This window comes from Streptomonospora alba (assembly GCF_000826685.1).
GTDB classification, from domain to species: Bacteria; Actinomycetota; Actinomycetes; order Streptosporangiales; family Streptosporangiaceae; genus Streptomonospora; species Streptomonospora alba.
Window position 1 is genome coordinate 1 of the sequence record NZ_JROO01000052.1, and the last position, 44143, is coordinate 44143.

A 44143-nucleotide genomic window follows, 5' to 3' on the forward strand; every position below is an offset into this window, starting at 1 on the left:
TGGGCGGGGCGAGCGGCGTCGTCCGCCTGTCGCCCATCACCCGGCGAGGAGGGCCGTGCCGCGCCCGTTCCGCGCCGCCGGCTCAGTCGCGGAGAGCTCACCGGCCGAACCCGTCCGAACAGGCGAAAGGCCGCCGCGGCCGCGCGCGGCGGCCCGGCGGCCTCTCGTAGCCGGTAGGCGGCTCCCGCCGGGTGCCGCACGCGGGTATGCGGCGCTCAGGCGGAAGCGGCGGATCACCCGCTTAGATGTCGTAGTACAGCTCGAACTCGCGCGGGTGCGGACGCAGGCGCAGGGAGTCGATCTCCTCGGTGCGCTTGTAGTCGATGTAGGTTTCGATCAGGTCCTCGGTGAAGACCCCGCCCTCGACCAGGAACTCGTGGTCGGCTTCCAGGGCCTCCAGCGCGGCGTCCAGGGAGGCGGGGACCTTCTCGATGGCCTCGGCCTCGGCCGGGGGCAGCTCGTAGAGGTCCTTGTCGACCGGCTCCGGGGGCTCGATCTTGTTCTTGATGCCGTCGATGCCGGCCATCAGCATCGCCGAGAAGGCGAGGTAGGGGTTGGCCGAGGGGTCGGGCACCCGGAACTCCAGGCGCTTGGCCTTCGGGTTGGACCCGGTCAGCGGGATGCGGATGCAGGCCGAGCGGTTGCGCTGGGAGTAGACCAGGTTGATCGGGGCCTCGTAGCCCGGCACCAGGCGGTGGTAGGAGTTGATGGTCGGGTTCGTGAAGGCCAGCAGCGCCGGAGCGTGCTTGAGCAGCCCGCCGATGTAGTGGCGCGCCATGTCCGACAGCTGGGCGTAGCCCGACTCGTCGAAGAACAGCGGGGCGCCGTCCTTCCACAGGCTCATGTGGCAGTGCATGCCCGAGCCGTTGTCGCCGAAGACCGGCTTGGGCATGAAGGTGACCGACTTGCCCTCGGAGTAGGCCGTGTTCTTGACGATGTACTTGTAGAGCTGGACGTCGTCGGCCGACTTGAGCAGCTCGTCGAACTTGAAGTCGATCTCGGCCTGGCCGGCGGTGCCCACCTCGTGGTGCTGGATCTCGACGTTCATGCCGGCGTCGATCAGGTTGCGCACCATCGTCGAGCGCAGGTCGCTGTAGTGGTCGACCGGCTCGACCGGGAAGTACCCGCCCTTGTAACGCGGCCGGTAGCCCAGGTTGGACTGGCCGTTCTGGGTACCGGTGTTCCAGGCGCCCTCGATCGAGTCGATGTAGTAGAACGACGCGTTCTCCTGCGTCTGGAAGCGCACGTCGTCGAAGATGTAGAACTCGGCCTCGGGACCGACGAAGACGGTGTCGGCGATGCCGGTGCTGTTGAGGTACGCCTCGGCCTTGCGGGCGACGTTGCGGGGGTCGCGGCTGTAGGACTCGCGAGTGAACGGGTCGTGCACGAAGAACGTGAGGTTCAGCGTGCGGTGCTGGCGGAACTTGTCGACGACCGCGGTCGACAGGTCCGGCAGCAGCAGCATGTCGGACTCGTGGATGGCCTGGAATCCACGGATCGACGAACCGTCGAACATCAGGCCCTCGTCGAAGGTCCCCTCATCGACGTGCTCGATGGGGAGGGTGAAGTGGTGGGTGGCCCCGAACAGGTCCGTGAACCGGCAATCGAGGAACTTGATGTCCTCGTCCCGGGTGAAGGCGAGAAGTTCTTCGGCGCTGCTGAACAAGAGTTACCTCCGTGCAGGTGAAAGAGGTCGCGCGGTCGGTGCCCCGCTTCGTTGCGGTATCGCGCTCCGGCCTCGCAACCTCCCGGCTACGTCGTCGACGCTAGGAGGGGGCCGTTTCCGGTCCATGTCTCCAATGTTTCCCGCGCGTTACGGAGCCCGGCGTTATCCCTGACCATCGTGCATGAGCGGCGGTAACAGACCGAAACCGGACACGCAGCAGGGGTGCGGACACGTGGAGTCGCCGCTGCAGCGCGACCGGAATCGCCTGCGTATGCCGATACCGTTGTGTGCATGGCCGACACCGAAGGCGCCGAGGAGGCGCAGTTCCACTACCGCGGCAACCGGCTGGGGATGCCCGAGCACGGGCCGGGGTCGGTCCCGGGCATCGGCAGGCGTCTCGCGGGGCTGATGTTGGACTGGCTGCTGTGCGTCCTGGTCATTTCGGCGTTCACCGGCGGCTCCGGCGGCGACGCCGCGGAAACGCCCTTCGCCTCCAGCGCGGCGCTGCTGCTGTTCGGTGTCTACACCGCGCTGATGCTGTCGGTGTTCGGCACCACCCTGGGCAAGCGGATCGTCGGCGTCGAGGTCGCCGCCACCGGCGAGCGCCCGCTGCCCTGGCCCGTGGCGATGGTGGTGCGCACCTTTCTGCTGTGCCTGGTGATTCCGGCCGTGGTCTACGACCCCGACCACCGCGGCCTGCACGACCGCGCCGCCGGGACGGTCAGCCGACGGATCTGAGACCCCGGCCGGGCGCACCGGAGGGTCGGCCCCGGCCGAGGGCGTTACGCGCACCGCCTGCGCGGGGCGGGCCCGGAGCGACGCCCGCCTCACCTCCGGCGACCGCCCACCCCGGTGCCCGCCGAACGTCCGAGCCGGTCCCGCTGATCGGCGCAGGCAGCCGGCTTCGCAGCAATCGCCGAGCGCGCCGCCTCAGCTGCCGCCGCCGCCCGACGCCTTGGGACCCTTGGGCATCTTCGCGCCCTTGGGCATGGGGCCCTTGGGCATCTGCATCGCCGCGGGAAGCGCCTTGAGCCGGTAGCGCAATTCGGCGACCTCGCCCTTGTCCAGGTTGCGCGGCAGCTTGAGGAGCCGGCGCTGCAACTGGGCGATGGGCACCTGGGATTCGCCGTGGCCCACCTGCAGGTCGTAGATCGGTGTGTTGTGGGCCACGCGCGCCACCCGCTTCTTCTCGGCGGCGATGAGGGCCTTCAGGCGGGAGGGGTCCCCCTCGCCGACCAGCACCACGCCGGGCTTGCCCACGGCGCGGTGGACGACGTCCATCTGCCGGTTGGCGCTGACCCCCGGCTCGGTGGTCCAGTCGCCGCGCAGGTTGTCCAGCACCGCCGTCGCAGCGCCGAGTTGGCCGTCCAGCATCTCGTACTGGAGCCGCTGCGTGGCGCGCGTGAAGTAGACGAAGCCGGCCAGGAACGCCACCGCGAAGCCGAGCGGCCCCCAGTACAGCCACCCGCCGAAGACGGTCGCGCCGGCGACGACCAGCGCGAGCACCGCCAGGAAGATCCCGACCGCGATGGGGATGGTGCGCGGACTCTGCCGGTGGACCACCCGGACGACCATGGCGAACTGCTTGAACCTGCCGGGCGGCTTCTGCGCGCCGCCCTGGCCGGAGGCGCCTTGCGCCGGGGTCGCGGGTGCCTTGGTGTCCTTGGGCTTCTTCGCCATCATGTTTCCGGGCAGGGTGCACCTGCGGTGCACCGACGGGAGCCGCCTCTTCCTGCCCGTCCTCCTATCGGTCGAACCCTGCTCGTCGGGGGCGCCCCCGGGGCCTCGGGCGCGCTCCGCTCGTCTGGCCGGTGCGGTGCCGCAGTCCACCGCCTCGGCCCGGGGGCCGACGGTGTGCCGCGTGCTCTACCACCCAGGATATGTGTCGCGACCGGGCGAACGTGAGACGGCGGCCCTCCGGCCGCCGTCTCAGCTTGATTACGTTGTCTGCGGACGCGGATGCGGCACCCTGCGTGAAACGCTCGCGCGGGGCTCAGCTGCCCGCGGCGACCTGCTCGCGCTTCTCGACGGCCTGCTTGTACAGCCGCCCGGCGCGGTAGGAGGAGCGCACCAGCGGCCCCGACATGACCCCGGCGAACCCGATCTCCTCGGCCTCCTCCGACAGCTCGACGAACTCCTCGGGCCGGACCCACCGGTCGATGGGGTGGTGCAGCTTGGACGGCCGCAGGTACTGGGTGATGGTCAGCAGGTCGCAGCCGGCCTCGTGCAGATCGCGCATGGCCTCGCTGATCTCCTGGCGGTCCTCGCCCATGCCCAGGATCAGGTTGGACTTGGTGACCAGCCCGTCGGCGCGCGCCTTGCTGAGGACCTCCAGCGAGCGCTCGTAGCGGAAGCCCGGGCGGATCCGCTTGAAGATCCGCGGCACGGTCTCGGTGTTGTGCGCGAGGACCTCGGGGCGGGATCCGAAGACCTCGCCCAGCTGGTCGTCGTCGGAGTTGAAGTCGGGGATCAGCAGCTCGACGCCGGTGCCGGGGTTGAGCTCGTGGATCTTGCGCACGGTCTCGGCGTAGAGCCAGGCCCCGCCGTCGTCGAGGTCGTCGCGCGCCACGCCGGTGACCGTCGCGTAGCGCAGCTCCATCTTGCGGACCGACTCGGCCACCTTGGTGGGCTCCATGCGGTCCAGTGGGCTGGGCTTGCCCGTGGAGATCTGGCAGAAGTCGCACCGCCGCGTGCACTGGTCGCCGCCGATGAGGAAGGTGGCCTCGCGGTCCTCCCAGCACTCGTAGATGTTGGGGCAGCCGGCCTCCTGGCAGACCGTGTGCAGCCCTTCACGCTTGACCAGGGAGTGCAGCGCGGAGTACTCCGGCCCCATCTTCGCCTTGATCTTGATCCAGGGCGGCTTCCTCTCGATGGGCGTCTCGCTGTTGCGGGCCTCGATCCGCAGCAGCTTGCGGCCCTCAGGAGTGACGGTCAACGCGGACCCTTCCTTTCCTGCTTCCCTTGTGGGGAGGTCGTGGTACGGCGGCCTGCCTCAGGCCCCGGCCGGCTCGGTTTCGCGGGCGGGCTCGGTTTCGCGGGCCGGTTCGGGCACGCTGTCCTGGACGCGGAAGCCCGTGGCGCCCAGCACCGCGGCCAGGTGGCGCTCGACGACGGGAACGGCCTCGGCGACGGCGACGTCGCGGCCCAGCTCGGCCGAGAGCGATGTGACGCCGGCGTCGGTGATGCCGCAGGGCACGATCCGGTCGAACCAGCCGAGATCGTTGTCGCAGTTCAACGCGAGCCCGTGCATGCCGACCCCGCGGGCGATCCGGCAGCCGATCGCGGCGATCTTGCGTTCGGTCAGACCGCGGTCGAGATCGGCCTCCAGCCAGACACCGGTGCGCCCCTCGACCCGCGTGCCCGCGAGTCCGAATTCGGCGATCGCGCGGATGAGGGCTTCTTCCAGCATCCGCACGTAGCCGACCACGTCGATCGGATCCCCCAGCCGCACGATCGGGTAGACCGTGGCTTGGCCGGGGCCGTGCCAGGTGAGCTTGCCGCCGCGGTCGATGTCGACGACGGGCGCGCCCGGGTCGCTCAGCGGGCGGTCCCAGGGACCGGTGCGCTTGCCCGCGGTGTAGACCGGCTCGTGCTCCAGCACCAGCACGGTGTCGGGAACGCGGTCGCCGACACGGTCGGCGTGTACCCGCTTCTGCAGGTCCCAGCCCTCGTGGAAGGGCACGGGAGCCTCGCCGAGGCGGACGAAGACGAGCTCACTCATACATCCCACCATATGCCCCGGGTATGGCTTAGGCGATGTCGGATAGGGCACCGGCCAGCTCGGGGCGGTGGAAGGAATAGCCTGCGCCGCGAAGGCGTTCGGGCACCGCCCGCTGGCTGATGAGCGCCGCCTCGTCGGCGAAGCCGCCCAGTGCCGCGCGCATGGCGAATCCCGGAACCGCCAGCACGGCGGGCCGGCGCACCGCCCGCGCCACCTGGCGGGTGTACTCGGCGTTGGTGACCGGCTCGGGCGCGACGAGGTTCACCGGGCCGGTGATGTCGGGACGCTCCAGCAGGAACCGCAGCGCCCCCACCTCGTCGGCCAGCGCGATCCAGGAGATGTACTGGCGGCCGCTGCCCAGGCGCGCGCCCAGCCCCAGGCGGAACATCGGCAGCACCGTGCCCAGAAGCCCGCCCGAACGCGCCAGCACGATGCCCGTGCGGGCATGCGCCACGGAGATCCCCGCCTCCTCGGCGGGGGCTGCGGCGTCCTCCCAGGCGGCCACCAGCTCGGCCAGGAAGCCGCGCCCGCGCGGGGCGTCCTCCGTGGCGGTCCGTGCGCCGGTCTCGCCGTAGAACCCCACTGCAGAGCCCGACACCAGGCGCGGCGGCGGGTCGTCCATCCCGGCCAGCGCGGTCGCCAGCGCGCGGGTGGCCGGAACCCGGCTCTCCCACAGCTTGCGCCGGTAGCCGCGCGTCCAGCGGGCCGGCCCGATCGGCTGCCCGGCCAGGTGCACGACCGCGTCCGCGCCGACGAGGCCGCCCGTGTCCACGTAGCCCACCTCGGGGCGCCATTCGGCCTCGTCGGGACCTCGTGCGGGGCGCCGGACCATGCGCACCACCCCGTGGCCGTCCTCGGCCAGAGAGCGCGCCAGGGCGGAGCCGATGAGCCCGGAGGCACCGGTTATCGCGACTCGCATGCCGCACTGCCTACCCGACCCGGCGGCCGCTACGCCAGCGGGCATCCGGTGCCGACCGTTCCGAGGCGGATCCGCCGCGCGATCCCGTGGCCGGTTTCCGCCGAAAGCCTGCGGTGGCACCCCAGGGGCCAATACCGTAGTGTTAGCACCGCGGGACACTACGTAACCGGTGGTTCCCGTGGTTTGCGGCTCCCCTGCGCCAGGGGTGCCGCAGCGTAGACCTTTGGTGATGGGGATCACCAGGGGGATGGTGAATGGTGGGGTAAAAGCGGGGCGGTACCCGATCGCGGGTACCGCCCCGTCCGCTTTGCGCGCCGCTCGCCGGCGGCGCCGGTCCGCCTCAGGCCAGCCCGACCTCGGACTCGAACGCGCCCTCCTCCAGGCGCCCGCGGAGATCCTGCAGGAACCGCGCCGCGTCGGCGCTGTCGATCAGCCGGTGGTCGTGGGTCAGCGCCAGGTACATCATCGACCGCACCGCGATGACCTCGCCCAACTCGGGGTCGTCGACCACTACGGGACGCTTGACGACCGCGCCGGTGCTGAGGATGCCGACCTGCGGCTGGTTGATGATGGGGGTGTTGAACAGTGCGCCCACCTCGCCGGTGTCGGCCAGCGTGAACGTGCCGCCGCTCAGCTCGTCGGGGTTGAGGCTGCCGGTGTGCGCCCGCTCGGTGAGGTCGGCGATCTTGCGCGCCATCCCGCCCAGGTTGAGGTCGCCGGCGTCCTTGACGACCGGCACCAGCAGCCCCGGATCGGTGTCCACGGAGATGCCGAGGTTCTCGATGCTGTGGTAGGTGACCTCGTAGTTGGTGCTGTCGATGACGGCGTTGAGCTTGGGATGCGCCTTGAGAGCCTCGACCGTGGCGAGTGCGAAAAACGGGAAGAAGCCGAGCTCCACGCCCTCGCGCTCCTCGAACTCCGGTGCCGCGCGCTCGCGCAGACGGGCGATGTCGGTGACGTCGACCTCGACGACCTGGGTGACCTCGGCCGAGATCCGCAGCGACTCCGCCATCTGGTCGGCGATGGTCTGGCGCAGCCGCGACATGGTCTCGGTGGTGCCGCGCAGCTTGGTGTCGGCGACCACGGGGCGGCGGGCGCGCGCGGGCGCCTGCGCGGCCGCGCCGCCGCCGGCCGGGCTCTCGCGGCGCTTGCGGCCGGCGGCCTCCTGCACGTCCTGCTTGCGGATGCGGCCGCCGACGCCGGTGCCCTGCACCCTGCTGAGGTCCACGCCCTCCTCGGCGGCGAGCTTGCGCACCAGCGGGGTCACGTAGGCCTCGGTGACGGCGTCGGTGCCCGCGGACCGCCCGGCTCCGCTGACGGTCTCGACGTCCACCGGCGGGGTGGCGTCCTCGCGGCTGGCACGCGGCTGTGCCGGGGGCTCCGACGCGGCGCCGGGCTCCGGCCGGGCCTGGCTCCGGGCCGAGGGCTCCGGTGCCGGCTCGGGCTCGGGTTCCGGCTGAGGCTCCGGCTGCGGCTCCGGTTCCGGCTCGGGCTCCGGCTCGGGCTGCGGTGCCGGCTCCTCGGCCTGCGGCTCGGGAGCCGACTCCTCGGCCGCGGGTGCGGCGGCCTCCCCGCCGCCACCGCCGGCGGCCTCGTCCTCCCCGCCGATGACCGCGATCTCCGCGCCGATCTCCACGGTCTCGTCCTCGGAGACGAGAATCCTGGACAGCACCCCCGACGCAGGGGCGGGGATCTCGGTGTCGACCTTGTCGGTCGCAACCTCCAGGAGGGGCTCGTCGGCCTCGACGTGCTCGCCCTCCTGCTTCAGCCACTGGGTGACTGTGCCCTCGGTGACGCTTTCGCCCAGCTCGGGCATTGTTACGGAAGTCGGCATGGTTCCTCTTAAGTGGACGTGCGGAACGCGGGGAAACAACGAAAAGGCGGGGCGAGCCCCAGCCCGCCCCGCAATCGTCTACTCGTGGACGTGCAGCGGCTTTCCTGCCAGCGCCAGATGCGCCTCGCCGATCGCCTCGGACTGCGTGGGGTGAGGGTGCACGAGCTGGGCCACCTCGGAGGGCAGCGCCTCCCAGTTGTAGATCAGCTGCCCCTCGGCGGTCAGTTCGCCCACGCGGGAGCCGATCATGTGCACGCCCAGGACCGGTCCGTCCTTCTGGGCGATGACCTTGACCGAGCCCTGCGTCTGCAGGATCTGGCTCTTGCCGTTGCCACCGAGGTTGTAGTCGATCTCGACGGTCTCGTAGCCGCGCTCCTGGGCCTGGGCCGAGGTCAGACCGACCGAGGCCACCTCCGGCTCGGAGTAGGTGATGCGCGGGACGCCGTCGTAGTCGATCGCCGGCGGATTGAGGCCGGCGATCTGCTCGGCGACGTAGATGCCCTCGGCGAAGCCGACGTGGGCCAGCTGCAGGGTGGGGATCAGGTCGCCCACGGCGTAGATGTTGCCCACGCCGGTGTGCAGGTTCTCGTCGACCTTGACGAAGCCGCGCTCCATCTCGACGCCGTTGTCCTCATAGCCCAGGCCCTCCGAGACCGGCGCGCGGCCGATGGCCACCAGCATGACCTCGGCCTCCAGCGACTTGCCGCCCTGCAGGCTGACGCTGACGCCGGTGTCGGTGGTCTTGACGCTCTCGAACGGGGTGTTGAGCTCGTACTTGATGCCGCGCTTGCGGAACGCCCGCTCCAGCTGCTTGGAGGTGGACTCGTCCTCCAGCGGGAGCAGGTGCGGCAGCGCCTCGACGATGGTGACCTCGGCGCCGTAGGAGCGGTACACGCTGGCGAACTCGACGCCGATCACGCCGCCGCCCAGCACCACGACCGACTTGGGGACGTGCTGCATCTCCAGGGCGTGCTCGCTGGTGATGACCTTCTCGCCGTCGATCTCCAGGCCGAGCGTCTTGGGCGTCGACCCGCTGGCCAGCAGGATGTTGGTGCCCTTGTAGACGGTGTCGCCGACGGTGACCTCGTCACGCCCGGTGAGGCGGCCCTCGCCCTCGACCACGGTGATGCCGTGCGCCTTGATTAGGCCGGACAGGCCCTTGAACATGCGGGAGACGACCTTGTCCTTGTAGGCGTTGACGCCCGCCATGTCGATGCCCTCGAAGCTCGCCTTGACACCGAAGGTCTCGCTGTCCCGCGCGGCGTCGGCGACTTCGGCCGAGTGCAGCAGCGCCTTGGTGGGGATGCAGCCGACGTGCAGGCACGTGCCCCCGAGCTTGTTCTTCTCGATCAGGGCGACCTTCATGCCCAGCTCGGAGGCGCGGATGGCGGCGGCGTAACCACCGCTGCCGGCTCCCAGGATCACCAGGTCGAAGGTGCCGCCGTTCTCACTCACGGGAAGGACACTCCTTGATGTGGATGTGAATGTTCGTCTGGATCGGACGCTTCCGCGAGGCCGGGCGGGGTGGCGCCCGACCGCCGCTGCTGTTTCGTTCCGGCGTGCGGTCGCCGCGGTTGGGCTCCCGCGTCAGTCCGCACGCGCGGCGTGGTTCTCCGCGATCCGCACCAGGGTGCGGGTGGCGGCACCGGTGCCGCCCTTCGGTGTGTAGCCGAAGGGCCCGCCCTGGTTGAAGGCGGGGCCGGCGATGTCCAGGTGCGCCCAGCGCGTGCCCTCGTCGATGAACTCCTTGAGGAAGATGCCCGCGCTGAGCATGCCGCCCCAGCGCTCTCCGGCCACGTTGGCGATGTCGGCCACCGAGGAGTCCAGGCCCTGGCGCAGGTCCTCGGGCAGCGGCATGGGCCAGGCCTGCTCCCCGGAGGCGGTGGCGGCGGCCACGACGTCCTCGCGCACGCCGTCGTCGTTGGCCATCACGCCGAACACCCGGGTACCCAGGGCGACGAGCTGCGCCCCGGTGAGGGTGGCGACGTCCACGATCAGGTCGGGCGAGTCCTCGTGCGCGCGCACGAGCGCGTCGGCCATCACCAGGCGGCCCTCGGCGTCGGTGTTGAGCACCTCCACGGTCTTGCCGCCGTAGATCGTCAGGACGTCGGAGGGCCGCTGAGCGCTGCCGCCGGGCATGTTTTCGGCGATGGCGAGATAGGCCACCGCGTTGACGGTCGGACCCAGCTGCGCGATGGCGCGCATGGCGCCCAGCACCGCGGCGGCCCCGCCCATGTCGGACTTCATCCAGTCCATGCCCGAGGTCGGCTTCAGCGACAGGCCGCCGGAGTCGAAGGTGATGCCCTTGCCCACGAACGCGACGGTCCGGCTCGCCTCGGGGTGGCTGTACTCCAGGCGGACGAGCCGCGGCGGGTTGTCGGAGCCCTGGCCGACGCCGATGAGGCCGCCGTAGCCGCCCTCGGCCAGTCGGCCTTCGTCGAGGATCTCGACGCCCAGGCCGTTATCGCGCGCCACCTCGGCGGCGGCCTCCGCCAGGTCCTCGGGCACCAGGTCGGCGGGGGCGGTGTTCACCAGGTCGCGGCTGAGGTTGACGCCGCCGGCGAGGGTGTTCGCGCGCTCCGCGGCCTCCCCGGCGCCTGCGGCGTCGCTGGCGACCAGCAGCTCGGCGGCGGGAGCGCGGGTGTCCTCGCCGGTGCGGTAGCGGGTGAAGGCGTAGTCGCCGAGCAGCGCGCCCAGCGCCGCTGACTGCACCAGTTCGGGGGTGTCGGCGGGCAGCGCCAGGGCGATGCGGGTCTGCCCGGTGGCGCGCGAACGCAGGGCGGCACCTGCCGCGCGCGCAACGGTATCGGGGTCGAGGGCTTCTCCGGAGCCCGGCTGGGCGCCGAGGCCGACGGCGATCACCACCGGTGCGGTCAACACGCCTTGGGTGGGGACGCTGCGCACCTCCTCGGCGGCGCCCGTCGCGCCGAGCAGCGACAGTGTCTTGCCCAGACCGCCGGGGAAGGCGGCGTCGACGCTGTCGGCGCCGGACGCGGGCCGGGGCCCGTCGTCCGCCGGATGGTAGCCGACCACCACCGCGTCGACGTCGAGAGAAGCGGGGGATTCCGTAATTACTGACAACGACGTGCTCACGCCCCCGATGCTAGCCCTTGTGACGTGCCCCCGGGCACCTAGCCCGCGGCGTGGTCGTTCATGCGGCGAAGAACCGCGCGGATCGGCGTCCGTGGACAGCCGGTACGGCCTGCGGCCCCGGCGGGGCCGGGGGCGGGCCGGAACCGACCGTGTGCGGGCGCCGTCGGCCCGGGGCGGACGGGGACCCCGTTGGCGCCGCTCGCCGGCGACGGGGCCCTCGCCACTGCCCGTGCGACCGCTCTTCGGGGCGGGCCCGGCCGGATGACCAGGGCCGCCGCGGGGGGCGAATACGCCGGGCCGCAAGCGGAGAAAGGCGAAGCGGGAGGCGGATGGACGCGTTCGGGCGCGCGTATGCGCCGTACAGCAGGCACTGTGAACAAATGTGACGAGGCCAACAGATGGTACCCGCCGGTAGCCGGTAGCCGGTAGCCGGTCGACGGGGCCCGGGCGGCCGCTGTGGCCGGCGACCGGTGATGGTCCGGGGATCAGGCCGCTGCGGCGGCGGCGACCACGAGTGCGGCGGTGGTCGCCGTTTCGGACACGGCGCCGAGGGTGTCTCCGGTGATGCCGCCGGTGCGGGCGACCGCGCGGGCGAGGAGGGCGGCTGCGGCGCTCAGGCCCAGAGCGACCGCGACGGCGCAGGCGAGCGCGAACACCACGCCGCCGGTCGCCGCCCCGGCCGGGGCGGCGACGAGCAGGACCGCGCCCGTCGCCGCGCCCGCCGCCCAGGAGGGCACCGTTGCGGACACGAACGCGCCGAGCCCTTCGGGGCGGGCCGAGGGCACACGCGGGGTGCACGCCCAGGTGATGGCCAGTCGACCGGTCGCGGCGGCGACGATCAGGGCCGCGGCCGCGGCCGCGGGGGATGCGTCTGCGACCGCGCCCAGAGCCGCGGTCTGGCCCAGCAGTACGAGTACGAGGGTGATCACGCCGAACGGACCGATGTCCGAGCGCCGCATCACCTCCAGGGCCTCCTCGGCCGGGCGGCCGCTGCCCAGGCCGTCGGCGAGGTCGGCCAGCCCGTCCAGGTGCAGTCCCCGTGTCAGCAGCGCCAGCGTCCCCACGGCCGCGACCGCGGCCGGGAGGCCGGGCAGTCCCACGAGTACGGCGACCGCCAGCACCGTCGCGGCGACGGCTCCCAGCAGCGCGCCCACGAGCGGCGCCAGCACCATGGCCCAGCCTGCGACCGCACGGTCCACCCGCGGTGCCGCGACGGGAACCGCCGTCAGCGTGCCTGCGGCCATGCGCAGCCCGTCGAGGCCGTCCCGCAGCGGGCCGCCGCCCTCGGCGGACCGCTCGCCGCCGGGGCCGGTGTGCCGATCGTCCGTCGTACCGGAGTCGTCTGCGGAGACCATGGCGATCGCCTTTCGTCGGTGATGGGGCCGGGACTCGGCGCCAGGGGCGGGCCGCCGCGACCCCGCCGCTCGGTCGTACCCGGGGCGGACTCCGGCCCCGGAGCGCGGCGTGCGCGCCCCATCGCCGCCGCCTGTCGTGGCGGCCGGCTCCGGGCGCTCTTCGGGGCCTTCGCCGCCGCTGAGGGCGGTGGCCCCAGGCTCACTAGTGCAGCTCCACCACGCGGCCCGCCGTGGCCAGGACGACCTCCTCGGACTCGGCCGCCAGGAGTTGGTTGGCCCGGCCCAGCCAGTCGCGGAAGAGGCCGCCGCTCACCGTCGGCGGCACCACGCCGGAGCCGACCTCGTTGGTCACCGCGACGAGGTAGGCGGGGCAGCGCCGCCAGACCTCCACCAGCTCGTCCAGGCGCGCCGCGAGCTCCTCCTCGGCGCCGGCGGGAGGCCGCTCCTGCCACAGGCCGCAGGTCTCCATCGCATCGGCCAACCAGGTGCCCACGCAGTCGAAGAGCACGGCGCCCCGGGCATCGCGCAGTACCGCGGCGGCGTCGGGGGACTCCTCGGTCTTCCACCACGAAGGGCGCCGGGCGCGGTGCTGTTCGACGCGGCGTACCCAGGAATCGTCCGCCTTGTCGCCGCCGGGGGAGGGGCCGGTGGCCAGGTAGGTGACCTCGGACTCGCCGAGCAGGCGCCGTTCGGCCTCGGCCGACTTGCCGGAGCGCGCGCCCCCGGTGATCAGCACGCGGTGCGGCCCCTGCGCGCGCTCGGGCGGCCAGGCCGAGGGCGGGCACCACAGCTCCTGGCCGTCGAAGGGCGCGGAGGCGCCCCACAGCCGAGCGCGGCGGTCGAACTCCGCGGGGGAGTGCACGCGGTGGTCGCCGCCGACGGCGAGAACGGCCGTGGTCTTGGCGACCACCCCGGCGCGGCGCAGCGCGCCGATCGCGGCCGGCGACTCGACGGCGTCGACGATCGCCACATCGACCTGGTGCCAGGGCCTCCTGGGCGCGGGCTCGGTCCCGTCCGTCCCGGCGTCGGTGTCGTCGCCCGCGGGGGGATCGGCCGGTGCGTCGGGCCGGGCCAGCAGGAGGCGCCCGCCGCCGGGGCCCTCGACCCGGGTGCCGTAGGAAGTGACCTCGACGGTGTAGCCGGGCGGAGGGGACGACACCGCGCCCGTGCCGGGATCGCGCAGGGTCAGCGCGTCGTCGACGGTGATCCGCAGCGGGACGCGGCGGTTGTCCGCGGCCCGGTTGCAGGAGGCGCAGCGGCAGTGGGGCGCGGGCCATCCCTCGGAGCCTGAGGTGCCGGAAAGTCGGAGTCGCACGTTCGCCAGTCAACAGCATCGGGGTCGGGGACGGCGGGGGAACCCCCCAGGCGGGTCGGCGACGCCGCCGCGGGGGAGTGCCCAGCGGGCGCCCGCGCCAGTGCCGGGCCCGAAGGCCGGGGCCGCGCGCCGGGCCGGATCCGCTCCGCGGGCACAGCCTATGCTCGGGGCCGCGCCTACGGCGCCCCCGAAGGGGCGTGGAGGGCGAGTCGGAGATGAGAAAGGGCGGAATATGGCCTGGAGTTGGCGGTACGAGACCGAGCACGGCCGGCCTCTGGAGGAGGGCGCCCTGCCGGGCGAGCTGTTCTCCTCGCGCGGCGACGCGGAGAGCTGGCTGGGGGAGAACTGGCGCGAGCTGGTCGAAGGGGGCGCCTCCCGGGTCACCCTGCTCGAGGACGACCGCCCGGTGTACTCGATGAGCCTGGACGATCCCGCCTGAGGCTGAGGCTGAGGCTGAGGCTGAGGCTGAGGCCGCGGGCGGGGCCGGGACGCGGTGCGGCCGGCGAACCGGCCGTCCGTCCGGGCCGCGTCTTCGGTCTTCGGCGTGCCCGCCGTGTCCGGGAGGCGCGGCGACCGCAGGTGCACAGCCGCCTCGCCGCTTCCGCCCGTCCTCGCTCCCGAGGAGGGGCGGAAGCGCTCCCGGCCCGGCCGCGCGGCCGCCCGCGCCTTACGGCCTCCCGGTCACGGCCGCTCGGCCGGGCTGACCGTCAGGGACGGGTCGCGGCGGACGGCGTCGCCGAGGATCTCGTCGATGCTGCGCATCAGGTCCTCGTCGAGCCGCCGGCCCGCCGCCCCGGCGTTGTCGTGCACCTGCTCCGGGCGGGAGGCGCCGATGATCGCCGCGGAGACGTTGTCGTTCTGCAGCACCCAGGCCACCGCCAACTGGCCCATGCTCATGCCGGCCTCCTCGGCGAGGGGCACCAGACGCTGAACGCGCTCCAGCACGTCGTCCTGCAGGAAGCGGCTGATGAACCTGCCGCCGGTCTCGTCGGTGGCGCGCGAGCCCGCTGGGGCCTCCTGACCGGGCCGGTACTTGCCGGTGAGCACGCCCTGGGCGATGGGGGAGAACACGATCTGCCCCAGGCCGCCGCGCCGGCTGGCCGGGACCACCTCGGGCTCGATCACCCGCCAGAGCATGCTGTACTGCGGCTGGTTGGACACGATCCGATCCAGCCCCATCTCCTCGGCGAGCTGCAGCGCACGCTCGATCTCCTCCGCCCGCCACTCCGAGACGCCGATGTAGCAGACCTTGCCCTGGCGCACCAGGTCGTCGAAAGCCCGCAGGGTCTCCTCCAGCGGCGTCTCGTAGTCGAACCGGTGCGCCTGGTAGAGGTCCAGGTAGTCGGTGCCCAACCGGCGCAGCGAGTCCTCGCAGCTGCGCACGATGTGCTTGCGGGACAGCCCGCGGTCGTTCTTGCCCGGGCCCGTCGGCCAGTAGACCTTCGACAGGATCTCCAGGCCGTCGCGGCGTTCGCCCTTCAAGGCCCGCCCCAGAACCTCCTCGGCCCGCCCCTGGGCGTAGACGTCGGCGGTGTCGAAGGTCGTGACGCCTTCGTCCAGCGCCGCGCGCACGCACGCGGTGGCGGCCTCCTCCTCGATCTGGGAGCCGTGGGTGATCCAGTTGCCGTACGCGATCTCGCTTACGACCAGGCCGCTGTTTCCAAGATGCCGGAATTCCATGCCGAGCAGCTTACGCCGAGCACCCTGCGGCGGGCCGGGCGGAGCGGCGCGCCCGCGTACCGGGCGCGCCGACGCACGGGTGGGCTCAGCTGCGGGGCTGGGGAACGGGCTGGCCCGGCTTGACCTTGGGCTTGGGCAGGCGCAGGCGGCGAACCTGAAGCTGGCGAACCGCGGCGTACCAGCCCGCGCCCCGCACGGTGGGGTCGCCGGGGAACAGCTCGCCCGCCCGGCGCTTGACGCTCCTGGCGATGTAGATGCCCTCGGCGACGATCGTGACCATCATGGCCGGCCAGATCACGTAGGTGACCACGACCTGGAACTCGGGGATGGGCAGGAACAGCAGCACGATCACGGCGATCGAGAAGTAGAGGAAGTACTCGCTGACGCTGCGACGGGCGTCGACGACATCGCGCGCGTAGGCGCGTACGGGGCCGTGGTCCTGCGGGCGGAAGTTGCGGTCCTCGCCCTGCGCTTGCGGGCCGCCGCCCTTGCGCTTGTTGCGCGGGCCGGCTTCGCGCGCGCGGCGCTCGCGGTAGGCCCGGTAGGCCTCCTTGCGGGTCTGCGGCGCGCTCACCGGTCGGCGCAGCGCAGGCTCGGACTCGCGGCGCTTGGGAGTTGGCGCGCCCTTCTTGGGGGTATATCCCTTAGATTGGGTGGCCCCAGCAGTGCCAGGGCCGGACGCGGCCGGATCTTCGGATGCGGGAACGGAGCGACGTCGGAACACGTCTACCAGGGTAGCCGGTCCGAGCTTCATGGCGACCCATCGCGCGAGAGCGTAGGGTTGGATGCAGCGCCCGCCGGGAACAGCCGATACACGGACCGAGAAGGGGACGGCCACGCCGATGAGCGTGTTTCAGCGACTTTCCATGATGTTCAAGTCCAAGGCCAACAAGGCACTGGACTCTGTCGAGGACCCGCGCGAAACCCTCGATTACTCCTACCAGAAGCAGCTGGAACTGCTGCAGAAGGTCCGGCGCGGCGTGGCCGACGTCGCCACTTCGCGCAAGCGGGTCGAGCTGCAGGTGCAGCAGCTGGAGCAGCAGTCGGGCAAGCTGGAGACCCAGAGTCGCCAAGCGCTGGAGCAGGGCCGCGAGGACCTCGCGCGCGAGGCGCTCACCCGCCGCTCGGGCCTGAAGTCCCAGATCGACGGCCTGCGCCAGCAGCACGAGCAGCTGCAGGGCGAGGAGCAGAAGCTGACTCTGGCCGCCCAGCGCCTCCAGGCCAAGGTCGACTCCTTCCGCACCCGCAAGGAGACCATCAAGGCCACCTACACCGCTGCTCAGGCCCAGACCCAGATCAGCGAGGCCTTCTCGGGCATCTCCGAGGAGATGGGCGACGTCGGCATGGCCGTGCAGCGCGCCGAGGACAAGACCTCCGAGATGCAGGCCCGCGCCGGGGCGGTCGACGAACTGCTCGAATCGGGGGCGCTCGACGACGTCACCGGCAGCTCCAAGGACGACATCCAGTCCGAGCTCGACCAGATGGCCAGCTCCAGCGGCGTCGAGAGCGAGCTTGAGCGGATGAAGCGCGAGCTCGGCCAGGGCTCGGCCGCCCCGGGCCAGATCGAAGAGGGCGACTCCGGCTCCAGCGCGCGCAGCGCAGGCGCCAACGGCGGCCAGTCGCAGTCCTACCGTCAGGGGGAGGGAGCATGATCGTTCGCATCATGGGCGAAGGCCAGCTCGACCTCTCCGACGCCGACCTCGACCTGCTCAACGAGTTCGACCGCACCCTCGAAGGCGCCATCGAGTCCGGCAGCGAGGAGACGTTCCGCCAGGCGCTGAGCGACCTGCTGGAGCGCGTCCGCCAGGACGGCACGCCGCTGCCCCCGGATTCGCTGGAGTCCTCCCAGTTCATCCTGCCCCATGCCGACGCCAGCATGGCGGAGGTCCAGACCATGCTCGGTGACGAAGGACTCATCCCCGACCTCACGTGAGCCGGGAGCGTCCTTCCCGAATCGTTCTCCCGGTCGGCTGTGCGATGGCCGCCGCGCCCTGCGCGGCGGCCATCGGCGTTTTCCCAGGGCGGGCGGCGTGCGCCGGTCGGCGGCGCTACCGGTGGCGCCGGCCCGGCCCGAATCGGCGCGCCCGTCCCCGCTGCGGCGGAGGCGCGTCCGATGTGCTGGCTAGACTGCAGGTGTCCGGCCGGATGACCAGGGCCGCCCTTCGGCGGCTCGGACCGGTCGGCGGTCCCGGCAGATGCCGGGGCCGAGCGGTGCAAGCGGACGAAGGAGTGCCGCAGTGGCTGGTTCGAAGTTCCGCACCGACCGCGGGCTGACAGCCCGCATGGTCGCCACCATGTCCCTGCTGGGGATCCTCTACGTGGTGTTCGTCGTAGCGCTGTACCTGGTGGGCATGCCGCTGTGGCTGCTCGTGCTGGTGGTGGTCGGCTTCGCGGCCGTCCAGTACTTCGCCTCCGACAAGATCGCCGTGTTCTCCATGGGCGCCCGCGTGGTCTCGCCCGCCGAAGCGCCCGAGCTGCACGCCGTCGTCGACCGGATGTGCGCCATGGCCGACATGCCCAAGCCCAAGGTCGCCATCGCCCGCACCGACGTGCCCAACGCCTTCGCCACCGGCCACAACCGGAAGAACGCGGTCATCTGCGCAACCACCGGCATCATGCGCCGCCTGGACAACGCCGAGCTGGAGGCCGTCCTCGCCCACGAGCTCTCGCACGTGGCCCACCGCGACGTCATGGTCATGACCATCGCCGGCTTCCTGGGCATCGTGGCGGGGTTCCTGACCCAGATGGGATTGCGCTTCGCGTTGTTCAGCGGCGGCGCCCGCAACAACAACGGGCCCGCACCCGCTGTCGTCGCCCTGCTGGTGGTACTGGTCAGCGCCGTCGTGTGGGCGCTGAGCTTCCTGCTGACACGGGTGCTCTCGCGCTACCGCGAGCTCTCCGCCGACCGCGCGGCGGCCTACCTGACCGGCCGCCCCTCCTCGCTGGGCAGCGCGCTGACCAAGATCAACGGGGACATGGCCAAGATCCCCAGCAACGACCTGCGCAAGGCCGAGCCGTTCAACGCCTTCTTCTTCACCCCCGCGGTCTCCAAGAAGGGTTTCAGCCTCAGCCAGCTCTTCTCCACCCACCCGCCCATCGAGCAGCGTCTGGCCCAGCTCTCCGACATATCCCGGCAATTGGGCACCGGCGCCTGAGGGTAGCCAGAGCCGGAGCGGCGCGTACCGCACCGCACAGCCGAACACGGGGAGGACTTTCACCATGAGTTTCCTGCGCGCCCTGCTGGGCCGCTCCAAGCCGGCCCAGCCCGACCTCGACGCCCTGTTCGGCCTGCCCTCGGCGGCCATCACGCTGCAGGCCACCGCGGGACTGCGGCCCACCGGCACCGGCTCGGTGGCCTTCCGGCCCGCCGAGGGCCGCGCTTTCAACGAGCTGCAGCAGAGCGTGACCGAGCTGCTCAACGCCGGCGGCGGCCCCCGCGTCGAGGCCACGACCGACGAATACGGCTACACCTGGCTGGTGCTGGAGGCCCCCGCCCAGCCGGCCGACCCCTCCACCGGCGGCATCAGCGAGCTGGTCACCGACATCCACGCCGTCAACTCCTCCCTGGAGGCCAACGGCTACGGGCCCTCCCTGCTGTGCTCGCTGGTCGCCTTCGCCGACGGCGACGGCCGGCGCATCGCGCTCGTCTACCTCTACAAGCGCGGCACGTTCTACCCGTTCGCCCCGCTGTCCGGCCAGCGGCGGGACAACGCCCTGGAGCTGCAGGTCGAGGCGGCCGTGGGCAACGACCTGGCCGTCGAGAAGGAGAAGTCGCGCTGGTTCCCCGTCTACGGCGCCCCGGGCCTGTGATCGGGGCGCGCACCCCGCGTCCCCAGGCATGCCGTCCCCCTGGCGGCCGTATCGAGGCGAACGGCACACTGGTCGGGTGCGTATCGTCATAGCTCCAGACAAGTTCGCCGGCACCCTCAGCGCCGTCGAGGCCGCCGAGGCGGTGGCCGAGGGGTGGCGTTCGGTCGCCCCCGAGGCGCAGACCCGGCTGCTTCCACTGTCCGACGGCGGCCCCGGGTTCGTCGAGGTCCTGCACACCGCCCTCGGCGGCACGCTGCAGGAGACCGAGGCCACCGGCCCACTCGGCGACCCCGTTCCCGTGCGCTACCTGATGTCGGGCGCCACCGCCTACATCGAGAGCGCCCAGGCCTGCGGCCTGCACCTGGTGCCCCAGGAGCGGCGCGATCCCGGCGCCACCACCAGCCGCGGCGTGGGCGAGCTCATCGCCCATGCGGTGGCCGCCGGCGCACGCAGCGTCGTCGTGGGTCTGGGCGGCAGCTCCACCAACGACGGCGGCGCCGGCATGCTCGCCGCGCTGGGCGCCGAACCCGGCGACGCTCTCAGCGGAGGCGGGGCGGCACTGAGCCGGCTGTCGGCGCCCGTCGACCTCTCCGCCGCGCGCGATGCCGTGCGCGGCGTCGCCCTCGTCGCCGCCACCGACGTCGACAACCCCCTGCTGGGGCTGCAGGGCGCCAGCGCCGTCTTCGGCCCGCAGAAAGGCGCCGACGCCGACCAGGTGCAGCGCCTGGACACCGCGCTGGGCACCTTCGCCGAGGCCACCGACCCCGGTGTCCTGCGCGAGGAGGCCGGGGCGGGTGCGGCGGGCGGTCTGGGCTACGGCATGCTGCTGGTCGGCGGCGCGGTGGAGTCCGGCGTGGCCCGCGTGCTGGGCGCCGTGGGCCTGACCGAAGACGTGGCCTCGGCCGACCTGGTCATCACCGGCGAGGGCTCGTTCGACACCCAGTCGCTGCGCGGCAAGCTCCCGCACGGTGTTGCGCGGGCGGCCGCCGACCAGGGCGTGCCCTGCGTGGTCCTGGCCGGTGCTGTGGCGGTGGGCCGCCAGGAGGCCGCGGCCGCCGGCATCGCCGAGACCTATTCCCTTGTGGAGTCGGCGGGTTCCACCGAGGCCGCGCTGAGCAACTCCGCCGAGGAACTGCGCAAGCTCGCCGCCGGCGTCGCCCGGCGCTGGTCCGGTGCACGCACCGGGGCGGCCGGCGCCGCCGACGGCCCGGACGGAGACGGGGGCCGGTGACGTGGTCCGGGACGGGTGCCGGGCCCGCCCCGCGGGTTCGCGCGGGCCCCGGATCGATCCCGATGATGGCGGCGACCTGTATGAGCACCTACTCTGGACAAGAGCAGCATTGCGCGTCCCCGCCACGGGCAGGAATGCACCAGCGGCCGCGGGCGTTGACCGTTCGGGTCGACCAGTGCCAGTGGCGGCCGCCACGCTTTAACGGAGGAGCTAGCAGATGACGGTTCAGAGCGAGGCCCCCGCGCAGGGCATCATCCTGACGGAGACGGCGTCGAGCAAGGTCCAGGGTCTCCTGGAGCAGGAAGGGCGCACCGACCTGCGGCTTCGTGTCGCTGTGCAGCCCGGCGGCTGCTCGGGGCTCCGCTACCAGCTGTTCTTCGACGAGCGCGAGCTCGACGGCGATGTCGTGCGCGACTTCTCCGGCGTCGAGGTCGTCACCGACCGGATGAGCGCCCCCTACCTCGTGGGCGCCACCATCGACTTCGTCGACACGATCGAGAAGCAGGGCTTCACGATCGACAACCCCAACGCCACGGGGTCCTGCGCCTGCGGCGACTCGTTCCACTAAGGCGAGTGCCGTCGGCCCCGCCTCCTGAGCGAAGGGCGGGGCGCGGTCGCACGACGCCCGCAGACCATCCGAGGGTCCGCGTCCCCGCAGGGGAGCGCGGACCCTCGGCGTGTGCGGTGCCGCGGCGCGCTGCGCGCCCCCGTTTCCCGGTGCTCCCGGCGGAGCGGAGATTGGCCGAAGAAAGCGCATGGCGGAACGGAAAGCGTGTAGCGGAACAATCCCGATTGGATTTTTCCGTGCGCTCGCCGCTCGGCGCCGAATTTTCGCGCGCCGCCCGCCACCGAGGTGCCCGGCGCGGCCCACTCCGCCATTGAGGCCCTTGTGACCAGGAAAAACGTGCCCCCGTCGTGGGTGCCTTCCTCGGGCGAATCCGGCATCGGTAGGCTTGAGAACCGTCCATTCTCCCCGACTCAAGGAGCCCTCTGCAGTGCGCATCGCGGTTACCGGATCGATCGCCACCGACCACCTGATGACCTTCGACGGACGGTTCTCCGAACAACTCATCGCCGATCAGCTCGAGCAGGTGTCGCTGTCGTTCCTGGTGGACGAGCTCGAGGTGCGGCGCGGCGGCTGCGCCCCCAACATCACCTTCGCCATGGGGGTCCTGGGCCTGAGTCCCGTCCTCGTGGGTGCAGCGGGGGCCGACTTCGACGAATACCGCTCCTGGCTGGAGCGCCACGGTGTGGACGCCTCCGGCGTGCACATCTCCGAGCTCCGCCACACGGCGCGCTTCGTCTGCACCACCGACAAGGACCACAACCAGATCGCGTCGTTCTACCCCGGCGCGATGGCCGAGGCGAGCAACATCGAGCTCAAGCCGCTCTCCGACGCGGCCGGCGGCTTCGACCTGGTGCTCATCAGCGCCAACGACCCCGGTGCCATGACGCGCCACAGCCAGGAGTGCCGGGACCGCGGCTTCGCCTTCGCCGCCGACCCCTCCCAGCAGCTGGCCTTCATGGACGGCGAGCAGGTGCGGGAGCTGATCGAGGGCGCCACGTACCTGTTCACCAACGAGTACGAGAAGGCCCTCTGCGAGCAGAAGACCGGCTGGAGCGAGGACGAGATCCTCGATCGCGTGCAGACCCGCGTGACGACGCTGGGCGCCAAGGGGGTGCGCATCGACCGCCGGGGTGAGCCGTCGATCAACGTCGGCCCCGCGGTGGTGAACGAGAAGGCCGACCCCACCGGCGTCGGCGACGCCTTCCGCGCGGGCTTCCTGGCGGGCCTGTCCTGGGGGCTCTCCCTGGAGCTCTCCGCCCAGGTCGGCAACGCCATCGCGGTGCACTGCCTGGGGGTCAACGGCCCGCAGGAGTACACGCTGACCGCCTCCAGCCTGATCGACAAGATCACCGAGTCCTACGGCGAGGACAGCGCGCGCGAGATCAAGCCGCACCTGTCCTGAGCCTCCGGGCTCCCAGGCCCACCGGCGCCGCCTCGCGGCGAACCGGTGGACGGGCCTTCCCGGCGGAGTGTCGCGGGCGTCTCGGCCCGCTCGCGACTCACGCCGGGGAGGCCCCTTTGCTGTTTTCGGCACCGCGCACCCGGCCCTGCCCGGTCAGCCCCCGGCGGGTCCTTCGCGTCTGCGGCAGCGGCGGTGCCGGGTGCTCGCCGCGTCGGCGGCCTCCTGGGGGCCGTCGTCGGCGAGGAAGTCGAACACCGCGCGTTCCAGCTGGCAGGCCGCATCCGCCGGGCGGCTCCAGGGGATCCGCACCAGGGCCGCACCGGTGCCGTCCGCGGCGCCGACCCAGACCGTGGCTCCGCGCGCGTCCAGCTCCCACAGCCACGCCGCCCCGCGCGGGGCTCCCCGAACCCGTCCCACGGCCCGCGCGAGTTCGTCGCGGTAGCGGTCGTTGACCCGGCCGATGATCTCCTCGGCCGGGGCGGTGATCGGGTGCGGGCGGGCGAGCGCGAAGGCGGAGCCCTCGATCAGCCCGGACGCATCGTAGGTGTGGTACATCACCCTGTGCACGACAGCGCGCAGCAGTACGGGGGCGCCGGGTTCCCGACGGCGCTTGGCGGCGGCCAGCAGCGCCTCGTCGGGCTCGCGCTCCCACACGGCCAGCGCCGCCGAGCGCCGGTCGGCGGGGGGTACCTCCGCCAGGCCGGCCTGGCACCACATGCGAGCGCGTACAGTAGAGAGGCGACCCACACGCCGAAGAGCGGACAGATCGATATCGACCCTCGGGCCGAGATCTGTGCGCCGCCCCTCCCGCACCGCCTCGTGCAGCGGGTGGTGCTCCGCGACCCACAGGAGGACGCGGCCGGCGTGATCGACCGCCCCGCGCACGTTGAAACACGTGTCGGGATTGTCTGCCAACGCCGCTGCGGTGGGGGTCGCCGTGGCGGCAAGGGAGCGGACCCGTTCGATCGCGGACGGGCTGGGTTGTCGCATGACACCTCCTAGACTTAGGCAAGCCTTACCTAGGACTCCCGCTTTTTGCAAGCACTCATAGACGGAGGACGTGAATGCGCTACACCGGACCTAAGGTGCGGTTGTCCCGGCGCGCGGGTACCCCGCTGACCCGTAAGGCGGTCAGCTACTTCGAGAAGCGGCCCTACCCCCCGGGTGAGCACGGCCGCCGAGTTCGGCGCTCGACCAGCGACTACGCGGTCCGCCAAGCGGAGAAGCAGAAGCTGCGCTGGTACTACGACCTGTCGGAGAAGCAGCTGGCCCGCTCCTACGAGACGGCTCGGAAGCGCCCCGGGCGTACCGGTGAGGAGCTCATCGCCGAGCTGGAGACGCGGCTCATGTCGGTCGTGCTCCGCTCCGGGCTCGCGCCGTCGATCTACGCGGCGCGCCAGTACATCAACCACGGCCACATCACCGTGGACGGCAAGAAGGTCGACATCCCGTCGTACCAGGTCAAGGCCGGCCAGGTCATCGGTGTGCGGGAGAAGTCCCGCCAGATGGTGCCCTTCGTCGAGGCCTCCGAAGGCGTGCACGCCGACGACAAGACCGCCGGCTACCTCGCCGTCAGTCACAAGGACCTGCGCGTGGCGGTCGTCGACCGCCCCAAGCGCGAGCAGGTTCCGGTGCCCTTCGACGAGCAGCTCGTCGTCGAGTACTACGCGCGCTAGGCACGGCGCTTCACGTGCCTGATGCGGGCCGTGCGACCCTCCGGGGCGCGCGGCCCGCACGCATGTGCGCCCCGAACCCCGTTGATCTTGTACCTGCGGTCAATGTGCGCGTTCGCACGTGACCGCAGGTACAAGATCAACGCTGAGGGCGGGCGGTTTTCTAGTACATGCGCCGGATGTGGAAGGCGCTGCCCTGCTCCAGCGGCACCTCCGCGACGAACTCCTGCATCTTCATCCGGCACCAGGACGGGATGTCGGCGCGCGCCGCCGGGTCGTCGGCCGTGACGGCGATCACCGACCCGATCGGGACCTCGCGGATCCGCCCGGCGAGCATGATGATGGGGATCGGGCACTTGCGCCCGACGGCCTCGACGGTCACCAACGGCTCCTCGGCCAACGGAGCTCCTCTCCTCCTCGCGCGTACTCCCATTGTCACCCGCGCCGGCCGCTAAGCGGCACCCGGTTAAGAGGCCGGTAAATGCAGCGGTACTCTCGCCTTAGCCCGCTTGCGGCGGCCTGTTCGGAGACCTCGGGCACCGGCGGCCGACGCGGTGGGCAGGGCGAACACGCCGAGCCGTCCGCGCGCCCGCCACCCGCCCCCGCCTGGGCGGACGGGCGGTCGGGCACGTGCGCGGCCGGGGCCCTCCGCGGGCGCACGGCCAACACGCTGATCAGGCATGCCCCGCAACAGGGGTCCGGACGGATCGCGCTAGTGTTTCCCTCGAAAAGCTTTGGAACACGACCGCCCGCGACGTCGCGGGCATCATCGCTGGGAAGGCAATCCGTGAGTCCGACCCGCCATAGGAATCGGCGCCCCGCGCTGCGCCGATGGGCACCGCGCGGCGCTGCGCTCGCCGCGCTGGGCCTGGCCGCGACCGGATGCGCGTCGAACGAGTTCACTCGTTTGGGCGTGCCGGAGCCGATCACCGAACAGGGCCATCGCGTCCTCACGCTCTGGCAGGGTTCATGGGTGGCGGCGTTCGCGGTCGGCATTCTCGTGTGGGGACTGATCGTCTGGACGATCATCTTCCACCGCAAGCGCTCCGAGCAGCTTCCGCCGCAGGTGCGCTACAACATGCCCATCGAGGCCCTCTACACCGTCCTGCCGATCGTGATCATCGCGGTGCTCTTCTACTTCACCGCGCGTGACCAGACAGCCCTGATGTCCACCGAGGAAGAGGCCGACACCAACGTCGAGGTGGTCGCCTTCCAGTGGAGCTGGCAGTTCAACTACCTCGAGGAGTCCTACTCCGACTCCGAGAGCGACCCCCAGAGCCGGTTCTCCGTGGCCGGCACCCCCCAGCACCGGCCCACCCTGGTGCTGCGCGAGGGCGACGTGGTGCACTTCGACCTCACCTCGCCCGACGTCATCCACTCGTTCTGGATCCCGGCCTTCGCCTTCAAGATGGACGTCATCCCCGGCCAGGACAACGAGTTCCAGGTCAAGGTCCAGGAGGGCACCGCCGGCACCTACGCGGGCCGTTGCGCGGAGCTGTGCGGTGTCGACCACTCGCGGATGCTCTTCGACGTCGAGGTGATGGAACCGGACGCTTACGACGCCTGGGTGGCCGAGCAGGAGGCCCAGGCACAGCAGCAGGAGACCAGTGAGCAGCCGGGGGAGTCGGGGCCGGAGAATCCCGACATCGACATGCCCGGTCCCGAGGGCGAGGGTCCTCAGGACGAGGCGGTCGACGACGATCCGGCGGCCGACGAGCCGGCCCCGGCCGACGAAGCCGGCGTGCCCGCCCCGGCGAACGAGGAGGCAGGGCGCTGATGGCGACAGTGACGCAGACCCCCGAATCGGCAGGGCCCGCGACCACGCGCAAGGGCTCGGTCATCGTCAACTGGATGTCGTCGACCGACCACAAGGTCATCGGGTACATGTATCTGATCACGTCGTTCGGCTTCTTCATCCTGGGCGGCATTCTGGCCCTGGTGATGCGCGCCGAGCTGCTGTGGCCGGGCATGCAGGTGGTCAGCCACGAGCAGTTCAACCAGCTGTTCACCATGCACGGCACGATCATGCTGCTGCTGTTCGCGACCCCCCTGTTCGTCGGGTTCACCAACATCATCATGCCGCTGCAGATCGGCGCCCCCGACGTGGCGTTCCCCCGCATGAACCTGCTCGGGTACTACCTCTTCCTGTTCGGCGGCCTCATCGTGGTGGGCGGGTTCCTGACCCCCGGCGGCGCGGCCAGCTTCGGCTGGTTCGCCTACACCCCGCTGTCCGACGCCGTGCGCTCGCCCGGCCTGGGCGGCGACCTGTGGATCATGGGCCTGGTCGTCAGCGGTCTGGGCACCATTCTCAGCGCCGTCAACTTCATCACCACCGGGCTGTGCATGCGCGCGCCCGGCATGACGATGTTCCGTATGCCGATCTTCTGCTGGAACGGCCTGCTCACCAGCGTGCTGGTGCTGATCGCCTTCCCGGTGCTGACCGCGGCCCTGGTCGCGCTCGGCGCCGACCGCATGGTCGGCACCCACGTCTTCGACGCCGCGCACGGCGGCGCCATCCTCTGGCAGCACCTGTTCTGGTTCTTCGGGCACCCGGAGGTCTACATCATCGCGCTGCCGTTCTTCGGTATCGCGACCGAGGTGCTGGCCGTGTTCAGTCGCAAGCCGATCTTCGGCTACAAGAGCCTGGTGGCGGCGACCATCGCCATCACCGGCCTGTCGGTGACCGTGTGGGCCCACCACATGTTCCCCACCGGCGCGGTGCTGCTGCCCTTCTTCTCGTTCATGTCGTTCCTCATCGCCGTGCCCACCGGCGTGAAGTTCTTCAACTGGATCGGCACCATGTGGCGCGGCCAACTGGTCTTCGCCACCCCGATGCTCTTCACCGTCGGCTTCCTGGTGACGTTCCTGTTCGGCGGGCTCACCGGCGTGCTGCTCGCGTCGCCGCCGATCGACTTCCACGTCACCGACTCCTACTTCGTGGTGGCCCACTTCCACTACGTGGTCTTCGGCACCGTGGTGTTCGCCATGTTCGCCGGCTTCTACTTCTGGTGGCCCAAGTTCACCGGGAAGATGCTGAACGAGACCCTGGGCAAGGTGCACTTCTGGCTGCTGTTCCTCGGGTTCCACGGGACCTTCCTGGTCCAGCACTGGCTGGGTGCCGAGGGCTTCCCGCGCCGCTACGCCGACTACCTGGCCTCGGACGGCTTCACCGGGCTCAACATCGTCTCCTCGGTCAGCTCGTTCGTGCTCGGCGCGTCCACGCTGATCTTCTTCTGGAACATGTGGGTGACCCACCGCAACGCCGCCACCGTGACGGTCGACGACCCCTGGGAGTACGGCTGCTCGCTGGAGTGGGCGACCTCGTGCCCGCCCCCGCGGCACAACTTCACCTCGCTGCCGCGTATCCGCTCGGAGCGCCCGGCGTTCGACCTTCACCACCCGCACGCCGCCGCACCCGGTGCGGCGCCCGAACCCGCAGCCGCGAAGTAGGGGAGCGAGCTCACCATGAAAATGCAGGCCTACCTGTTTATGGGCGTCTCGACTTTCTTCGGACTGGTCGCGGGCATGTACGCCTACTGGTCCTGGGTGTCGCACGGCGCGATCGAATGGACGGGCACGGTCGCCCTGGTCGTGTCGATCTTCTTCGGCTGGATGATCGGGTTCTGGCTGTGGCAGTCCGCGCGACGCAGCGAGCGCTACCACGGGCTGGCACCGGAGGAGCGCCTCGACGGCGAGATCCCCGAGAACTCCGGCGAGTACGGGTTCTTCAGCCCGCACAGCTGGTGGCCGCTGTTCGTGGCGATGTCGGTGTCCTTCCTTGCGGTGGGCGTCGTGATCGGCTGGTGGATGGTGTTCATCGGCGGGTTCGCCGTCATCCTGACCACCATCGGCTGGGTGTTCGAGTACTACCGCGGCCAGTTCAGCCACTAGCGAGGGCCACGGCGCGTGACGCGTGCCGCCGCCGATCGGATTCGCCCCCGGTGTGTGATGGTTTCTACCGAAACCCCCACCCACCGGGGGTATTCTTTTACCCGGCGGCCGGCATCCCCCTGCCGGTGCGATGTCCGGTTCTCACCCCCGCGGCCGTCGTTCACTGTGGAGCAGCGGAACCCGGCGGCGTGCGTTTGGCATCTCCCGACACGGGCAGTGCCGAGCACAGGCCGCCACTGCAGACTGGAGGCGCAGGGTGAAGGGCAGAACACGCCTTAGAGGAGTTCGGGGCGCAGGCCTGGCCGGGCTGGTTCTCGTCCTGGCGGCAGCCTGCACCGGCCAGGACGGCGGGAGCTCGCAGACCGCGGGCGAGGGCCAGGACGCCGTCGACGTGCGGATCTCGCCTGAGGACGGCGCCGGCGAGGTGGCCCCCAACGTGCCGGTGACGGTCGAGGCCGCCGACGCCGCCATCACCGACGTGCGCGTCGAGCAGACCGGGGGCGCCGCCGACGAGTCCGGGCAGGGTGCCGGCCAGAGCGCGAGCCCCTCGGACGGCGACGACTCCCCGGTCCACGAGGTCACCGGAACCCTCAGCGAGGACGAGTCGACCTGGGTCAGCGACTGGAACCTGGCCCCCGGATCCGACGTCACCGTCACCGCCACGGTCGAGACGAGCGACGGCGAGCAGGCCGAGGTCGCCAGCGAGTTCAGCACCGAACCCGCCGTCGAGGGCAAGCGGCTGGAGCTGCAGTCCAACTTCCCCACGAGTGGCCAGAGCGTGGGCGTGGGGATGCCGGTGATCGTCAACTTCGACCTGCCCGTCGAGAACAAGGTGCAGGTGGAGAACTCCATGGAGGTCACCTCCGAGCAGCCCGTCGACGGCGCCTGGAACTGGTTCGGCGACACGACCGCCGTCTTCCGGCCCAAGGAGTACTGGGAGCCCTACCAGCACGTCACCGTCGACCTGCGCCTGGCCGGGGTCGAGGCCTCCGAGGGCGTCTACGGCATCGAGAACCACCAGCTCAACTTCGACGTGGGCCGCGAGCAGATCAGCACGATCGAGGACTCCGAGCACACCATGACGGTCGAGCGCGACGGCGAGTCCATCAAGTCCTTCCCCATCAGCAACGGCCGCGCGGACGTCCGCAAGTACACCACCACCAGCGGCGTCCACCTGACCATGGAGAAGTACGACCACCTGGTCATGGACTCCTCGACCACGGGCATCCCGGTCGACAGCCCCGAGGGCTACAAGCTCGACGTCGACTACGCGGTCCGCTTCTCCAACAGCGGCGAGTTCACCCACGCCGCACCGTGGAACGGCCGGCTCGGCCAGTCCAACGAGAGCCACGGCTGCACCAACATGAGCAACGCCGACGCCAAATGGTTCTACGAGGAGTCGCTGATGGGCGATCCGCTCGTCATCAACGGCACCGACCGCCAGCTCGAGGTCGACAACGGCTGGGGCTACTGGCAGCGCTCGTGGGAGGACTGGCTGGCCAACAGCCCCACCGGCGAGGCCGACACCACCGACGGCGAGGGCACCCCGGGCGGCGTCCACGCCGAGGAGGCCTGAGCCCTCGGAGCACGGCGGGACCCGTCGTCCCGGCGGGCGGCTGAGGGAACGAGTCCACTGCGGGGCCGCGGAGTCTTTCTCCGCGGCCCCGCAGTCGTTTCGCGGACCCAATCCCGACCCCGAAGGGGGCAGCGGCGCACACGTCGCCTCAGCGCCGCACAGGGGTTCCTGTGCGGAACTCCGGCCCCGGAGCGTCCCGCGCGCCCGGGGGCCATCCGGCGGTCTCCCGCGTCCCGGCGCCCGTCCACCGGGTGCGCACGTGCCGTCGCCGCGATCCGATCCGCCGGGGCGAGGATCGGGGTGGAGGGAAGGGGGCGTGGAGGCGCTCCCCGTGGCTCGGCGCGCATCCGCCCGCCCCGGTACAGCAGAACGGCCCGGCACCCCGCACGGGGTACCGGGCCGTCGTGTTCTGCGCTTCGGCCGGAGCGGCCTCGGCTAGGTGGTGGCCTCCTCGCGGTCCTGCTCCGGGGAGTGCTCCTCCTCGTGGGCACCGTGGTGCAGGTGGTGTCCCGAGTGCGGGCGCACGCCCTCGAACGAGACGTTGTCGCGGGTGTACCAGTCCGCCAGGCGCAGCCGCAGCCGACCCATCAGCCCGCGCGAGGACGGCGCCTCGACGCCGTTCTCGTCGAAGGCCTGGACCTCGATCCGCGAGACCGGCTCCTTGCTCTCCAGCACGTGCACGGTGTCCTCGGAGGACTCCTTGTGCACCTCGATGAACTCGCCGCTGGGCAGCTGCTGGATGGTGCCGCTCTCGTAGCCGTGCTCCAGTTGCTCCCTGTCGCGCAGCTGCAGTCCCAGGCAGATGCGCTTGGTGACGATGAACCCGATGATCGGCCCCACGATGACCGCGATCCGGAAGAACCACGTGGTCGCGTAGAGGCTGACCGAGAAGGTCTCCGAGAGGACGTCGTTGGCTCCCGCCATCCACAGCAGGCCGTAGAAGGTGATGCCGGCGACGCCCATGCCGGTGCGCACCGGAGCGTTGCGCGGCCGGTCGGCGACGTTGTGGTGGCGCTTGTCGCCGCTGAGCCACTGCTCGATGAACGGCCACAGCGCCAGCGCGCCGAAAATCAGCCCCGGGATCACCAGGCCCGGCACGAGGACGGCGGTGGCAAGTGAGTAGCCTGCAACGTCGACGTCGAACCAGTTCGGGAAGATCCGCAGCGCCCCCTCCATGAAGCCCATGTACCAGTCGGGCTGCAGCCCGGAGGTGATGGAGGTCGGGGTGAAGGGGCCGAACAGGTGGATCGGGTTGACCTGAACGAACGCGCTGAGGCCGGCGGTGACGGCGAAGACGAAGAAGAAGAACCCTCCCGCCTTGACCGCGAAGGCCGGCAGCATCGGCGTTCCCACGACGCGTTTCTCCGTGTGGCCCTTGCCCGGGTACTGGGTGTGCTTCTGATGCCACAGGATCAGCATGTGGGCGCCGATCAGCGCGAGCAGGATGCCCGGGATCAGCAGGATGTGCAGCATGTACAGCCGCGGGATGATGTCCTCGCCGGGGAACTCGCCGCCGAAGAGGAACATCGACGCGTAGGTTCCGATGATCGGCAGCGCCATCAGCACGCCCTGCAGAATGCGCACGCCCATGCCGGAGGGCAGATCGTCGGGCAGCGAGTACCCGAACAGGCCCTCGACCATCGCCAGAGCGAAGAGCGCGACGCCGATCAGCCAGTTGATCTCGCGCGGCTTGCGGAACGCGCCGGTGAAGAACACCCGCAGCATGTGCACCAGCATCGCGGCGACGAAGATCAGCGCGGCCCAGTGGTGGATCTGGCGGATCAGCATGCCGCCGCGCACGTCGAAGTTGATGTACAGCGTCGAGGCGTAGGCCTCGCTCATGGGCACGCCCTGCAAGCGCTCGTAAGACCCGTCGTAGACGATCTCGGCCATGCTCGGCTTGAACCACAGGGTCAAGAAGACCCCGGTGACCAGCAGGATGATGAACGAGTACAGTGCGATCTCGCCGAGCATGAACGACCAGTGGTTCGGAAAGACCTTGCCCAGCTGCTTCTTGCCGGTCTTGGCGAGGTGGAACCTGTCGTCGATGTAGTTGCCGGCGTTTCGGAGCGCCTTAGGTGCCTGTGTTGTCCGACTCATCGGCTATTCCCCCCTCTGCGCGTCCCAGAAGGTCGGCCCGACGGGCTCCGAGAAGTCGCCGTCCGCAACCAGGTAGCCTTCTTCGTCCACTGTAATCGGCAGCATCGGCAGCGGCCGGTTGGCCGGCCCGAACACGACCTTGGCGCCGTTGGCGGCGTCGAAGGTCGACTGGTGGCACGGGCACAGGATCCGGTGCGACCCGCTCTCGTAGAGCGCCGCGGGGCACCCGACATGCGTGCAGATCTTGGAGTAGGCGACGATCCCGTTGTGCGTCCAGTTGCGCTGTTCCCGGGTCATCTCGTCGCTGAAGTCCGACTCGTCCATGCGGATCAGCAGGATGACCGTCTTGGCCTGCGCGTCCAGGCTCAGCCCGTGCGGATGCTCGGGGTCGGGCTCCACATAGGGCAGCGCACTGATCATACCGCCGGCGCGGAGGTCTCCCTCGTGGATCCACTGGCTGTCGCCTTCGCGGTGGGTGCCCTCGACGACCATGTGCATGCCCGGTTCCCACAGCGTGTGCCGCAGCGTGTCGCCCGGCAGCGGGCCGGTGTCGCGCAGCAGCACGATCGGCGCCACCCCCAGGGGGGCCATCGCCAGCAGCAGGGTGCGGCGCATCAGCGGGCGCCGGGTGAAGCCGCTCTCGTCGGCGCCGCGCATGAAGAAGTCGCTGAAGGAGCTCTTCTCCTCGGGCGACGACGGCAGCTCGTCGTAGTCGTTGGCCACCTCGTAGTGCGGCATGACCTGGCGGGCCCAGACAGTCATGCCCGCGCCGATACCGAACAGGGACAGCGTGAGCGTGCCGCCCATCAGCATGTTGGCCCACTGGCCCACGAGCGGGTGGGCGATGGAGGGGTCGCCCTGGGCGTCCGGCGGGAACAGGAAGTACGAGACCAGGAAGCCCACACCGCCGAGGAAGGCCAGGGTGAACCACACCGCTGCGGTGCGCTCGCCCTTGCGCTGGACCTCCTCCGGGCGGGGGTGGGCCTCCTCGGCGGAGTACGCGCCCTCGTGGCTGCCCTGCTCCTCGGACGTGCCGGAGATGACCCGTTCCTCCGTGGATGTCGGGGTGGCGATGACCCGATCGGAGCCGTCGGCGCCCGGGTCGGTGTCGTGGTTGCGGTTGTTCTCAGTCATGGGCTCGCTGCTTCGCGGTGATCCAGATCGCGCACGCCACGATCAGGGTGATACCGACGGTCCAGGAGATGAAGCCCTCGGCGACCTGGCCCACACGGTTGAGGTCGAAGAAGCCTCCGGCGTTGGCCTCGTGTTGGAGGTCTTTGACGTAGGCGATCATGTCCTGCTTCTCGTCCGGGGTGATGGTCGTGTCGTTGAACGCGGGCATGGCACCCGGACCGGTGATCATCGCCTCGTAGATCTGGCGCGGCGTCGAGTCGTGGATCTCGGGTGCCCACCGGCCGCCGGTCAGCGCGCCGCCCCCGCCCGACCAGCTGTGGCAGTGCGCGCAGTTGGCGAGGTAGAGCTTCATGCCCGCTTCGGTGTCATCGGCGCCCTCGATGTAGCTCTCGTACTCGGTCTCCCACTCCTCGAGGGCTTCCTCGTAGGCGTGGTGGTCCTCGAAGTCGGAGCGTTCAGGGGCGCTGTGGGGGATGTCGGTGGGCACCGGAGGACTGCCCTCGTCGCCGATCTCGGCGTTGTAGTACGCGACGAGGTCGTCGATCTCCTCCTGGGTGAACGCCGACGGCTTGCGCGGCATCTGCTGGTCGGGGTCCATCGAGGGCATGCGGCCGGTGCTGACCTGGAAATCGACGGCCGCGGCGCCTTCGCCGGTGATGTCGGGGCCGGTGTAGCCCTCGCCACCTGTGCCGTCGGGGCCGTGGCAGCTGGCGCAGCTCTTGGTGAAGATCTCGCGCCCGGCTGCCACGTCCTCCTGGGAGGGCTGCTGCTCGGCCGCGGCGGCGTCAGCCGCCAGAGTCTGCGCTTCGGCCCGCTCCGCGCTGGGCGCGATGACGGCGTAGCCCACCCCGAAGAGGGTGAGCGCGAGTATGACGACGGCGTATCCCGCAAGGGGATGCCGTCGCCGCGCGGTAATCCATTTCACGGTTTCCCCGTTTCGGGTCACTGGAGGAAGTAGATGGTTGCGAACAAAGCGACCCAGACCACGTCGACGAAGTGCCAGTAGTAGGACACGACGATCGCGCTGGTCGCCTGCTGGTGAGTGAAGCGCTTCGCGGCGTACGTGCGTCCCAGCATGATCAGGAACGCGATCAGACCACCGATGACGTGGAGACCGTGGAACCCCGTAGTGAGGTAGAACATCGAGCCGTAGGCGCTGGACTGCAGAGTCAGGCCCTCGTGGTAGATGAGCTCGTAGTACTCGTATGCCTGGCCGAGTACGAAGACCAGGCCCATGAGGAACGAGATGACGAACCACAGACGGAGCTTCCGGACATCACCGCGCTCGGCGGCCCAGACGCCTGCCTGGGCGGTGAAGCTGGAGGCCACCAGGATGATGGTGATCGTCAGGGCGTACCCCACGCTGAGCTCGGCCGATGGCCAGTCGCCCAGCTCCGGGTTGCCCTTGGTCACCGATCGGATGGTGTAGTACATCGCGAACAGCGCAGCGAAGAACATGAGTTCGTTGGCAAGCCAGACGATGGTGCCAACGCTCACCAGGTCAGGTCGCTTTGCCGCACCGTGCAACGGTGTCGGTCCTGTTGATTGATTCGCGGTTGCTGTCGCCACGGGAGCATTATTACGGCATCCCGAGAAGGTTGGTGCACGACCCCCCGAAAGGCGCCCGATCTGGCGTGACAACGGTATCGGTCCGTGATCGCTCTGCGGGCCGCTCGCAACCGCGGTCGGCAGCCACGGGCAGCCTAGCGTGCGCGGGCCCCGCAGTCACGGAATCCGCGGGTGAAAAGCGCGTGTCCGCTATGCGCGGCGCGGCGGCGGCCGGCGGGGGCCGGCGGGACCTCCGGATGGCCAGGGGAGCGAGCGCAGTGGCATGCTGAGGTGGCGAAGGTCTCAACTCGACGGCCGCAGGACATAGGCTCGGATACCCGGCTCGACCCAGCCGCTCCGCCGCGGCCGTGATGTACAGGGATGGTGACGGTTGACCATGGCGACCAACGGCCCCGGCTCCGCGGAGTCCTCGGCGCCCATGCGCGTGCTGCTCTACAGCGACAAGCCCGGAACCCGCGAGCAGGTGCGTACGGCGGTGGGGCGCAGGCCGGCCGCGGACGTCCCCAAGGTCGAGTTCGTCGAGTGCGCGACCGCGCCCGGCGTGCTGGCCCGGCTGGAGGACGGCGGCATCGACGTCGCGGTCTTCGACGGCGAGACCGCGCCGGCCGGCGGCATGGGCGTCTGCCGCCAGATCAAGGACGAGATCTACCGGTGCCCGCCCGTGCTGCTGATCATCGGGCGCCGCGACGACGGCTGGCTGGCCGCTTGGTCGCGTGCCGACAAGGTGGTCAGCCACCCCATCGACCCGGTGGCGCTGGCTGAGGCGCTGGCTGAGCTCATGCGCGGGCAGGCGGCCGAGACCGCCGCCCTCGGGTAGTCTCCGACGCAGGAGCGCGGCGTCGCCGGCCGGCGACGCCGCGCACCCGCCCGGCCGGATTCCGCCGGTGCCCGCGCGCACCGCGGCACGTGAAGCGGCTGCGGCGGGAGACGGAACCGCCCGAGCGAGAGACGTTGCCGATGGTGCACAGCACAGGTGGCTACGCGCGCCTCCGGACGCGGCCGCCGCGCGAGGCAGAGCCGCCGCGCCGCGCGGCCGCCGCATCGCAGCTGCCGCGGCCCGCGCGCGGCGGGGGCCACCACCGGGCGAGCATCCGCCGGGGGCCGGGGATGCGGTTTCTCGACGGCAAGGGGCACCACGGGGCGGATACCGCGCGATGGCGCGCCTGAGCGAGCGTCGACATGCGGTCCAACGCCCGATCCCCGTCCGAGGACGCGTCCCCCTGAGGAGCACCCACGTGAGCATCACCGAACGCACCTGGTCCGATCTGATCACCGCGCTGCTGGAGAGCCGCCCGCTCTCGGCCGAGGACACCCGCTGGGCCATGAACGAGATCATGTCCGGGTCGGCCACCGACGTGCAGATCGCCGGGTTCGCCGTCGCGCTGCGCGCCAAAGGCGCCGATGTCGCCGAGGTCACCGGTCTGGCCGAGGGCATGGTCCGCCACGCGGTACCCATCTCCGTGCCCGGCCGGACCGTCGACATCGTCGGTACCGGCGGCGACCGCGCCCACACCGTCAACATCTCCACCATGGCGGCGATCGTGGCCGCTGCGGCCGGGGCGAAGGTCGTCAAGCACGGCAACCGGGCCGCCTCGTCCTCCTGCGGCACCGCCGATGTGCTGGAGCGGCTGGGCGTGGTCATCGATCTCGCGCCCGAGCAGACCGTGCGGGTGGCCGAAGAGGTCGGCATCACGTTCTGCTTCGCCCCGCTGTTCCACCCCTCGCTGCGGCACGCGTCCAAGACGCGCAAGGAGTTGGGCGTGCCCACGGTCTTCAACTTCCTGGGCCCGCTGACCAACCCGGCGCAGCCCTCCTCCGGAGCCGTGGGCGTCTACGACGAGGGCATGTGCGAGACCATCGCCGGCGTGTTCGCCCAGCGGGGGACCTCGGCCATGGTCTTCCGCGGCGACGACGGGCTGGACGAACTGACCACGACCACCACGTCGCGGATCTGGTCGGTGCACGAGGGCGCCGTCACCCATGAGCGCGTCGATCCGGCTGATCTGGGGATCGAGCGGGCGGCGCCGGACGCGCTGCGCGGCGGCGACGCCGAGTACAACGCCCGCGTGGTCCGCGACCTGCTTGCCGGCGGCCCCGCGGCCGACGGCGCCGTGCGCGGCGCCGTCCTGCTCAACGCCGCGGCGGCGGTGGCCACCACGCTGCCCGGGTTCGGCTCGACAGGGGCGACCGAAACCCTGCGCTCGGCACTGGAGATCGCCGAGAACGCCCTCACCAGCGGAGCCGCCGCCCGGCTTCTCGACTCCTGGATCGAGACCAGCCAGCACTACGCCAAACAGGGCTGAGCAGGCCGCCGCCGGGAGCGCGGGCCGCTCCGGACGCGGCGGCGCGGCGTGGGCGCACGGCGCCGAGGACCCGTCGCGTCCCGGGCGCGGACGGGCGGCCGCTCAGCGCCCGTGGACCGTCCGGTGGGTCCCGCTTCGGCGGCGGAACCGCACAGATCGGTACAAGGGGGTGACATCGTGCCCCAGAGGGGTAGGCCGTGTGCGACTGGCACAGTCGTACGAACAGTCCTTCGCCCCCCAGGAGGAAGCGGTGCGCAGTAGAGTCGTCATCCCGACCGTCGTGATCATCTGGCTGCTCATCGGCCTGCTCGCGGCGATCCAGCGCGGCTATTTCAGCAGCGACGAGGCCAACTGCGCCACGATCGGCAGCACTCTCACGACGATCGCGGCCGGGCCGCTGAACTACGTCGGCGTGAATCCGACCGTGGAATGCCCCGGCCTCCCGCAGCCATCGGAGTGACCGCCCTGTGCTCTCCCCGCGGCGTGTCGCAGCGTCGCGGGGAGCGGACGGCGGCCGGTCAATCGTCCATACCCAGGGAGAACGCCGCTTCCAGGTCGTGGTTGGAGTAGGCGTGGAAGGCGATGTGGGTGTCGGAGGACAGCACGCCCGGAATCTTGCTGACCTGGCCGGGGATGACCTCGGCCAGGTGCTCGTGGCGGCGCACCCGCACCATCGCGATGAGGTCGACGCCGCCGGTGACGGAGTAGACCTCGCTGACGCCCTCGATCTGGGCGATCGCCTCGGCGACCTCGGGGATACGGGTGACTTCGGCCTTGATCATGACGATCGCGGTGACCACGAGGGCTCCTCCAGTTTCGTGCGGGTCGGCTCGTGCGGGACGGGCGGGCGGCGCGGTGCCGTCGGGAGGCGGCCGGGCTCAGTAGACGTCCACGCGGCGCGTTCCGGAGCGCCAGCGTATGCGGTGCAGCAGCAGAGCCCCCAGCGCACCGGCGAGGAAGCCGTAGACGTGGGCCGCGTAGGCGACGCCGCCCTCGGTGCCGGGATAGGCCGACATGCTGACGTAAAGAAAATACTGGAGGATGAAGTACGTGCCCACGAGCGCCCATCCCGGCAGGCGCACCGGCACGACGACGAACACCAGGGTGACCACCCGGCTGCGGTGCTGCACCAGCAGATAGGCGCCCAGCACGCCCGAGATCGCGCCTGAGGCGCCCACCAGCGGCATCTCGGCCGAGGACTGGGTCAGCGCGAAGGCGTAGGTGGCCACCAGCCCGCTGGCCGCGTACAGCCCCAGGTAGCGCATGCGCCCCAGCCGGTCCTCGACCACCGGACCGAACACGAACAGGTAGACCATGTTGCCGATGAGGTGGGCGGCGCCCCCGTGCAGGAACATCGACGTCAGCGCCGACACCCAGGCGATCTTGGTGTGGCCGGGGTCGGGGCAGGGGCCGGAGGCCTCCACCTGCCCGCCGCCGAGCAGCTCGGCCGGAACCGCGGCCCAGCGCAGCAGGTAGTGCTCGATCGCGCATTCGCGGGGAAGCTGGTCGGTTCCGTACCACACCGCCAGCAGCGACAGCGGGGAGAGCAGGTAGACGACGACGTTGGCGGCGATGATCGCGTAGGTCACCGTGGGCACCCGCCGCACCGGGTAGTCGTCACTCAGCGGGATACCCGCCATCTGCACTCCTTGGGCGAGGGCTCCGGTCACTACGGGCACGGCCGGCGTTCCCGCCGGCGCGCGCTCAGCGGTGCATGAGCGCCGACAGGCCGCCCCGGTCCCAGTCTGTCAGGTACCGGTACTTCTCGGCCCCGTTGACAGGGCATGTCCATCCTTCGGCGGATTCGGCGAGACGCACGCCGGGCGACTCCAGCCACCGCAGCACGCACTCGGACTCCCACGCGCTGGCGCAGGGAGCGGGCCCGGGGCCGGGGAAGACCGATTCGGCCGTGCGGGTCAGGGCCGCGGTGAACTCCGCGGGGTCGCGGCCGGGCGCCATGTAGCCGCTGTTGACCAGCCGCCCGCTGCGCACCACGTGCACGTCCCAGCCGGGCCGTGCGCCGCCGGTGGGCGCGGCCGCGGGGGCGGCGGCGACCAGCTCGGGTATGGCCGCCAGTGCGGCCAGGCGCTGGCTGCGCGCCGCCGCGGTGAGGAAGGCGGCCAGCCGGTCGCGGTGGCCGGCGGCCTCCTCGTAGCGCAGCTGCTCGGACATCTCCCTGATCTGGGCGGTGATGCGCTCGACCACGGCCGCGGGGTCGGCGGTCATCGCTCCGTGGGCGGCATCGGCGTGCACGGCGTACTCCTCGGCGGTCTCCGCCCCGGCGCAGGGGGCGCCGCACCGGCCCATCTCGGCCAGCACGCAGGCGGATGTCGGCTTCGCCGGCGTGATGCGGCGTGTGCACTGGCGCAGCGGAAACGCCTGGTGCAGCGCCTCGCGGGCCAGCTCGGCCTCGCGCGCGGAGCGGAACGGGCCCATGTAGGGTGCGCCGTCGTCGCGCACGGTGCGCACGATCGACAACCGCGGGAACGCGTCGCGGGTGAGCTTGAGCCAGGGGGAGCGCTCGGGGTTGCGCGAGCGGCGGTTGTACGGCGGCTTGCGCTCGCCGATCAGCCGCAGTTCGCGGACCTCGGCCTCGAGTCCGGTCTCGCAGACGATGGGAGTGACACCCTCGACGAGGGCTGCCATCTCGCGGATGCGGCCGCGCTTCTCCGACCCGGTGAAATAGGACTGCACGCGTCGGCGCAGGTTCGTGCTCTTGCCGACGTAGAGGGCGTCGCCCTTGGCGTCGGTGAACACGTAGACGCCCGGGGCCTCGGGGACGTCGTCGGCGATGCGCCGCTTGCCGCGCTGGGCGGCCGTGGGCGCCGAGCGGAACCGGCGCAGCTCCTCGGCGGTGTCGACGCCGAAGGCCCCCAGGCGTTCCAGCAGGCCGTGCAGCACTCCGACGGTGGCCCGGGCGTCGTCGAGCGCGCGGTGGGTGGGCTGGTCGGGCACCCCGAAGAAGCCCGCGAGGGTGCCGAGCTTGTGGTTGGGCACCTCCTCGCGGGTGACCAGCCGGCGGGCCAGCGTCACGGTGTCGACGACCTGCGGCGCGGGCCAGGTGTATCCGTGCCCCGCGCAGGCGGCCTTGAGGAACCCGACGTCGAAGGGGGCGTTGTGGGCGACGAGGATCGAGCCGCGCTCCAACCCCGCGAACTCCAGGAAGCCGGGCAGCACCGCGTCGATCGCGGGCGCCGGGGCGACCATGGCCTGGGTGATCCCGGTGAGCAGCGTGATGAACGGCGGGATGGCCACCCCGGGGTTGACCAGGGTGGAGAACTCGCCGACCACCTCGCCGCCGCACACCTTGACCGCGCCGACCTCGGTGATGCCCGCTGCGTCGGCCCGGGTTCCGGTGGTCTCCAGGTCGACGATCACGAACGTGCACTCCGACAGAGGGGTGCCCAGGTCGTCGAAAGTGCCTTGAACGGGGGTGTTCTGCTCGGCCACCCGGACAGGGTAATCGGGCGCTGCGACGGAAGCCGCGTCCGGGCGGGGGAGGTGTCCGGTGTCGGCGCAGGTGGGGCGGCGCGAGGATCGCCGCCGGGAGTGGGCCGCGACGTGGCGGGCCCCCGGCGCTCGGACCGGTTTCCTCGCTGATCTCCGTGGAAAGATGGCTCAGACCCCGTGCGCGGCCGGGCCGCGACCGCACGCCGCGGTCCGGGCGCGCAGTGTGAGTTTTCCGGCATGCAGTGCAGGAGGAGGGAGATGGCTGTGCGGAATCCGGTCGGGCGCCGTTGCGGGCGGTGTGATCAACGGGGCGGCCCGCGCTGCGGCGTGCAGGCGCCGTCCGGTCGGGTCCTGGGCGCGGGGGTGGGGACATGACATGCGAGGCCGGCGGGACTGCGGGCGCGGGCGGCTCCGCCGGGGAGCCGGGGGACTCCGCGGAGCCCGCGGGCGGCGGAGAGGACGCGTCCGAGCAGGAGGGAAAGGGTCTCGACCGCCCGCTGCCCGAAGCCGTGCGTGCGCGGGTCGTCGAGTACGGCTCCGACGTGCTGGGCGGGATGCGGATGTCCGACCTGCCGCCGGTGCTGCGCCGCGTCGCCAAGTTCGAGCCGCGCCGTCGCGCCCGCCTGGCGGGACCGCAGATCGCCGCTCAACTGGAGTCCGACGCCGGCTTCCGCGGCCATGTCGCCGAACGTGTCGAGCAGGTCTGGCCCGAACTCGCCGGGGAGTTGCGCCGCGGGGTCGTACCGCCGGCGGCCGACCCCGTCGCGGTGGCGGCGGCCGCCTACCTGCTGCGTCCCCAGGGCTGGCGCAACGTCGTCGAGCGCGTGCGGGCCGAACTGGACCGCCAGGAGAGCGCCAGGGAGGCCGGCGAGGCGACCGAGACCATCGCCGATCTGCGCCGACGGCTGGAAGAGGCGAAGAACGAGCAGCGCGCGGAGACGGCGCGGCTGCGCAGCGAGCTCAAGGACCAGCGCAGCACCATCGCCGACCTGCGTCGGCAGCTGCACAACGAACGCGAGCGCGCCAAGGAGGCGGCGAGCGAGGCCGAGCAGGCGATTGCGGAGGCGGCGGAGCGCACAGCCACCCAGACCGGTCAGGTCACCGCGGTGGAAGCGGAGAACCGCCGGTTGCGCAACCGCCTCGCCGCGGCCGAAGCGCAGGTGGAGAACGCTCGCCGCGCCGCCCGTGCCGGGCGCAGCGTCGACGAGGCGCGGCTGCGGGTGCTGCTGGACGTGCTGCTGGAGGCCGGACACGGGCTGCGCCGCGAGCTGGCGCTGCCCACCTCCATCGAGTCTCCGGCCGACCTGGTGGCCGAGCAGCGCGCCGCGGAGGAGGCGCCGGTGCCCGGCCAAGGGCTGCCCGACGACGACCCGGGCCTGGTCGACGATCTGCTGAGCCTGCCGCGGATGCACCTGCTGGTCGACGGCTACAACGTCACCAAGACGGGCTACGGCACGCTGCCGCTGGCCGACCAGCGCAGTCGGCTGCTGTCATCGCTCGAAGGCCTGGCCAGCCGCACCAAGGCGGAGATCACCTGCGTGTTCGACGGCGCCGACGTCAGCGCCCCGCCCGTGCTCTCGGCGACGCGCCGGGTACGGCTGCTGTTCAGCGAGCCCCGGGAGACCGCCGACGAGCTGATCATCCGGCTGGTGCGCGCCGAACCGCGCGGGCGGCCGCTGGGCGTGGTGACCTCCGACCAGGAGATCGTCAACGCGGTGCGCCGCGAGGGCGCGCGCACCGTCGCCTCTGCCGTACTGCTGCGTCGGCTGGGCGGCTGAGGGGGCGTCGGCGGGCTTCGCCGAGCCGACCCCGTGCGCGGGGTCGGCTCCCGGTGGTGCTCCGGGGAGTGCGGACGTCCGAAAACCCGCGTGCACAGGGTGACGCGGGCGCCCCAGTGGTTGAGGCGCCCGGTCGGGTCCGCTAAGTTCTACCCGGAGATCGATCGGCTTCCCGTAGCGCAGGCGAGGGTCGCACCGGCGGCGGTTCCGCCGCCGGATTGGCGCTCTGCGGGAGGCCCCCGGTCGCGGCGGTGCCGTGACCGCTCCGTCGCACAGCCCGGAGGTCTGCACGCCGTGCCCGCGGTTCCCGCTCGCCCGGCACCGTGCGGCCGGACCGGGTGCCCCGCCGTGCTTGCCCCATCCCGCATGTGAACCTCGACCCGTAAGGAGCGTGGACCGCCGATGACGAACACAGGTGGTCGGCGCACGGCCCGCCGGATCGCGACCGGTTTCGGGGTCGTGGCCGCCGGAGGCCTCATCGTGCCCTCCGGGGTCGCCGTTGCCGAGCCGACCCAGGAGGAGGTCGAGTCCAAGCTCGACGACCTCCAAGAGGAAGCCGACGGCATCGTCCAGGAGTACAACCAGGCCCAAGAGGACTACGACGCCGCCAAGGAGAAGGCCGAGGACCTCGAAGAGCGTGTCGGCGACGAGCAGGAGCGCTACGACAAGCTCCGCGACAACGTCGCCGACTTCGCCAGCGCCGCCTACCAGGGCAACGATCTGGACTCGCCCTCCTCCGTCATCAACGTGGAGAACCCCGGGGACCTGCTGGCCCAATCGGCCGACGTCGGTTACCTCTCCGACAACCAGAAGGAGAAGCTCGACGACTTCAGCGACTCCTCCGAGCGCCTGTTCCGGCTGAAGGACGAGGCCGACGCCGCCCTCGGCGAGGCGAAGGACAAGAAGGAGGAGGCCGAGGAGAAGAAGGACGAGGTCGAGGAGAAGATCGACGAGCAGGAGACGCTGCTCGCCGACTTCCCCTCCGCCGACCCCGCCGACGACGGCGACGACAGTGCCGGCGGCTCCTACACCGGCTCGGCCTCCGGGGACGCTCGCGCCGCCCTCGACTTCGCCTACGCCCAGCTGGGCAAGCCCTACGTCTACGGCGCTGCCGGCCCTGACAGCTTCGACTGCTCGGGCCTGGTCATGCGCGCCTGGGGGGCGGCCGGGGTGAGCCTGCCGCGTACCACCTACGGTCAGGCCGAGTCCGGCCACCGCGTGACCCGCGACCAGCTGCAACCGGGCGACATCGTGTTCTTCTTCGGCGGCCTGGGCCATGACGGCCTCTACGTCGGCAACGGCCAGATGATCCACGCGCCGCGCACCGGAAAGAACGTCGAGGTCGTGTCGCTGTCGGGCTACTGGGACGGCCAGTTCCAGTTCGGCGTACGCCCGTAGCCGCCCTCGCCCGTCCCGCGGACCCCGCCGGGGCGGGCGCGTGCCGATCGTCACGTCGGATGTGCGGGCGGTCTCGCGTGCGCCGGATTCGGTCGGGTGCACGGATCGGCCGCGGGGCCTGCAGACGTGGTTTGCGTTTGGGGTCGGGATGGGGCGGACCTTGCATTACGGGCGAACCGTAAACAGGAGGCAATCATAACGAAACGGTTGAGCCTGGTGTCGGCGATGCACTAGTCTTCCGCCGAGCCGGTCGTCTGTACGTGCCATCAGAAGGGTGGCAGCGGTCGGCTCCCGCCGAGCTCCGCCCGAGCCTCCCCACCGTTCGGCCGGCGGAGACCGGAAACCACCGCGGCCGCTTTCCCGCGTGCCGCATGCGCAACCCCGGGTGCTCTCAGTCGCCGGCGGCGCCTTCGGGCGGCCCCTGCGGCATGTCCGAGCCGCCCGGGCCCGGGCGCTCCGGTAGGCGGTCTGGCAGAAAGGTGTGCCACCATCGTGGATGAACGCCATGAACGTGGCTCGTTCCGCCGTCATCTCGCAACGGTCGGCTTCGTCGCCGCAGGCGCTCTGATCCTGTCCACCAGTGCGGCGGTCGCCGAACCGACCGTCGACGAGGTGCAGGAGAAGATCCAGAAGCTGGAAGAGGAGCACGCGGACCTCGCCGAGAAGTACAACCAGGC

Annotated in this window: 40 protein-coding genes and 1 pseudogene; 20 read left to right on the forward strand and 21 right to left on the reverse strand. The window is 71.3% G+C overall.

Annotated elements, in window-relative coordinates; translation table 11 throughout:
* Positions 1–241: 241 nt before the first annotated feature.
* Complete coding sequence (gene glnA / locus LP52_RS23450) at positions 242–1666, reverse strand: type I glutamate--ammonia ligase (protein WP_040276570.1); 1425 nt, start codon at positions 1664–1666, stop codon at positions 242–244.
* Between the two features lie 291 nt (positions 1667–1957).
* Here glnA and LP52_RS23455 point away from each other — a divergent pair, with 291 nt between their 5' ends.
* The gene (locus LP52_RS23455; protein WP_040276571.1) at positions 1958–2404 is read left to right on the forward strand and encodes an RDD family protein; all 447 of its coding nucleotides are present in this window, start codon (positions 1958–1960) and stop codon (positions 2402–2404) included.
* A gap of 192 nt (positions 2405–2596) precedes the next feature.
* On the opposite strand, the gene LP52_RS23460 is transcribed toward LP52_RS23455, so the two are convergent.
* From LP52_RS23460 to LP52_RS23500, 9 genes are all read right to left on the reverse strand, one after another.
* Positions 2597–3346 (reverse strand): DUF4191 domain-containing protein, encoded by a 750-nt coding sequence (locus LP52_RS23460; RefSeq protein ID WP_040276572.1) that lies wholly within the window; start codon positions 3344–3346, stop codon positions 2597–2599.
* A gap of 313 nt (positions 3347–3659) precedes the next feature.
* Positions 3660–4601, reverse strand: coding sequence for a lipoyl synthase (gene lipA, locus LP52_RS23465; protein WP_040276573.1), 942 nt, complete (start codon positions 4599–4601; stop codon positions 3660–3662).
* A 57-nt stretch (positions 4602–4658) separates the two neighbouring features.
* Positions 4659–5387: a lipoyl(octanoyl) transferase LipB gene (lipB, locus tag LP52_RS23470; RefSeq protein WP_040276574.1), complete on the reverse strand. Its 729-nt coding sequence runs from the start codon at positions 5385–5387 to the stop codon at positions 4659–4661.
* Positions 5388–5415: 28 nt separating this feature from the next.
* Positions 5416–6306, reverse strand: coding sequence for a TIGR01777 family oxidoreductase (locus LP52_RS23475; RefSeq protein WP_040276575.1), 891 nt, complete (start codon positions 6304–6306; stop codon positions 5416–5418).
* Positions 6307–6646: 340 nt separating this feature from the next.
* Positions 6647–8140: a 2-oxoglutarate dehydrogenase, E2 component, dihydrolipoamide succinyltransferase gene (gene sucB / locus LP52_RS23480; RefSeq protein ID WP_040276576.1), complete on the reverse strand. Its 1494-nt coding sequence runs from the start codon at positions 8138–8140 to the stop codon at positions 6647–6649.
* Positions 8141–8218: 78 nt separating this feature from the next.
* Entirely contained in the window at positions 8219–9595 is a 1377-nt protein-coding gene (gene lpdA, locus LP52_RS23485) for a dihydrolipoyl dehydrogenase (protein WP_040276577.1), read from the reverse strand.
* 132 nt (positions 9596–9727) lie between these two features.
* Entirely contained in the window at positions 9728–11233 is a 1506-nt protein-coding gene (locus LP52_RS23490; protein WP_040276578.1) for a leucyl aminopeptidase, read from the reverse strand.
* Between the two features lie 485 nt (positions 11234–11718).
* Entirely contained in the window at positions 11719–12588 is an 870-nt protein-coding gene (locus LP52_RS23495; RefSeq protein WP_394298224.1) for an adenosylcobinamide-GDP ribazoletransferase, read from the reverse strand.
* A gap of 202 nt (positions 12589–12790) precedes the next feature.
* Positions 12791–13795 (reverse strand): bifunctional adenosylcobinamide kinase/adenosylcobinamide-phosphate guanylyltransferase, encoded by a 1005-nt coding sequence (locus LP52_RS23500; protein WP_040276605.1) that lies wholly within the window; start codon positions 13793–13795, stop codon positions 12791–12793.
* A 340-nt stretch (positions 13796–14135) separates the two neighbouring features.
* On the opposite strand from LP52_RS23500, the gene LP52_RS23505 reads away from it, so the two are divergent.
* Entirely contained in the window at positions 14136–14342 is a 207-nt protein-coding gene (locus LP52_RS23505; RefSeq protein WP_040276579.1) for a hypothetical protein, read from the forward strand.
* 242 nt (positions 14343–14584) lie between these two features.
* Here the strand turns inward: LP52_RS23505 and LP52_RS23510 are convergent, their stop codons facing one another.
* Positions 14585–15583, reverse strand: coding sequence for an aldo/keto reductase family protein (locus LP52_RS23510; RefSeq protein WP_040276580.1), 999 nt, complete (start codon positions 15581–15583; stop codon positions 14585–14587).
* 85 nt (positions 15584–15668) lie between these two features.
* Complete coding sequence (locus tag LP52_RS23515) at positions 15669–16157, reverse strand: DUF3043 domain-containing protein (protein WP_052810202.1); 489 nt, start codon at positions 16155–16157, stop codon at positions 15669–15671.
* Positions 16158–16449: 292 nt separating this feature from the next.
* Here LP52_RS23515 and LP52_RS23520 point away from each other — a divergent pair, with 292 nt between their 5' ends.
* The 7 genes from LP52_RS23520 to LP52_RS23550 all read left to right on the forward strand — a co-directional run bounded on the left by LP52_RS23520 (position 16450) and on the right by LP52_RS23550 (position 22594).
* On the forward strand, positions 16450–17235 hold the full coding sequence (locus LP52_RS23520; protein ID WP_040276582.1) for a PspA/IM30 family protein: 786 nt from the start codon (positions 16450–16452) through the stop codon (positions 17233–17235).
* Positions 17232–17516, forward strand: a complete 285-nt coding sequence (gene pspAA / locus LP52_RS23525; RefSeq protein WP_040276583.1) for a PspA-associated protein PspAA — start codon at positions 17232–17234, stop codon at positions 17514–17516. Before LP52_RS23520 ends, pspAA begins: the two co-directional genes overlap by 4 nt.
* Positions 17517–17820: 304 nt before the next feature.
* Entirely contained in the window at positions 17821–18738 is a 918-nt protein-coding gene (htpX, locus tag LP52_RS23530; RefSeq protein WP_040276584.1) for a zinc metalloprotease HtpX, read from the forward strand.
* 64 nt (positions 18739–18802) lie between these two features.
* The gene (gene pspAB / locus LP52_RS23535; protein WP_040276585.1) at positions 18803–19393 is read left to right on the forward strand and encodes a PspA-associated protein PspAB; all 591 of its coding nucleotides are present in this window, start codon (positions 18803–18805) and stop codon (positions 19391–19393) included.
* 76 nt (positions 19394–19469) lie between these two features.
* A complete protein-coding gene (locus LP52_RS23540) occupies positions 19470–20624 on the forward strand; it encodes a glycerate kinase family protein (RefSeq protein WP_052810203.1) in 1155 nt (384 codons plus the stop codon).
* A 217-nt stretch (positions 20625–20841) separates the two neighbouring features.
* A complete protein-coding gene (locus LP52_RS23545; RefSeq protein WP_040276586.1) occupies positions 20842–21192 on the forward strand; it encodes a HesB/IscA family protein in 351 nt (116 codons plus the stop codon).
* Positions 21193–21619: 427 nt separating this feature from the next.
* A complete protein-coding gene (locus LP52_RS23550; RefSeq protein ID WP_040276587.1) occupies positions 21620–22594 on the forward strand; it encodes a carbohydrate kinase family protein in 975 nt (324 codons plus the stop codon).
* 153 nt (positions 22595–22747) lie between these two features.
* Here LP52_RS23550 and LP52_RS23555 read toward each other — a convergent pair whose 3' ends face one another.
* The gene (locus tag LP52_RS23555) at positions 22748–23584 is read right to left on the reverse strand and encodes a DUF2470 domain-containing protein (protein ID WP_169775401.1); all 837 of its coding nucleotides are present in this window, start codon (positions 23582–23584) and stop codon (positions 22748–22750) included.
* Between the two features lie 74 nt (positions 23585–23658).
* On the opposite strand from LP52_RS23555, the gene rpsD reads away from it, so the two are divergent.
* Positions 23659–24270, forward strand: a complete 612-nt coding sequence (gene rpsD / locus LP52_RS23560; protein WP_040276589.1) for a 30S ribosomal protein S4 — start codon at positions 23659–23661, stop codon at positions 24268–24270.
* Between the two features lie 160 nt (positions 24271–24430).
* On the opposite strand, the gene LP52_RS23565 is transcribed toward rpsD, so the two are convergent.
* The gene (locus tag LP52_RS23565; protein WP_052810204.1) at positions 24431–24700 is read right to left on the reverse strand and encodes a sulfurtransferase TusA family protein; all 270 of its coding nucleotides are present in this window, start codon (positions 24698–24700) and stop codon (positions 24431–24433) included.
* Between the two features lie 354 nt (positions 24701–25054).
* Between LP52_RS23565 and ctaC the strand changes: the two genes are divergently transcribed.
* The 4 genes from ctaC (at position 25055) to LP52_RS23585 (ending at position 29734) form a co-directional block, all read left to right on the forward strand.
* Positions 25055–26044 carry an aa3-type cytochrome oxidase subunit II gene (gene ctaC / locus LP52_RS23570; RefSeq protein WP_449336611.1) on the forward strand — a complete coding sequence of 330 codons (990 nt, stop codon included), beginning with the start codon at positions 25055–25057 and terminating at the stop codon, positions 26042–26044.
* Positions 26044–27717 (forward strand): aa3-type cytochrome oxidase subunit I, encoded by a 1674-nt coding sequence (gene ctaD / locus LP52_RS23575; protein ID WP_040276591.1) that lies wholly within the window; start codon positions 26044–26046, stop codon positions 27715–27717. Before ctaC ends, ctaD begins: the two co-directional genes overlap by 1 nt.
* Before the next feature lie 15 nt (positions 27718–27732).
* The gene (locus tag LP52_RS23580; protein WP_040276592.1) at positions 27733–28158 is read left to right on the forward strand and encodes a cytochrome c oxidase subunit 4; all 426 of its coding nucleotides are present in this window, start codon (positions 27733–27735) and stop codon (positions 28156–28158) included.
* A 256-nt stretch (positions 28159–28414) separates the two neighbouring features.
* Complete coding sequence (locus LP52_RS23585; protein ID WP_040276593.1) at positions 28415–29734, forward strand: L,D-transpeptidase; 1320 nt, start codon at positions 28415–28417, stop codon at positions 29732–29734.
* 435 nt (positions 29735–30169) lie between these two features.
* Here the strand turns inward: LP52_RS23585 and qcrB are convergent, their stop codons facing one another.
* The 4 genes from qcrB to ctaE are packed head-to-tail and all read right to left on the reverse strand — an operon-like array spanning position 30170 to position 34537.
* Entirely contained in the window at positions 30170–31834 is a 1665-nt protein-coding gene (gene qcrB, locus LP52_RS23590; protein WP_040276594.1) for a cytochrome bc1 complex cytochrome b subunit, read from the reverse strand.
* Between the two features lie 3 nt (positions 31835–31837).
* Positions 31838–32968 (reverse strand): cytochrome bc1 complex Rieske iron-sulfur subunit, encoded by a 1131-nt coding sequence (gene qcrA / locus LP52_RS23595; RefSeq protein ID WP_040276595.1) that lies wholly within the window; start codon positions 32966–32968, stop codon positions 31838–31840.
* The gene (qcrC, locus tag LP52_RS23600; RefSeq protein ID WP_040276596.1) at positions 32961–33893 is read right to left on the reverse strand and encodes a cytochrome bc1 complex diheme cytochrome c subunit; all 933 of its coding nucleotides are present in this window, start codon (positions 33891–33893) and stop codon (positions 32961–32963) included. The genes qcrA and qcrC overlap by 8 nt, the downstream gene beginning before the upstream one ends.
* Positions 33894–33910: 17 nt before the next feature.
* Complete coding sequence (gene ctaE / locus LP52_RS23605) at positions 33911–34537, reverse strand: aa3-type cytochrome oxidase subunit III (RefSeq protein ID WP_169775402.1); 627 nt, start codon at positions 34535–34537, stop codon at positions 33911–33913.
* A gap of 376 nt (positions 34538–34913) precedes the next feature.
* Between ctaE and LP52_RS23610 the strand changes: the two genes are divergently transcribed.
* From LP52_RS23610 to LP52_RS23620, 3 genes are all read left to right on the forward strand, one after another.
* Positions 34914–35354, forward strand: coding sequence for a hypothetical protein (locus LP52_RS23610; RefSeq protein WP_040276608.1), 441 nt, complete (start codon positions 34914–34916; stop codon positions 35352–35354).
* 418 nt (positions 35355–35772) lie between these two features.
* Positions 35773–36840: an anthranilate phosphoribosyltransferase gene (gene trpD / locus LP52_RS23615; protein WP_238581071.1), complete on the forward strand. Its 1068-nt coding sequence runs from the start codon at positions 35773–35775 to the stop codon at positions 36838–36840.
* A 199-nt stretch (positions 36841–37039) separates the two neighbouring features.
* Positions 37040–37300 (forward strand): hypothetical protein, encoded by a 261-nt coding sequence (locus LP52_RS23620; protein ID WP_338011660.1) that lies wholly within the window; start codon positions 37040–37042, stop codon positions 37298–37300.
* A gap of 58 nt (positions 37301–37358) precedes the next feature.
* On the opposite strand, the gene LP52_RS23625 is transcribed toward LP52_RS23620, so the two are convergent.
* The 3 genes from LP52_RS23625 to LP52_RS23635 form a co-directional block, all read right to left on the reverse strand.
* The gene (locus tag LP52_RS23625; RefSeq protein ID WP_040276599.1) at positions 37359–37640 is read right to left on the reverse strand and encodes an Lrp/AsnC family transcriptional regulator; all 282 of its coding nucleotides are present in this window, start codon (positions 37638–37640) and stop codon (positions 37359–37361) included.
* A gap of 78 nt (positions 37641–37718) precedes the next feature.
* Entirely contained in the window at positions 37719–38480 is a 762-nt protein-coding gene (locus LP52_RS23630) for a rhomboid family intramembrane serine protease (RefSeq protein ID WP_040276600.1), read from the reverse strand.
* Between the two features lie 64 nt (positions 38481–38544).
* Complete coding sequence (locus tag LP52_RS23635) at positions 38545–40290, reverse strand: DEDD exonuclease domain-containing protein (protein ID WP_040276601.1); 1746 nt, start codon at positions 40288–40290, stop codon at positions 38545–38547.
* Positions 40291–40661: 371 nt separating this feature from the next.
* Here LP52_RS23635 and LP52_RS23640 point away from each other — a divergent pair, with 371 nt between their 5' ends.
* From LP52_RS23640 to LP52_RS23650, 3 genes and pseudogenes are all read left to right on the forward strand, one after another.
* Entirely contained in the window at positions 40662–42068 is a 1407-nt protein-coding gene (locus LP52_RS23640) for an NYN domain-containing protein (protein WP_040276602.1), read from the forward strand.
* 402 nt (positions 42069–42470) lie between these two features.
* Positions 42471–43466: a C40 family peptidase gene (locus LP52_RS23645; RefSeq protein ID WP_052810205.1), complete on the forward strand. Its 996-nt coding sequence runs from the start codon at positions 42471–42473 to the stop codon at positions 43464–43466.
* A 492-nt stretch (positions 43467–43958) separates the two neighbouring features.
* Positions 43959–44143, forward strand: a pseudogene (locus tag LP52_RS23650) (NlpC/P60 family protein); the annotation flags it as partial.

Excerpts from the sequence above, each read along its gene's own strand:
- qcrA (WP_040276595.1), bottom strand. The coding sequence starts at position 32,968 with ATGACTGAGAACAACCGCAACCACGACACCGACCCGGGCGCCGACGGC.
- LP52_RS23510 (WP_040276580.1), bottom strand. The coding sequence starts at position 15,583 with ATGGAATTCCGGCATCTTGGAAACAGCGGCCTGGTCGTAAGCGAGATC.
- LP52_RS23460 (WP_040276572.1), bottom strand. The coding sequence starts at position 3,346 with ATGGCGAAGAAGCCCAAGGACACCAAGGCACCCGCGACCCCGGCGCAA.
- LP52_RS23640 (WP_040276602.1), top strand. The coding sequence starts at position 40,662 with ATGACATGCGAGGCCGGCGGGACTGCGGGCGCGGGCGGCTCCGCCGGG.
- LP52_RS23495 (WP_394298224.1), bottom strand. The coding sequence starts at position 12,588 with ATGGTCTCCGCAGACGACTCCGGTACGACGGACGATCGGCACACCGGC.
- pspAA (WP_040276583.1), top strand. The coding sequence starts at position 17,232 with ATGATCGTTCGCATCATGGGCGAAGGCCAGCTCGACCTCTCCGACGCC.
- sucB (WP_040276576.1), bottom strand. The coding sequence starts at position 8,140 with ATGCCGACTTCCGTAACAATGCCCGAGCTGGGCGAAAGCGTCACCGAG.
- ctaD (WP_040276591.1), top strand. The coding sequence starts at position 26,044 with ATGGCGACAGTGACGCAGACCCCCGAATCGGCAGGGCCCGCGACCACG.
- lipB (WP_040276574.1), bottom strand. The coding sequence starts at position 5,387 with ATGAGTGAGCTCGTCTTCGTCCGCCTCGGCGAGGCTCCCGTGCCCTTC.
- LP52_RS23505 (WP_040276579.1), top strand. The coding sequence starts at position 14,136 with ATGGCCTGGAGTTGGCGGTACGAGACCGAGCACGGCCGGCCTCTGGAG.
- LP52_RS23475 (WP_040276575.1), bottom strand. The coding sequence starts at position 6,306 with ATGCGAGTCGCGATAACCGGTGCCTCCGGGCTCATCGGCTCCGCCCTG.
- LP52_RS23455 (WP_040276571.1), top strand. The coding sequence starts at position 1,958 with ATGGCCGACACCGAAGGCGCCGAGGAGGCGCAGTTCCACTACCGCGGC.
- LP52_RS23520 (WP_040276582.1), top strand. The coding sequence starts at position 16,450 with ATGATGTTCAAGTCCAAGGCCAACAAGGCACTGGACTCTGTCGAGGAC.
- LP52_RS23580 (WP_040276592.1), top strand. The coding sequence starts at position 27,733 with ATGAAAATGCAGGCCTACCTGTTTATGGGCGTCTCGACTTTCTTCGGA.
- LP52_RS23555 (WP_169775401.1), bottom strand. The coding sequence starts at position 23,584 with ATGCGACAACCCAGCCCGTCCGCGATCGAACGGGTCCGCTCCCTTGCC.
- LP52_RS23545 (WP_040276586.1), top strand. The coding sequence starts at position 20,842 with ATGACGGTTCAGAGCGAGGCCCCCGCGCAGGGCATCATCCTGACGGAG.
- rpsD (WP_040276589.1), top strand. The coding sequence starts at position 23,659 with ATGCGCTACACCGGACCTAAGGTGCGGTTGTCCCGGCGCGCGGGTACC.
- LP52_RS23645 (WP_052810205.1), top strand. The coding sequence starts at position 42,471 with ATGACGAACACAGGTGGTCGGCGCACGGCCCGCCGGATCGCGACCGGT.
- LP52_RS23630 (WP_040276600.1), bottom strand. The coding sequence starts at position 38,480 with ATGGCGGGTATCCCGCTGAGTGACGACTACCCGGTGCGGCGGGTGCCC.
- pspAB (WP_040276585.1), top strand. The coding sequence starts at position 18,803 with ATGAGTTTCCTGCGCGCCCTGCTGGGCCGCTCCAAGCCGGCCCAGCCC.
- qcrB (WP_040276594.1), bottom strand. The coding sequence starts at position 31,834 with ATGAGTCGGACAACACAGGCACCTAAGGCGCTCCGAAACGCCGGCAAC.
- LP52_RS23565 (WP_052810204.1), bottom strand. The coding sequence starts at position 24,700 with ATGGGAGTACGCGCGAGGAGGAGAGGAGCTCCGTTGGCCGAGGAGCCG.
- LP52_RS23610 (WP_040276608.1), top strand. The coding sequence starts at position 34,914 with ATGGCGACCAACGGCCCCGGCTCCGCGGAGTCCTCGGCGCCCATGCGC.